This is a genomic window from Candidatus Cybelea sp. (genome assembly GCA_036489315.1).
Taxonomy (GTDB): Bacteria; Vulcanimicrobiota; Vulcanimicrobiia; order Vulcanimicrobiales; family Vulcanimicrobiaceae; genus Cybelea.
On record DASXFZ010000047.1, the window covers coordinates 1 to 56,790 of the forward strand.

Genomic DNA, 56,790 nt, shown 5'->3' on the forward strand with positions numbered 1-56,790 from the left:
TTGGTACGGCAAATCGGTCTTTCGCTTTACGCGAAATTCCGACGGAACGCTGGCAACCCCGGCCGGCTCGTCGCTGGTGGTATCGTACAACCCTGGCCCGATCGCGATCGGCTTCGGCGGCGGCCTCTTCGTAACCGATGAGGATAACGAGTATCTCTACGTCTACGGCAAAGGCGCCAAAGCGTACGATCAGCCCAAGCGCCAATTAGATCTTCCGTTCGTGCCGAGCTGCGTTGCCGTCGACCGCCAAGGACACGAGTTCGTCGGCGGCTTTACCAACGGCTACGTCGCGGTCTACGCACCGAACGCAAAGGGCAACGCGACGACGCTGCAGCGGATTGCTCTGCCCGACGGGCATATCGACATCAACGGCGTCGCGGTGGATGCATCCGGTAACCTCTTCGTCTCCGACACCAACGAAATCAGCGAGTTCGCAACCCCCGTTACGAAGCCGACGCTCGTGCGCGCGATCATCGGATCGGGCGAGCAAAACGCTCCCAGCGGAATGGCGCTAAGCAAAGCAACGGGCGAGCTGTACGCGGCCAATCCCGGTGACGACGACATTCTCGCCTATTCCTCGGCCGCCAACGGCTCGCAAGGCCCCGATCGCGTGATCACGTCGCGGCATCCGCCCCTGATCGGGCCGGCAGGCGTCGCCCTAAACGGCTCGGTGCTCTACTCGACGAGCGGCAGCAATATCCATGGACCGCCGTCGATCTTCGTTTTCGACGCGCTCCACGGGCGCCAGACTCCAAAGCAGGTCGTGACCGGAAACTACCTCGCGCTTCCGATCGGCGTCGCGCTCGGCCCGTAGCGCACGCCCAGAAAGAAAGAAAGTTGATCCGCGGGGCCGCGCGCCGTTGCGCCGAACGGGCCTCGCCATGTTCGAAAACGACGATCCCGCAAAACGGGCGGCCGGGTTCGCGGCCGTCGACCGTTACGTTCGCGATGGAATGTGCGTCGGTTTGGGCACGGGCACGACGGCATTCTGGGCGATCGAGCGCGTCGGGCAACGGATCGCGGCCGGCGAGAACATTAGCGCGGTTGGAACCTCGTCCGAAACCGAACGCCTCTGCCGCCGCCTCGCGATTCCGCTGGTCGAACTTTTGGCGCAGCCGATGCCGGTTGCGATCGACGGGGCGGACGAGATTGCCCCGGACTGGTCGTTGACGAAGGGCGGCGGCGGAGCGCTCTTTCGCGAGAAGGCCGTCGCGCTTTCGTGCGAACGCTATATCATCGTCGCAACCCCTTCGAAACTCGTCGCGCAGCTCGGGCGCTTCCCGCTCCCCGTCGAGGTCGTGCCCTTCGCTGCCCCATACGTACGGCGCGAGCTCGCGCGTCGCGCTCCCGGCCTCGCCGTCAGGCGGCGCGGCTCAGATTCAGAGCCCTTCCTTACGGACAACGGCAACTGGATCTTCGACTGCGCGTTCGGCCGCATCGACGATCCTCGCGACCTTGAAAAAACACTGCGCGAAATCCACGGCGTCGTCGCGACTGGCCTTTTCTTCGACCTGGTCACCGAAGTGATCGTCGGCTACGAAGACGGGGCTACGAAAACGCCTCGTTACTCGAACTGAAGCGGCGCCTGAGCCGAGCCGGTGTTCTTACCGCACGTATACTTTCCGGTCAGCACGGCAGGGCCCGAGTATTTCGGACGATTGCGAGCCAGCGCGTAGATCACGAAGCGGCCCGCACTCGTAAGGTTGAGCCTAGCGCCAAAACTATCGATCGTCTTTTTGCCGGCAGCGATGGTCCACGCAACCTTGCACTTCCCTTTATACGAAATGTCCGTAAAAGAAATCGCGTACTGCCAAACGAAGTTCGTGCGGACGTAGCTCGAGGGCCCGGTCATCCCCGATGTTGTCGCCGGTGCTTGCTCCGTTGACGCAGTTGATGCACGGCACGCCGGCCTGATTGGGGCCGTCTGCGACGAAGTTCATCAATACCGCCGGCGTTCCGGCATCCGGATGAATCGTTAGCCGCTCGAGTAAGGCGTCCCCGCGCGTTTGGTCTCATCCCCGCGAAAGGCTTGCCGCACCTCGCCTAGTCCGAAAGACCCCTAGTCGAGCATTTCCGGCGGCGCACTAACCGTTCGCACCGACGCAATATCGCCGGCGGAATGGATCGCGATGAGCGCCGGCTCCCGATCGGGGTTCGAGGGCGCCTGCTCGATCGCATACGCGCCGCCGCCCTCCTGCAACATGCCGAGAAGTGTCTCGCCGGACGCTAAGCGGACTTCGACCAAAAGGCCGATGTATTGCTGCAAATCGTCGTCGCTCATAGGCGTTTTTCGTTCGACGACTGCGCGATAGAACCTTAGCAAAATTTTGGTAGGTCAAGCGACTTTGCCCTAGGAAGGGCCGTGTTGCGGCGACTAGAAGGAGGCCCTCCCTCATATCGCTTATTCGGAGGATCCCTATGTTGCAGACAGTCTCGCGCCGCGCGCTGTTGAGCGTCGTGGTCCTTTCATTTGCAGCCGGTTGTTCGGGCTCTTCACTAACGACTGGCGGTTCTTCGCTCACTCCCGCCACGCATAAGATCGGCGCAGCCGTGCGCTACATCCAAGGGCCGGCGGTATCCGGTCCCATTGCCATTCCCCTCGTCCGCGTCAAAGCCAACGCTCCCGTTGGCTGGCCGGATAAGAAGAAAAAAAGTAAATCCATCCTCTTTGTCGCCGATTGCTCCGCCGGTATTCTCATGTACGATCCGACGGTCGCTAACGGCAGCCCAACCGGCTCGATCACCAACGGTACCGACTGTCCTTTCGGCGTCGCCGTTGATGAAAACGGAAACCTCTACGTCGCGAACATTTCCAATAGCACCGTCGAAATCTACAGCAAAGGCGCAAGCTCGCCGAGCACGACGATCACGAACGGCGTCGACGGTCCGTATGGCATCATCGTTGACTCGAAAGACAACGTCTTCGTGACCAACCTCAACAACAACACGATCACCGGCTACAAGAAGGGTAAAAAGGCGCCCTTTGAAACGATAAGCTTCAGCGCGTACGGCCAAGCCGTCGGCATCGGCGTCGATAAAGGCAATAACCTTTGGGTCGCATGCGACACCTCGAATGCCGTCTTTAAGATCGCGGCCGGAACGCAAACCGTGACCAACGCCGGCTTAACGGGCCTGTCCGGGCCAATCGGTGTCTCGATCGGCCAGAAGGACATGATCTTCGTCTCTAGCTTCTCTGGGAACGTGGTGCAGGTCTACAAATCCGGCTCGACGGCTCCCTTCGAAACCCTCAATAGCGGCATTTCCGGACCAACCCAAAACGGCGTAACGCACGGCGATGCGTTCTTCCAGTCGAATCAGGATCTTAACGTTGTGGGGTTCAAGAAGGGCAAGACCTCGTCGTTCTCAACCCTCAGCGGAACGAGCGCACCCGCCGGCATCGCTTCGTGGCCGCTCGTCAAGAAATAAATCTATACTCGTAATCCGCCTTGGAGCGCGCGACGAAAGTCGCGCGCTCCCTCTTGTTATGTGAGAGCAAACTATGGGATTGCTTTTTAAAGACGAACTGCAGGACTCGTTTGGAACGTGGGCGCTGGGCTACATTCCCTACGGTGGCGCGGATTTCGGTGAAGTGCAAGCCGTGGCGCGTTCCGTCGGCGATGGAGACGACGAAGCCTTTTATACGGCCTGGACGTACGCCGGAGATCGGCTGGTCGAGCGGGCAAAAGAATCGCTCGCGAAAGGACGGCGCACCAGCGCGCGCGACGCGTTCTTGCGCGCCGCCTGCCACTACGGCTCGTCGTACCACCTCCTGTTCGGCGCTCCGGTCGACCCACGGCTCGTTGCGGCGTTTCGTAAGCAGATCGCGGCCTTCAACGACGGGCTCGCGCTGCTCGATCCGCCGGTGGTGCCGCTGCGTATACCCTTTGGCGAGCAAACGATGCCGGCGTACCTTCTTCCCGCCGCCGGCGGCGGCCGCGAAGCGCGACCGCTCGTCATTCTAACCAACGGCTACGATGCGACCGTCGCCGATATGTACTTTGCCTCGGCGGTCGCCGCAACGCGGCGGGGATACCACTGCCTATTCTTCGACGGACCGGGCCAGGGTGAGATGCTGATCGAACACGGCACGCACATCCGCCCGGACTGGGAGTCGGTGATCGCGCCGGTCATCGACTTCGCGCTCAAACTCGAGTACGTCGATGCAAAACGCATCGCCCTCATCGGCTGGAGCCTCGGCGGCTACCTATCGCCGCGCGCCGCCTCAGGGGAACACCGCTTGGCGGCCTGCGTCGCCGATCCCGGACTCTTCGGAATCGCCGAGCAGGTCCGCCAGATGCTCGTCAAGTTCGGTGCGTCGCCGCACGATGTCGCGGATCTGGGCGGAATCGACGACAAACTGATCGAGCGCGTCACACAAGCGGCCAACGCAGATCGCCATCTGCACTGGTCGCTTTTTCAGCGGGGATTTTGGGTACACGGCGTCGACACGCTGCGCGACTATTTTCGCAGCGTTGGGGAGTTCACGTTGGCGGGCCGCGTGGAGTCGATCGCGTGCCCAACCCTGCTTACGGCCGCCGAAAACGACCCGCTGGGCGCCGGAGCTCAAGCATTCTACGATGCGCTCCGCTGCACGAAGCAGCTCGTTGCGTTCACCGCCGCGGAGGGAGCCGGCACGCACGTCGAGGGGTTCAATCGATCGCTTCTTAACGACCGAGTGTTCGACTGGCTTGACAGTCTGCTGGTAAGCGGGCGCCCGTGAACTCGCCGCCCACGCCGTGCGGTCACGTAAGAATCTCGTTAGCAGCGCAGCGCCACGCTCGCATTTGGGGTATGTAAAATTGCAGCACCGCCCCGCAAGCACCACGCCGGGCAATTTGAGCTCCGCAAAAAGGAACTACAATGCGAATCCAAAGATCGCTCACCGCGCTAGTCGCGACCGTCCTCATCGCCGCCGTGCCTCTGGCCGCGTCGGCGCAGGTCGGGTTCACCGTCGGTTTCGGCGGTCCGGGCTGGGGCGTCGGCGTCTCTTCAGGCTACCCGCCGCCGGCATTACCCTATTACGCGGCGCCGGCCGCACCGTATCCGGGCTATCAGTGGATCCCGGGATACTGGGGCTGGGGATCCTACGGCTACTACTGGGTGCCGGGCTACTGGACGGCTCCTCCGGTCGTCGGCGATTACTGGACGCCGGGATATTGGGGCTACCTTAACGGCGCGTATCTCTGGAACGCCGGCTACTGGGGCCCGACCGTCGGCTTTTACGGCGGAATTAACTATGGGTACGGCTACTTCGGCACCGGGTTCGTCGGCGGATACTGGTCGGGCGGTGCGTTCAACTACAACACGTCGGTCGTCAACGTCAACCGGACGTTTATCCACAATACGTACAACCGCACCGTCATCAGGCGGGGGACAATCCACGGCGGTTCCCGGGTAGCATTTAATGGCGGCCGTGGCGGCATCAGTGCCCGCCCAACGCATGCCCAGCTCGTCGCGCGTCAGCGCGGCTTCGCGGCGACTCGTTCGCAGCTGGCTCATCAGCGAGTCGCCTCGCGCGATCGCGGTATGCTCGCCGCGGTAAACCACGGGCACCCGCGAACCGCTGCGGTACAGCGGCCGATGAGTGCCGCGCATCATCCAGCGAACATGCATGCAATCACCGCAGCCGATCGGCATAACGCGCAGCACCAGATGCACGGACAACTTGCGGCCGCGCATCACAACGCCCCGGCAACCGCACATCGCAGCGGATCGGTAGCAGCTGCGCATCACAACGCCCCGGCAACCGCACATCGCAGTGGATCGGTAGCAGCCGCGCATCACAACGCCCCGGCAACCGCACATCGCAGCGGATCGGCTAGTCACTATAACTTGGGAGTGACGCGAGGCCATTCCAGCGGCGGACGTTCGCAGGTCGGTTACGGATCTCGCGCGAGCGGAGTCAGCCACGCTTATAGCGGCCGCTCCGGTGGAGGAACCTACGGTGCACGCCCGGGCGGCGGAATGTCCGGAAGGCCGGGCGGCGGATATAGCGGTCATCCCGGCGGCGGATACGCTGGACGGCCTGGTGGCGGCGGCATGTCCAGCGGGCGGCCTCCAGGTGGCAGCGGACGGCCTGGCGGCGGCGGCGGTCACGCGGGTGGTGGCGGAAGACCACCTAGGGGCTGAATCAAGGCAACACGTTCGTGGGAACCCAAACCGGGTTCCCACGACTATTTCGAGCGCTCTCGATGCGCCGTCAGAGAGGTTACTTTCTGGCTCGCGCCTTGCTGCGCGGGCGGTTCGCCGAGCGGATCGAGCGATCCGTAATTCGCCTCGTAATACGTATCGCGAAGTTTGCCGAGCTGGAGGTCGCGGGGAATCGCGCTCCCGTCCCCTCGATAAATCGTCGCCCCCCTCACAAGCAATCGGTACGCTTCGAGGCGCGCGTTCTTCCAATCCGAGACCTTCCACCGCTGCGGAGCCATGACCGGATACTCGTACGGCGGTAACGCGCGGCGTTTCTCATCGAGGAGCTCGAGCGCGACGCGAAATCCCTCGCACTTGAAAATCGCTTCTTGAACCTGCTCTTTGGTCGCCATCGGAGGGTACTTCAGGCACGTGCGCACCGCGCCTGCGGCGAGGAGCTCGCGCTTGCCCTGCGAACCTCCATGCGTGGCGCCGCGCGTCTTTGGCATGGTCGCCCTCCTCGGCGTCCTGATCTTCATAAATTACATCGACAGAGGAAATCTGTCGACGGCGGCGCCGCTGGTCAAGAGCGAGTTGAACTTGACGGCCTCGCAACTCGGCTTTCTTCTGACCGCCTTCTTCATTACGTACATGCCCGTGCAGCCGTTTGTCGGATGGCTCGTGGACCGGATGGGCGCGAGCCGAGTGCTCGTGACCGGCTTTCTTCTCTGGTCGCTCGCGACGATACTTAGCGGCTTCGCGGGCGGCTTTGCGGCCCTTTTCGCCTGCCGTCTGCTGCTGGGGCTCGGCGAATCGGTCACCTTTCCGGCGGTCTCGCATTCATTGGTCGAGTACATCAGCGAAACGCAGCGCGGCTTCGCTAACGGTATCGTCCTGTCGGGTATTTCGTTTGGACCGGCGTTTGGCATTTTCTTCGGCGGAATGGCGATCGCCGCGTACGGCTGGCGACCGTTCTTTATCGCGTTCGGCGCGATCAGCTTGCTGTGGGTCGCCGCTTGGCTAGCGATCGCGCAGCGGGGTCAGCATCAAGGCGCCGACGCGCACGCCCGCGCGGCGCAGTCCGCTCGAGTGGAATTTCTCCTGCGCGAGCCTTCGCTGTGGGGCGCCTCGGTGGGAGCCTTTTGCTCCAACTACCTGCTCTATTTTCTGCTGACGTGGATCCCGTACTATCTCGTGCACGAGCGTCACTGGACGCTGCCGCAAATGGCGCGCATCGGCGGCACGACGTTTCTCTTAATGGGAGTAACGATGGTCTGTTCCGGGCTCGCGGCCGACTACTTCATTCGTCGCGGTGTGACGCCGACGGTCGCGCGCAAGACGGTCTTCGGAATCGGCGCTGTGGTTGCGGCGGTTTCGTTGCTCGGCGTCGGCTACTCGAACGATCTTGCGTCCGTGTTCTGGCTCTTCGGTGTCGGCATCGGCGACGGGTTCCTACACGCCAACAATTTCGTCGTCGGACAGACGATCGCGGGACCCGAGGCCGCGGGGCGATGGGCCGGCATCCAAAACACGCTCTCGAACATCTCGGGTATCATCGCGCCATCGCTCACCGGCATTCTCGTCGATCGCACGGGAAGTTTTGTCATGGCCTTCACCATCGCCGCGGTGCTCGCGCTGTTCAGCGGCGCTGCCTGGATCTTCCTCGTCGGCAAGATCGCACCGATCGATTGGAGCCGTAAGCTCGTACCCTCACTTCGGCCGACGCCGACCTAGCTAGAATCGGATTGCGTGACGACGAATTTCGTAAAAGCGACCGGCATATCGGCAATCGTGCTCCTTTTCGTGTCACCGGGTCTCGCACGCGCGCAATCGGCCTCACCGTCGCCCTCACCTGCGGCTGCGGCACCGGCGCCAAGCAGAGGTTCAAACGCCGATACCGCCGGCTTCGACGCGAGTAAGCTGACGCCCGAGCAGCAAGAAGCGCTGCGCCTGGCAATAATCAAGACGTCGCAAAACCCCGTGGGCAACATCACCGTCTTTCCGTTTCAGAACAACTTCAACAACGGATATGGGCCCTACACGCGCCTGCAGTACAACCTCAACGTGCAGCCGGTCTTTCCGATCATGCTGAGTCCGAAGCTGACGCTGATCGCGAGAACGATCCTCCCGCTCATCAATCAGCCGTCGCCGGAGTCGCCGGTCGTCTGCACGTCACCCCTCGGATGTCCGTCGAGCCTCGGCCTGAGCGACGTTCAAGAGCAGCTCTTCTTCGCGCCAAAGACGAAGCCCGGACAGCTGATCTGGGGCGCCGGACCGATCTTCCAGTTCCCGACGGCAACGCCGAACACGCTCGGTTCGGGCAAGTGGTCCGCCGGGCCCGACGTGGTGGCATTGGTGATGCCGGGAAAATGGGTTCTCGGCTCGCTCGTAACCCAGCTCTGGTCGGTTGCCGGCCTGCCGAATCGCCCGAGCGTTAACACTTTCCTCGTTCAGCCGTTTGTGAACTACAACTTAAAGGACGGCTGGGCGATCAGCTCCGCACCAATACTGACGTCGAATGCGAACGTACCGGGAACCAAGTGGATCGTCCCTCTGGGCGGGGGTGTTGCGAAAACCTTTAAGGACGGCGACCAGCTGATGCAGCTGACGGCTGTGTACTACACCAACGTGATTCGACCGTTAGCCGCACCCCAGACGACGTTGCGCATCACGTGGAGCCTGCTGTGGCCGGTGAAGCGGGGCATCGATATCCAACAGCTCTTACAGGAATCAAAGTAATCTATCGCTTCGCAGTGCGAGCCAAGAACAGAACGCCTTGTCCGTTATAAAGGTTCTCCTCGAAGACTTCGTAGCCGCATTTTTCCGCGACGCGCCTGGACGCGAGGTTTTGCGGATTCACTAAGCACACGCTCCTGGGCTGCGCGATGTTTGCGTCGGCCCAAGAGAGAGCTCCGCGCACGGCCTCCGTCGCGTAGCCTTTTCCGTGAACGCTCGGGATCAGCGCAAACCCAAGCTCGGGACTCCCCTTCATCGATGGCGCGATATCGCGTTTGAAGTCGGCGAGGCCGACCTCTCCAACGAAATCGCCCGTGCTCTTCTCCTCGATCGCCCAGTAGCCAAAGCCCATGAGGTCCCAATGTCCGATGTAGGTAAGCAGCCGCGACCACGTCTGCTGCTCGGTCGACGGGCGCCCGCTGATGTATCTCGTTACGATTGGCTCGGTCCACATCGCGACGCAAGCGGCAAGGTCGTCTTTTCGGTGGCCGCGCAGGCGCAGCCGCACCGTTTCGACGATCGGAATGGAAATCGGGGATCGCGCGCTTCGACCAGCCACAATTTCGGGTTCTTCCTCAGCGGGCGCCGGCATACCGGCGAAACTGCGCCCTCGATCCGCGGTTTAAGATAATTGGACCATGAAGCTCAAAAAAGGCCTCTCAGGCGGTTTGGATTTCACTCCGGCGTTATTCGCGGTTCTCATCGCCTTCGTCGCGATGGGGGCCTTCGAGTTCTTCGGGAGCTGGCCCGCGGCGCAGCACGGCCTGCTCATATTCGAAAAGGCCTGCCCGATCTACGCCGCCCCTTCGAACCACGCTTAAGTCACACGTTGCCCCGCGCGCGCGTTGAGGGTGCATGAGAGCGCCGTTGTACGGACGGATTGTTTTCGGCGCATCGGCGGTGCTGTTCGGCGTCGTTGCCCTCATGTGGCACGACGCCGATACCTGGCAAACCCTTATCAGGATTTGGAGCCTGCCGTTTGGCGCGATCGTCGGCAACATCCTCATGATTGCGCAGATCGCCGGCGGCCTCGCCCTGCTCTATCCGCGCAGCCTCCGCGCGGCGTCCGTAATACTCGGCGTCGTCTACCTGCTGTTCTCGTTGGCCTGCATTCCCGACATCATCGCCGCGCCGCGCGCCTACGAACACTACGGCAGCTTTTTCGAACAGTTCTCTCTGCTCTGCGGAGCAGTCGCGCTCATCGCGATCGCCGGCGTGAACGCCGCGAGATCGGCCGCGCTCGCGCAGGCGGCGCGCGTTGGGCTTGGGCTCTGCGCGATCTCCTTTACGCTCGCGCAGATATTCTATCTGCGCTTCACTGCGAGTTTGGTGCCGCACTGGATCCCTCCTAATCAAATGTTTTGGGCGGTGCTCACGACGGTCGCTTTTGCGGTCGCGGCCGCCGCCATTCTCGTGAATCGCCGGACGCGGCTCGCGATAAGATTGATGAGCCTGATGATCGCGCTCTTTGGAGTCCTGGTGTGGATCCCGCTGCTGATCGCCCACCCGCAGGCTCATCTCAACTGGTCTGAGTTCGCGCTGAACTTCCTGATTGCGGGAGCCTCTTGGATCGTCGCCGATTCACCGTTCCGGACAGCCTCCGAGGTGTAGAGCGCCTGCCGGCCTAACCTACCTCGCGGAACCCTACGCTACCGAAGAGGAGGTCATGCCATGCGTCCTGTTGCTCTTTCTACCTCGGCCTTACTGCTGTTTCTTATCATCCAGCCGCTGTCGGCGCTCAGCGCTCCGGCCTGGGAGCCGGCGACCGCGAGCAGCGTTACCGCCGGAGCCCACCACTCGACGTTCATCGTCGAAGCCGCGGTTACGCTTCCGCAGAATTGCTATGCCGCGCGGATCCGCTCGACACCGATTTCGCTCCACACGCCGCGCTCGTTCTACGTCGAACAGCTCGCCCCGTCGTCGCCGTGCGCAAACAAGGCGGCGTATAAGTGCACCCTCGTGAGTCCCGATTTTCCCCTGCCGATCCCGCACCAGATCGAAGTCGTGTCGAAGGGCCCGCAGCGATGGAAGGTAGCGGTCAGCACGGAGGAGCCGAACCCGGCTCCGCCGCTCTGCCGCAAAGGCTAGCAACGCCCGCCGCGCACCGCCGAACGTCGCCCATGGCAAAACCGGAGACGGAAACCGATGAGTTTTCGCTCCGGTTGGGGTCGTGTCGGCATGAAGACTTTAAACGAAAAAAACGTCGCGATCGTCGGGGGCAGCCAAGGAACCGGGCGTGAGACGGTTCGCGCCGCAGCCGCGGCCGGCGCGAAGGTCCTCGCGGTCGCTCGGCGAGAGGAGTCTCCGCTCCAAGCTCCGCGAGCGAACGAGAGCTGCTCGATCGCTACATCATCGCCTGGCAAAAGGCCGATATTACGGGGCTCGTTGCAATGCTCAAAGGGGACGCGATCTTCAGCATGCCGCCGCGCAGCGAGTGGTCACGTGCTGACCGTGGCGAACGGCGAAATCGCCGTCCTCAATAATTTCATGGACCCTGCGCTCTTTGCGCTGTTCGACGCGCCAACTACTTGACGCTGATGGTCCGCCGCCTAAAGGTGACCGCTACTCAAGCCGCTCCATAGTGCGCAGCGACGGAAACAGCCACATCCAGAGAAACGCGATCGCGACGCTAGCAATGCCGCCGAGCAACACCGACGGCACCGCCCCGAGAAACGCCGCCACCGTTCCGCTCTCAAATGCGCCGAGTTGATTCGACGCGTTGATGAACAGGAAGTTGACGGCGCCGACGCGTCCCCGCATGGCGTCGGGTGTTCGGAGCTGCACGAGCGACGAGCGAATGACGACGCTGATCGTGTCGGCCGCGCCCAGTACCGCCAAGGCGAAGAGCGAAAGCCAGAACGAGTGTGAAAGTGCGAAGACGATCGTGGCAAGCCCGAAGACGATCACCGCGCCGAACATCCGCCGCCCCGCACGCCGCGAAATCGTACGTCGCGCCAGCGCCACGGTCATCAGGAGGGCCCCGACGGCGGGTGCGGCGCGAAGGATGCCCAGGCCGAGCGGCCCGACGTGCAGGATGTCGCGCGCGTAGATCGGCAGCAGCGCCGTCGCGCCGCCGAAAAGAACTGCGAAGAGATCCAGCGAGATCGTGCCCAGGATCGCCGGCTCGCTGCGCACGAACGCGACGCCCGCCCAAAGCTCGCGAAACGTGCGCGATTCGCGCGATGGCGCGGCAACGCTTCGGGCCGCGGCGATCGACCCGCTGAGGACTGCAGCAACCGCCCAGAAGGCGAACATCAGTCCATACGGCACGGCGGGCGAGATCGCGTAGAGCAGTCCGCCCAGTGCAGGCCCGGCGATCGTGGCGAACTGTAGCCCGCCCGACGAAAGTGCGGCGCCGCGCTGCAGCGTGCCGCGTTCGGTAACGGCCGAGAGTAAGGCCGCCGTCGCCGGGCTTTCGAAAGCGTCCGCGACACCGAGCACCGCAAGCGCCGCGAAGATTGCCGGCACGGTCAACCAGTGCTCGAGACTTCCCAATGTCAGAAACGCTGCGACGAGGCCCTGCGCGACCTGACACGCTTGCATCACGCGGCGGCGGCTGAAGCGGTCGGCTGCCGAGCCCGTGACGAAAACGAGCAGCGCCGTCGGGAGGAACTGCACCAGCCCCGCCATGCCAAGATCGAAGGCGCTATGCGTGAGCGCGTAGATGTTCCAACCGATAACGACGGCCCCCACCTGGTACGAAAACTCCGAGAAAAACCGCGCGCCCAGATAAACGAGAAACGGCGGATGGCGGAGAGGATTCTTCAGATTCGGTGCCTGCACGTGCGCATGTCGAGCCGAGTGGTGCTCGAATCTGATTGCGCCGCCCTGCCTAAAAAAGCGCTGAAAGCAAGCGGGTGCTCGCAGGGTCAGCGCGGTCGATTGCCGCGAGAGGAACCGCTGGGCCCCGCGGGAATCGAGTCCGCCCGCCTAGGAGGCAAGCTGTATGCAAAGAGATCCGCAGTGATCCGTCGTCATTTCGTCAATGGCGCCACAGTTAGTCTCGCAGCAACGCAGCTCGCGCTCGCCGGCTGCGCGCGATCCACCAAAAATGCATCTGAGAGGACTGCCAACATGACGCAGGTTCAGGAACCGGGCACTGCCGGCACGGCCGTCCGCGCTTTTCCGAAGCTCAACGTTCCCGACGCGCAGCTCGCGGATCTGCGCGCGCGCATAAAGGCGACGCGCTGGCCCACGCGCGAGCTGGTTCCCGACGACTCGCAAGGTATTCAGCTGGCGACGACACAGGCGCTCGCAACCTATTGGGCGGGTGATTACGATTGGCGCAGGGCCGAAGCAAAGTTGAATGCGATACCGCAATTCCTCACGGAAATCGACGGACAGGACATCCACTTCATCCACGTTCGCTCGCCGCACGATAACGCGTTGCCGCTGATCGTTACGCACGGGTGGCCGGGATCGTACATCGAGCAGACCAAGATCATCGATCTGCTCACCAACCCCACCGCGCACGGTGCGAGCGCAGCCGACGCTTTTCATTTAGTCATTCCCTCGATACCGGGCTACGGCTATTCACCCGAACCGGCGACCCTCGGCTGGGACCCGGTGCGCATCGCCAAGGCGTGGGTCCCCTTGATGGAGCGGCTCGGCTACCCGAAATTCGTAGCGCAAGGCGGCGACTGGGGCGCCTCCGTGACTCAAGAGCTCGCGCTGCTCGCGCCGGGTCAAGTGATGGCGATTCACAGCAACATGCCGGGTACGGTACCCGCAGACATTCTGGCAAAAGCGAAGTCGAACCAACCGGCGCCGGCCGCCCTTTCGGGTGACGAACTGCACGCGTACCAACAGCTCGCGGATTTCTACACGCACCATCTCGGTTATGCCGTCGAGATGAGCAACCGCCCGCAGACCCTCTATGCCTTGATGGATTCGCCGGTTGGCCTTGCGGCTTGGATCCTCGATCACGACAAGGATAGCTACGAGATGATCGCACCGGCCTTTGCCGGGAACCCCGGCGGCCTCTCGCGCGACGACGTGCTCGACAACATCACGATGTACTGGTTGACGAAGACCGCCATCTCGTCCGCTCGCCTCTACTGGGAGAATAAGCTCGACTTCTTCGACGTCAAGGGGGTCACGATTCCGACCGGCGTCAGCGCATTTCCCCACGAGATCTACACGGCGCCGCAAAGCTGGGCGCAGAAAGCCTACCCGAAGCTCGTGTATTACAAGAAGCACGACGTGGGCGGCCACTTCGCGGCCTGGGAGCAGCCGCAGCTCTTCTCGGAAGACGTTCGCGCGACGTTCCGCTCGGTACGCAGCGGCGCCTAACGACCGCCCCTTCCAGGTCACATTCTGCCGGGACATCTCGTCAGAGTGGCATGACTACTCACACGATCGAACTCAAAGCCCGCATCAAACACCCCGTGGCGATCTTTCCCGAGGCGATGCGGGCGCTCCAGGCCCTAGGAAAGGTCGCGCACAACTCCGCCGTGCCGCTGCCGACGCTGCTGCTGGTCGAACTGCGCGCGAGCCAAATCAACGGCTGCAGCGTCTGCGTCGATATGCACTCGCGCGAGCTCAAACGCCACGGCGCGACCGACGAACGCATCTTCGGCGTGGCTGCCTGGCGTGATAATCCGGCTTTCGACCAAGCCGAGCGCGCCGCACTCGCGCTCACCGAGGCGCTGACGCGCATCAGCGACGGCTCAGAGCCCGTCTCCGACGACGTCTGGGACGAAGCCGCCCGTCATTACGATGAAGCCGGCCTCGCGACGCTGGTCATTGCGATTGCGAATATCAACGTCTGGAACCGGCTCAACGCCGCCGTACGACAGGTCGTAGGCGACTGGAAGGTTTAGTGTCATCGGGGATGGCGGATTGGCTGACGGAAAGGTTTGAAGAAAACCGCTCGCATTTGCGAAGCGTTGCGTATCGAATGCTGGGTTCGCTCGACGACGCCGACGACGCGGTGCAAGAAGCGTGGCTGCGCCTCAGTCAGCGAGAGAACGGCGGCATCGAAAATGTCGGCGGCTGGCTCACGACGGTCGTGGCGCGGATCTGCGTGGACATGCTGCGCACGCGCCGGGCCAAACGCGAGGAATCGCTCGAGCTTGGCATTCCGGACTTCATCGTGAGCCGCGAGGAGAGCCCCGAAGAGGAAGTGGTGACGGCCGATTCGGTCGGCCTGGCTCTCCTGGTCGTTCTCGACAGTCTCACGCCCTCCGAGCGCCTTGCGTTTGTGCTGCACGATATGTTTGCGATGCCGTTTGAGGAGATCGCATCGGTCGTCGGCAAATCGCCGGCGGCCGCGCGTCAACTCGCGAGCCGCGCGCGCCGGCGCGTGCAGGGAGCAACCCCGCCCAACGCCGGCTTCGCGCAACGGCGCGCCGTCGTCGACGCCTTTCTCGCCGCGGCTCGTGAAGGTGACTTCGAAGCGCTCGTAGCGGTGCTCGACCCCGACGTTCTGCTGCTCGCCGATCGCGAACCGGCGGCAAAGGGCATTCGCGGCGCGCACGCCGTCGCTTCACAGGCGGTTACCTTCTCCACCAAGGTCGTTGCGCGGATCGAACCCGTGGTCGTCAACGGATCGCCGGGGGTACTGTCGTGGCTCGCCAATGGCCAGCCGCTCTCGATCATGGGATTTGTCGTCGGCGGCGGGCGCATCCGCGAGATGTACGTTATCTCACGACCCGAACGCGTTCGGCAGCTCCTTGGGCTTTAAGGCCCGGTAGTCACTTCTTCTTCGCCAGGTTGAGTGCTACGGCGGCGCGGATCAGATCCTTGAACGCGGCCTCGTCGACCTTCTCTTCCTGATGGATGTCGATAGCGCGCCGGACGTTACCCTCGAGGCTGGAATTGAAGAGCTTCGACGGGTCTGCAACGGCGGCACCTTTTGCGAACGTGAGTTTCACCACGTTCTTGTACGTTTCGCCCGTACAGATGATTCCGCCGTGCGACCACACCGGAACACCCCTCCACTTCCACTCCTCAATCACATCGGGGTCGGCCTGTTTTATAAGGGCGCGCAGACGCGAAAGCATCTTACCTCGCCAGTCGCCGAGCTCTTTAATCCTTGCGTGGATCAGCTTCGACGGCGACTCACTTTTCGCTGCATTGCTATCCTTCATGGTTTCAGCCTTTTCGCGATCGGTGCGGCTACGAGACCAGGATCGCTTCGACGTCGACGATGATATCGACGAGACGGCTGACGACTACGCCGCCGCCGGCCATCGCGTCGTTCCAGCTGATTCCGAAGTCATAACGATCGATCTGCGTTTTCGCGGCGAAACCGGCTCGCTTCTTGGGGCCTTTGTCGACGCCGTCTTCCCACCACGGAGTCTCCCAGGTACCGTGGAAGTGCACGCTCAGCGTGACCGGCCGCGTAACGCCGCGCAGCGTAAGGTCGCCCGTAACCCGATAGTCCGTGGGACCGACTTCCTCAACGCTCGTGCTGCTGAAGCTGATCTTTGGAAACTGCTCGCAGTGCAAGAAGTCGGCGCTGCGCAGGTGATTGTCGCGCGCTTCGACCCCCGTCCAACACGTGGATGCGCCGATCTCCGTTGAGACCGATAGTTTCCGCGGATCGTCGGGATCAAACTCCAGCGTTCCCTCAACGTTTCTGAAGGAGCCGCGCACCCAAGTGACCATCATATGCCGTGCTCGGAAGTGAGCTGCGCTGTGTCCCGGTTCAAAGGCCCATTTCATCGGCTCGTACCCCCGTCGTATCTATCGCTCGCGCCCCGGGCGAACTCCTGGGCATAGCATCTGCCGGCATAACCCCGAAGCGTTGTTCGCGCAATCCTCCGGAGATCGGCGAGCAGGCGGGCGTTCCCTCGCGAGCCCCTTGCCGTGCAAAATGCGTTACTCTCATCAGGGTCGAAGGAAACTTTGGTACGCTCACGACGAACGTGCGACCCCTCGTGAGCGTTTACATCTTCGGGAAGAGAGGACCGCGTAGATTGAAGCGTTCTTTATGGCTATTCGCCGCCTTCGTCGGAGCAAGCTGCGTCGCTGCGAGCGCGACCAAAGAGAACCCGGCGATTGCTGCGTTCGACCGGACGTTCGCCGACGTGAGCGACTACACGTGCGTTTTGCACTCGCACGAAGTCAACGGGGCGAAGTCGCAGGACCGCGTCTACGAATATTCTTTCATGAAGCCGCACTACTTAAAGACGCTGATCGTCAGCGGCGACGGCAGAGGGGGCGGTGCGGTGTGGGTTGGCGGCGACCAAATCAGCGGCCATATGGGCGGCATTCTTTCGGGTATCCACGTGAAGATCAATCTGGACGACCCGCGCGCCCTTTCGCTGCACGGCGTAACGATTCCGAACGGTCTGCTGCCTGGTATCATCGACAATTATCAGACCATTCCCGGAACGCTCACGCAGAGCGACGGCGGCAGAGTCGGGGGCACCGAGACCATTCGCCTGGACCTCAAGGTCGCAGATCCGGCATCGAATCACGCCATCACAGAACAAATCGTCTACCTTTCGGCAGCGACTCACTGGCCGATCCGCCAGGTGATGTATTCGGGATCGCAGGTCGTGCTCGATGAATCGGTCGACGATCTGAAGTTCAACGTTGGCCTGACGAAGAACGACTTTCCCTTCTGAATATGCATTTCAACGAGCGTATCGACCAGTCGACCGTCCAGGATCTGGAACTGGTTGCCGAGTCGGACCTATTCGCGATCTACGCGCTCGGCAGTCAGACGTACCTCTTGGTGCAGCGGCATCAAGGCACTCCGTGGATGGCGCTGCGCGTATCGGGCGACGGCCTGTTCCGAATCTCCGCGCTTCTCAACGACGCGATGCGCCATCTGTACCGCGGCCTAGCCTCGCGCCTTTCACCAAACCATGTTGACGAGGAGGACCGCGCTTCCGCTGGGGTCAGTGCACCACTGGGACCGGCGGACCCGGTGAACCGTCCGACCACCGACGGACCGGAATGAAGATCGTCATCGGTTCGTACGGGCGCATATGCGGCCCAGCAATGACCGGCGATCCATCCCAGCCGGCGGCCCAGGTCGATACTTGGTTGTACGCGATGAACGGCATCACGTGCGGTAGCCACGGCCCCGCGACCTCATCGTTGAGGAAGCCCCCTTTCGAGAGCATGAACGCAAACGAGGCGGGTGCGGGGTCGGTGAAATGATGACTCGCGTACGCTGCTTGTGCCTTCTTCGCGATCTGTTCGCGAGTGTCGCCTGCTAACGCCCACTTCGTTCGCTCCACATACTGCGGCAGCACGCTTCGCACGGCCGGGGGATTGAAACAGCTCGGACCGCGCCCCTTCGGATTCCAGAACTCGGGGTCGTCGAGTCCAGCCGTCCAAGAGCGTTCGACAAGACAGACCCAGCCGTTGTCACCCTTGAGGGCGACGTAGTACCCCTGCTTGCCGAGCACCAGCACCGAGGCGTGCGCCGAGACCGAGGCCGGACCTGCGCTGCGCGCGAGTGCGATTTCCCCGGCGGACTCCATAAGGTACTTCCCGACCGGTGCCATTGTTGGGTATTTCGATGCTGCTTGCGTCGTTTGGCCTTCCGCCGAAGCGTAAGAGGCGAGCAGCATGGTAAGAGACAGGCACGCAATGTATTTCACGGAACCCCCCAAAAGCAGTCGTCGATCTATAATCGAACGGGAGTGGCCGAAAGTGACAGCCCCGCCTTTGGCTGCCGCCGCACAACCTAGCCATCGAGTGATCCCATTCGGGGCACTGGCGTGGTGGCTTTCGAACGCGCAGGCTAGCCTACCATATGTCTTGTTCGGTCCACTGAGATTGGTAGACTGCACGGGTGAAATCAGCAAATAGCATAAGTATCTTCGAGTCGTAAGCGTCCCCCGCCAAAGACCCAAAGGGGATACTCAGGGCTAATATGGACGTATTGGGTTTTGCTTGCGGTGTCCCGACGAACGCGATGCTAATGTTCTTGTCATGAGGCTGAGCGGCGCAGCGCATGACGGCAAGGAGATACAGTGCCGCGCCATTTGAGGGAAATGTTTGCGATGAAGGCGCGATGTCATAGAAGTGATCCTTCTCCAGCACCGCCAGCAGTCGATCGAAGATGACCGGTGGCGAATCCTCTGTCGTTGAGTCCGTCGCTCCGCAGCAGGCGTGCTGCACTTCGCCGAAGCGGCTTTTGAGACAGGCGGGACCTCCGCCCTTAGCCACGTCGTTTAGCGAAACGTAGAGGGCAACCGTAACAGGACAGGCTCCACGCTGGACGCGATGGCCGCGACGGACTGCAACAGGTTCCGTGACCCCCTCTGATCGGAAATAGATGGCCGAGATGTCATGATAGGACGGCTTGGCTCCGGGCACGCACGATGCACTCGAAAAACTCGGAAGCGTAGCGAATCCTAGCGCAATCAGCGGCCCGCACACTGAGCCCTTCATGACTAGAAGAACTTTCGGAAAGGGCGGAACGTGACGAAAGGAGCTTCGCGCTAGGCTCGCCGGCCCCCGCGCGGTGAACCGCAATGGAACTAAGCCGGCGAGGCCGAACTCCTCATGCCGGTCTTTTCGTGCTACGAGGAGTAAGGCGAGATGGCATGCTGCTCTCGGTCGAAGAATAACCGGTGAAATAGTGAGATCGTGAAAGCGGCGGTTCTGCACCGGTACGGCGGACCAGAAAATCTCATGTACGAAGAGCTTCCGGATCCCGTTCCGGGTGCGGGCGAAGTGCTCGTCAAAGTTGCCGCGGCCGGGATCAATCCGATCGACGTGCATTGGATCAGCGGGGCGACGGAAGCTTGGCGTACGCTGCAATTCCCCGCCGTGCTCGGTTGGGATGTTTCGGGAACGGTCGCGCAGCTGGGGAGCGGCGTAAACGAACTTTCAGTGGGCGACCGAGTTGCTGCCTGGGCGGATCACACGTTCGCCGAGCTCGTGGTCGCGAAAGCGGAACTCTTCGCGCAGGTTCCCAGCGGGCTCGACCTCGTTGATGCGGCGGCACTGCCGCTCGTCACGCTGACCGGCAGCCAGCTGATCTCGATGGGGAGCGGTATGAAGCCGGGCGATACGGTAATCGTCGCAGGGGCCGCCGGCGGAGTCGGCCGTTCTGCCGTGTATATGGCCAAGAAGCTCGGCGGCACCGTCATCGCAGGGGTCCTTCAGAGCCAGCTTGATCAGGCGCAAAGCATCGGCGCGCATCGCACCGTTGCACTGGACGATCCTGCCGCGTTTGCAGCGCTGCCGCAAGTCGAGATCGTCGCGAACTGTGTGGGCGGTGCGACGGCGTCCGAACTGATGGGCAAAGTCAAAGCCGGCGGGACCTTCGCATCGGTCACGGGTCCGCCGGGCAACGCCGACGCGTATCCAGCGGTCAAGGTCGTCTCGTTCCGCTCTAAATCGAACAGCGCGCAACTTCGCGCGATAATGGAGGCCGTCGCCACTGGCGAGCTTACGATTCCAATCGACCGGCGGATTCCGCTGCGGGACGCAGCCGCTGGAGTGGCTGCGGAGGCGAAGGGCGGCATCGGCAAAGTGCTGCTTGTCCCCTAAAGCACGTCGGTTGGATCCGGCTTGCTCTGTCCGACCTCGATAATGTAACCGTCGGGATCCCGAATGTAGCAGCGAATCTCGCCGTACTTATCTTTCGGCTCCGTGATGAACTCGGCGCCTCGGCTCTTCCATAATTCATAGCATGCCTGAATATCGGCAACGCGGATATTCAAAAAGCTGCTCACCGTATCTGGGTCGGCGGGAACGCTGAGCGTTACCGAGGGCTTATCCGGAGTTGGGCCGCCCCCAACGTTGACAATGAGCCACGTATTCGCGATCTGAATGTGCCCAGACGCGCCCTTGCTGTCGCCTCTGCTCAGAACGCGGCCGCCGAAGACCTTTTCGTAGAAGCGAGCCGATCGGTCGATGTCGGCGACGGTGATAAAATGTGTGACGGTGAACCCGTCCCGCGGGGGCATCTCATAGCTTTTCTGTTCGATTTGTACGCTGTTCATTTGATGACTCCAATTCCGATCCAGTGCTGATCTGGTATCCGCCGGGATCGACCAGGAATTTATTATAGATAGAGAGGGGAACCGGTGCATCCGAGATGCCTTTGTCTTTGTCCTTCCAACTCGCCGGGAGCCACGCGCAACGCAAGACACGCATCTCAGTTCTGCGCTAGCATTGGGTCGATCTCGGCGTCGTTGATTTTTGGCTACCGCGACAAGTTCGCCGGAGAAGCGAATGCGGGTGCGCCATTCTCGGTGCCCTTGATAGGGCAAGGCATACGGCCGATATCGTATCTGATGTCCGCTGACACCGCGGCCGGGGCAGCTCTTGTCGTGAAGACCTCGCCATCCCATTTGAAATATGTGCCAGTCGTCCAAAAGACGTGCGTCAAGTGGGTTGGGCTGATCCACGGCTCAAAGAAGACGACGAACGGTATACCAAGTCTTGGATTCGAAGGGAAAGCATACCGCACCATATCTTCTTGGCAAGACTTCACTCTTCGAAGCGCCTCGCGGATCATTGAAATCTCTTTGGATGTTAGCCCAGGCTGCCCGGGCTCGTTGTAGTCTTTGGCCACGTACGATGGCCACTGCGGCGGTGTGGATGGCAAGGTCCCAGGCGGGCAGGTGGGCTCACTTGGGTCTGCATAATGATTCGCTCGCCGGCTCGACATCGGAGCCTTCATTTTGTTGTCTGTGCCCTACCAGGAAATGACGATTTTCCCGTTGCCGGATGCGGCCGCGCCTCGGCGATTCGAAATCTGCTTCGCCTTGGACGTGACGTAGGAAGAACCGCCCCCGCCCCCGCCTCCGGAGCCGTCATAGGAGCCGCTGTAACGACCGCCTCCGCCGCCGCCGCCACCACCGAAGTAACCACCGGCGCCGCGACCGCCCCCGCCGCCGAACGCCGACCCACAGCCCTGACCGCCTGCGCCACCCTTGCCGAGCGTTCCGCTCGTTCCATCATTAGAACAGCTGCCGTGGCTCGCGCCTTCGCCGCCCGAGCCGCCGGCGCTCTGCGCGCCTCCCCGACCACCGTCACCGTCGCTTCGGCCGTAGCAGCATCCGTTCGCGCCGTGTTTGCCGGTTTCGCCGCCGCCGGCGCCGCCGCCACCGCTCTTGCTGCCGCTGCAGCAGCCACCGTAGACGCCGGCGCCCGCACCGCCGGCCGCGACCACGATGCGATCCGCAATTTTGTCACCACTCTGCCGGACATCCGAAGCGCCACCTCCACCGCCGCCCGCGCCAACGTACGCTGGGCCGCCGCTCGGCGCGCCGCCATCGCCGCCGCCGTTAAAACCGCCGGAGCCGGGCCCGGCAATACCGCCCTCCCCGCCAACGAAGATCCGAAGCGTCTCGTCCGGTGTGACGCCGACCTTCGCCTTTACCAAACCGCCGGCGCCGCCCCTTGAATCGGGACTCGTCCCTTCGCCGCTCGCACCGCTCGCCGTCACCGTGACGCTTGTGACGCCGCTCGGCACCGTAAAGCTCTGTTTGCTGCCTGTGTAGGTAAAGCTCTGCGAGTGTTTTTCGCCGCGCGGTACTGTCGCGGGATTGACTTCGCTGCTCGTACCGGCCGCGAACTGCGATCCGCCACAGCCCGCCAACATCGCAATTGCAAAGCCGCTGGTAAACGCCGCGCGGCTCAAACCTAAAATCTTCATACACCCTCCCCTCGCTCCGTAACCAGAGCGCCCGTCAAGAACGTTCGGCTCGCGGCCTGCGGTTCCCATGGCAGCGAGGCTCAGGGATTCAGGGATTGCGGCAATGGCCGTGCGGAGTCACCGGGGCTCGGCTGAGGCAAGGCCGAAATTCCCGAGAGCCGTGACGTTACGGAGCAAGGGGTACAGTGATGAAAAGTGACTCATGATCTCTCTCATCGCCGCAGCGGTGTATGCGTTGCACGCCATCTCGCTTCCGTCAGGATGGTCGTTAGTTACACCAACGTCCGGCTTCGACGTTTCGACCGAGCCGACGTCCGAAGCGATCGCTCGAAACGGCGCCGTTGCCGTCTTATTAACGCGGACAGGTAACCCTGGAGGCGCAGCGCGGCGTCTACTAATTGTTCGAGCAAATGGTACGCGCCTGATCCTGCAACCGCGATCCCTTGACATCGCAAATGCCTTTCCGCATTCCACTAAGCCGTCAGACTGTATGGCCGATGTCGATTCCTGCCCGTACTTCGAACGCGTCACGCTGGCGCCGGATGGCACGCCATTTGTTACGCTGACCTCCGACTTCAGCGGCGCCTACTCGGGATCAGAGCGACGAGGTTTCGTATGGAATGGCAGATGGCACCCGGTGCCGCCCGGCAAGGCATTTAGCGGAGTTGGGAAGCCGGATGATCCTGAGAACGTTTCGATTTCGGCAGCTGACGGCGGATTGATATTTGCTTTCGTGGGCGACTACCAAGACAGGTTTCCTAACGAGGATCTGGACCTGGCGTTGCAAGATCGGTATTACATGGCCGAGGTATCAGGCGTGAGCTACGAGGGCGTAACCGTTGCACTCGGCATCGGCAATGCGACCGCCATGAGCGGAGCATTCGTAGCTGGATTCGACGGAGACCTCAAACTTGTACCGTCCAGAAATCACGATTTGGTCGCAGTCGCTTGGCGTTGCGCATTCAACAAACTCGCCAACGCTCGCGCATGCGCGAGAAACACGCTCGGCCCCGGGATTGCATACGGCATCGACTCATACGGAGAGGCGGTCGGCGACAATGAGTCGTCGGTGCCCGACTTGGGGTCGTTGCCGCTGCATAGCGCTGGTTTCCCGGTGCTCTGGCGCCATGGGCATACGCTGATGCTTTCCAAAGACGATCGGGGTGCGGCGTACGCAATCTCGGGAAGCGGCGTCATAGCGGGCACATTAACCACCGGACCAGGCTCGGACGCTCTACTAAGTGGCTTCGTCGCAAATGCGCGTGAGAAAACACCTCGAGCCTTCCCGCTTGACGAGCTCGTTCAGAATGACCGAGGGCGGCACGTAGAAGCCGCTTTAGGGGTAGCCGACGATGGCCGCATTCTCGCCTTTGTCACCGACCGCGATGGTCGGAGCGAGCTTGCCGTGTTAGCGCCGGCACCCGCCGTTAGAAAGTCTCGATAATTGCGCACCTGCGAATGCGCCGGCCCGTTCGCCGCTCCGCCGCTGAGTGGGCGCAGCCTGCCAAGACCGCGCGGTGACGCGTTATGGCAGCAGGGGCGGCCAGTACGCTGATCCCTCCGGCGTATGGAGATCTTTGCCGATTTGTCTCTTGGACGGCTTAAGTGAGCCGGGTGCGAATTCGGCGATCGAGCTGCTGCCGTAGTTAACAACATAAAGCCAGCCTTGCTCGTTGACCGTGACGTTCACGGGGCCATCTAGTCCTTGCGTGATCGTTTGATCTGGCTCGCTGGCGCCGGATTTAAACTCAGCGACCGTGTTTTGCAATTCATTGGCGACGTATAGCGTCCCGTTCGCATCGACCGCGATGCCGAATGGTGACGTTACACCATCGGTGATGGTGCGGAATGGGGCCTTCTTGCCGGACGCGTAAACAACGACATTTCCACTGCCTGAGCTCGCGCGATTTGCAACGTAAATATTTCCCGACCGATCAATCGCGACGCCGAGCGGGTTGGTCAGACCCTTCATGATTATCGTCGCCGGTTTTCTCGAACCCGGCGCATATTCGGTTAGGCTTGGACCCGAGCGCCGTTTGAAGCGAAATACGTAAGGGTCCGTTACCCAAAGATTGCCCTCGCTGTCAATCGCGCAGAACACCGGCTCCCCGAGGCCCTTTTTTATGATCCTTGTGGGGCGGCTTCGACCGGCTGGGTATTCCGAGATCCAACCCGCAGCGTTCATTACGTACAACGTTCCGTTCCCGTCAATGCAATCTCCGGATGGCTCCTCCAAGCCGATCGTGACCTGCCTTTCGGGGCTCGGGCTCTTTCCGGAAGCATCGTACACCAAGATGCTGTTGCTGGCGTACTCCGTGACGAACAAGCGCGGCTGGGAGGGAGCTCGCACCCCGGAGGTATTTTGCCTCATCGCCTCCGGCGCGGCGAACGTAGCCTGCGAGTCGCATCCTGAGAGCAAGGCCGCAGCCGCACCGATGCTAAGCGCAAAGCGATCCAAGTCTGCCATGAACACTCCCTCCCCAAGCACAATGGATTTGCAGAACGGACTATTTCTTCGCTGCTGTCACCCCGAGCGGCTCATCGAAGCTCCCCGTGAAGACCGCAAGCGGCGAACCGCCGGCCGGGTATTTGAACACCTCGCCGCCATTATTTCCCGCGTCGCCGCAATACAGCAGGCTTTTAACGATCCACGTCTGGGCGCAATCGCCGGCCCCAGTGTACTGTATCGTGTTCTTCAACGTCGCCGTCGTTCCACTAAGCGAGTACTGGTACGTCTGGCTGGTGATCTGGTCAAACACGGTAACGTTGGTGCCATCCCACTGCACCGAGCCGGGGAAGACCGGAGAGTTGCTTGTCTTGATCGTAACGAATTTGCTGCTGCCCTTCGGAAGCTCGACCAGTCCGAAGCTGCCGCTCTCAAAAAACCCGTCGGCAAAGAGATTGCCTTTGGCATCGTAGCCGTTAAAGAACTCTTCGGATAACGGAGTATTGTACACCGTACCCGAGCCGGTCGCGTTCTTGAAGATCACGACCTGACCGCCGGAACTGCCAGAATTACCTATTAGGACCCCGACCGCAAGATCGCCGCTAGTGTTCATAGCACAGCTGGACGTGTACATGTAGTCAAGAGAAAGCGATCTGAGCAGCTTCTTTGGAACCTTGTACTCGGTAATCAGGTCGTTCGTACGCCCGGCGTTCCAGAAAATCTTCTTCCCGTAGCCGTACAAAACGTTGGTGCACCCCTGGCCGCCAAGGCCATTGATCTGACCGATCATTGCGTCACTTTTTGGATAGTTGAAAATGCTGCCGTACGAGCCGTAATCGTTGAAGATGAACTCGTAGTCCTTCGACTTCGCTTTATCCGGTACAAGTTCCGCATAACGCGGTAGTGGATTCAGCCTCGCCGCCGTTACCGGCCTCCCATTCACGAACAGCGTCCTACCGACGTGGGTCGTAGTGAAGGTCGCGGCTGACGGCGTCACCGTCGAGCCGCTCCCGCACGCCGAAACAATGGCGAGCGCTACGACAGCGCCGGCGCACTTAAGTAAACCAACGGTGTTCATTAACCTTGCTCCTTTGAAGTAGATATCAGGCGTCGCGCTCGGTCTCTTGACAAGGCTTAGTTAGCGATCGGCACCCCGAGCAGCGATACTGGTGTTCACTTGGTCTTCTACCGGCGTTGGAGCCGCGCCTTCACGGTGCGTCCGTCGTCGGGGACCGCCCTGCCGCTTTGCACGGCGTCACGCCAAGCTTCGACGTTGGGCTCGCTGGGGTGCGGCGCACCCCAGCGAGCACGTGCGTTAAAGACTATTTCTTCGCTGCCGTCACCCCGAGCGGCTCATCGAACTCTCCCGTGAAGACCGCAAGCGGCGAACCGCCGGCCGGATATTTGAAGACCTCACCGCCGTTATTTCCCGCGTCGCCGCAGTAGAGCAGGCCCTTAACGATCCACGTCTGGGCGCAATCGCTAGCCCCGGTGTACTGTATCGTGGTCTTCAACGTCGCCGTCGTTCCGCTAACCGTGTACTGGTACGTCTGAGCTGTGCCCTGGTCAAACACGGTGACATAGGTGCCATCCCACTGCACCGAGCCGGGAAAGTCCGGAGAGTTGCTCGTCTTGATCGTAACGAACTTGCTGCTGCCCTTTGGAAGCTCGACCAGTCCGAAGCTGCCGCTCTCGAGAAACCCGTCGGCAAAGAGATTGCCTTTGGCGTCGTAGCCGTTAAAGAACTCTTCGGATAACGGAGTGTTGTACACCGTACCCGAGCCCTTCGCGTTCTTGAAGATCACGACTTGACCGGCGGAACCGCCGGAATTACCTATTAGCACGCCTACCGCAAGATCGCCGCTAGTGTTCATGCCGCAGCTGGATGTGTAGGTGTAGTCAAGAGAAAGAGACCTGAGCAGCTTCTCTGGAACCTTGTATTCGGTAATCAGGTCGTTCGTACGCCCGGCGTTCCAGAAAATCTTCTTCCCGTAGCCGTACAAAACGTTGGTGCACCCTTGGCCGCCAAGGCCATCAATCTGACCGATCATCGCCTTGCTTTTTGGATAGTTGAAAATGCTGGCGTACGAGCCGTAATAGCTGAAGACAAACTCGTAGTCCTTCGACTTCGCTTTATCCGGTACAAGTTCTGCGAAAGGCGGCAGGGGACTCAGCCTCTCCGCCGTTACCGGCCTCCCACTCACGAACAGCGTCCTACCGACGTGGGTCGTATTGAGCGTCGCGGCCGACGGCGTCACCGTCGAGCCGCTCCCGCACGCCGAGACGACGGCGAGCGCAACGACGGCGCCGGCGCACTTAAGTAAACCAGGGGTCTTCATTAATTCTTTGCTCCTTTGAAGCGGAAATCAGGGGTCAGCCCGCTTTTCGACCGCCATAGAGGCCGCGCCTCCGTAAGCACAGTCGGAGACCGCTTTGTAAGCAGCTCGGTACGCGCACACCGACAAGACGCAGACGCTGACGTTCGGCACTCCCGCTTCTTGGTCCGTAATGCACTCGGTGGTTTGAGCTTACGGTCCGCCGCTAATCACATAGCGAAGGAAAACGGCTGCTTTTCTGCTCCATTAGGGGCTCATCTGTTCTTGCGCTACAACGGCATTCGGAAGAGCGTTCCGCATGCTACCTCAAAGTCGAGGCAGTCTGAGAAGTTGCCCCCCGCGTGCGTCGTTCCGTACAAGGAGCCGTTCAGCTCAAAGAGCGCGTCGGGCGCGGTGCCGTCGGTGCCGCCCTTGAAGCTATAGAGGACGCTCTCGTGACCAGAACCGTCGATCTTGAAGATCGTGCCGTCACCGTTTGCGCCGCCGGTAGCAGTTGTGCCGTAGATTTCGCCGTTCACACTGATAAGCGCTGCGCCGGGATTCTTACCGTCGAGGCCGCCGGCGAAGCTGTAAACGACGCGCTCATCCCCGGACGGGGTTATCGAAAAGACCGTACCTAGCTCGTGTTCTCCGCCCCAGTAGGTCGTGCCGTACAGTCTGCCGCCGACGTAGATCATCTTGGCAAACGGCTGCACGCCATCGGGCACACCGCTTCCATCGGTGCCGCCGAATTGGTGCAGTACCGTTTCAACACCCGAGGTGGTGATTTTGAAGACGGTACCGGATCCGTACGGCTGGCCTTCCGTCGTGCCGTAGAGCATCCCGTCGACGTCGGTGAGTCCAGCCTCAGGACGTTCGCCGTCGGAACCGCCTTTGAAGCTGTAGATGGCGTTTACCTGGCCGGATGACGAAGCGGCGAAGACGGTCCCGTAACCCTCACTTCCGCCGAGCGCCGCGGTACCGTATAACGTGCCGCCTTCGTCGACAAGGTCGCCATTCGGATCGCTGCCGATTCCGGATCCATTGAAGCTCTGGAGCACGGTTTCCGAACATTTTCCCGCGTGACAGGAGAGGCTGAACATCGTACCAGCCAGTCCCCGACCGCCGCCGGCAGTTGTGCCGTAGAACGTACCGTTGCGATCGATCAGACCGCCATTGGGTAACTCGCCGTCTTTGTACTCACCGTTCTTGTTATGCGAGAACTGATAGAGGACCCGTTCGCGCTTTCCTGACGGGCTTATTGTATAAACGGTGCCGCAGCCCGTGTCCAAGCTGCAAAAGCTTCGGCCCCCTCCGTTGGTCGCACCGAAGAACCTGCCGTCTACATACGTCAGGGCGCCGGCAGGGAATGCGGCGTTCGGGCGCCCCTTGAAGCGATAAAGGATTGCGATCGATCCTTTGCCGCTCGGTGACGCGGTCATCGATGGCCTCTTCGCTGTTGATGAAGCCGCTTCGTACGAAGTCGCAGCTAGGTTGGATTCGGGAAGACTCGCTCTCGCCCCGCAGCCTGCGATTGCAATAGCCGCGATGGTCCAGAGGTAACGGAGACATCTGCACATGTCAAAAGCGCCTTTCGCATAGTTGAATGGTCCGTTTAGGACCGACGCTTACCTCGGCCTCCCCTCCAGAGTTTATTTCGACATGAATTGGGACATTCGGCTCATAGCGATAGAGCGAAACTCCCATTCAACTGACCGGACGGCACGGTGGTAGAGAGTCTATGTTTTAGACTGTCGCAGCGGGGCAAGCGAGTATCGCTAATAACCACTCTGCTCGTAAATCAACTCGCCATCTACGAACACACGGTAGGTGTGTGGCCGAATCCCAGCAATGATTAACGGGCGCTCCCTTTCAATCACAACTCGGTGCTTCTCGACCTTGCCAACTCCAAACTCGTGGCGTCGTTTTCGTGCAAAGCCGAAATGGGTAGAAGGCAAGAGCCAACTCTGCCGCGCCACTTGTTCACCATTCACAAGGATCTGCATAGCGCCAGTGAACCAATTCCGAGAAAGCTCAATCCTTGATCTTTCTTTGTAACCGACTTCAACCGTAAATCTCATAATCGCTCCGAGCTCTCTGGACCACCTGAATTCCGGATAGCGTAATACTTCGGTATTTCCGTTCGCGGGCCTCGAGCCGATGCCGGGCCGCGGGGCTTTTGAAAGATGCGAGTGGCTCGTTCATTCTTGCAGAACTGCCCAAAGGGAGTTCCACCTTTACCGCGATCACTTTGGATCGCGTGATACAGAGCCTATCGCGCGCGGCCTGCTCGCGCGTCCGTGCCGTGTAAAGACGCCGCCTGCGAGGCACTGAGAGGCGCTGCGCAAGCTCGCGGGCTCGTAGTGCTCGACTCGCTGGGGAAGCGCAGAGACGCGGCGAACGTTCCTAGGCACCCACCCTTTCGTGCGTCAAGGAGAAAGGCAAGTGAAGATTCTCGATTCCGGCCCCTGCGCATTAACCTGCGTGGCTGTCGCGTTGCTCGCAGGCTGCGGCGGGTCGCAGCCGCCGATCGGCGCACCGGGCGCCATGCCGGTGGGCGGCGCGCTCACCACGCGCAGCAATAGCTCGAACTACGAAGTTCTGCACGTATTCCGCGGAAGGCCCGATGGTTGGGACGTCCAAGCGTCGCTGCTTGACGTGGACGGTACGCTCTATGGCACATCGATTCAAGGCGGCCGATTCAATAAGGGGACGGTGTACACTATCACGACAAGCGGCGCGGAGCAGGTTCTATACAATTTTCCGCCGGTCGGTCGCGGCCGCCACCCTTGGTCGAATCTGATCGACGTGAAGGGCACGCTCTACGGAACCACCTATCGGGGCGGCAAGTATCAACTTGGAACGGTATTCAGCATCGGCACGAACGGCGGGGAACATGTGATTTACAGCTTTGGGCCGGACTCCGACGGTGAAAACCCCGAGGCAGGTTTAGTCGACGTGCACGACACGCTCTACGGTACGACGGTGTTCCAAGGCGAAGACGGCGCGCCCCCTGGATGTACGTTCCACGGCGGAACGGTTGGATGCGGAACCGTGTTCAGTGTAACGCCGTCGGGTACTGAACGCGTGCTGCACTACTTTGGCAGCGGCTCTGACGGTATATCGCCGTCGGGCCTGATCGACGTGAAGGGTACGCTCTACGGAACCACAGGCGGCGGCGCACACGGCTACGGCACCGTCTTTAGCATCACGACCGGAGGTTCGGAAAAAATACTCTACAGTTTCGCCGGCGGCGACGACGGCGCACAACCCTCGGCGAGCTTGATCTCCGCGAACCGCAGGTTGTACGGCGTTACAGACGAGGGAGGTACGTCCGGCAACGGGACGGTCTTCAGCATCACGAGGAGCGGCTCGAAAAAGATAATCTATAGCTTCGGGCCGCCGGACGACGGCAGATTTCCGCTGGGGGGCTTGATCGACGTCGACGGCGTGCTCTACGGCACGACATCTCAAGGAGGCACGGCCGGGTTGGGGACAATTTTTCGCATCGGCTCTTCCGGCAAGGAGCAGATCGTGCACAGTTTCGGCGGTAGCACCGACGGTGTCGTTCCTACGGCGGCTCTGATCGACGTGAACGGCACGCTGTACGGCACGACATCCGGTGCGGGTGGCCCGTTCTCAACCGTCTACTCGTTCACTCCCTAGTGCTCCCCTGCGTTCAGGGGCTTAGCGCAAAGACCGCCCCCTCGGTGCACTAACCATATGCGCCACCAGATACCGGCTCCGCTGGAGTTCAACGACGCAGCGGCGAACGTACTGAACCACCATTTTCCCGGGGGAGCACCACAGATGGGACGGTTCGTCGTAAAGCGTCTTGCGCTGAGCCTAAGCATCGCCGCGGCGTTGCTCACTGAGTTCGGGTTAACCAATCCCCCAGTCGCCAGTGGCCTAAAAATGGGCTCAGACCCAGGAAGCGAGATCCTATGATGCGTTGCTACGTTCTAACCATTCTGGTAATTGGATTTTTTTCACTAACCGCGTGCGGAGGCGCTTCGAACGGCTCCTTCGCTCCACGTCTTGCGGGCACGAACGCCCAGCCTTTGAGCAGTGTGCTTCACAGCTTTGGCTCGTTTCCCGACGCCGAGAGCCCACTCGCCGGGATGCTCGCCGGTAAGAACGGCGAGTACTACGGAACCACTCAGAGCGGCGGTAACCCAGGCAACGGGGCGATTTACGAGGTCACGGCTGCCGGCAGCGAGCAAGTAATTTACAGTTTCCAAAGCGGCACAGACGGCGCGGATCCGGTATCCACGTTGATTATGGACAAGAAGGGCGCACTCTACGGTACGAGCGACACCGGCGGCTCATCCGGCTGCGAAGGGCCCGGCTGCGGCACCGTCTTCAAACTCACACCCAACCAACAAGGTTGGACCGAAAGCGTACTCTACCGGTTCACGGGAGGCAACGACGGCGGATCACCGATCGGCGGTCTGCTGATGACCAAGCGCGGAGCACTTCTCGGTACGACGGTTGGTGGTGGGAGCGGCGGGGGCGTCGTCTTCGAGCTTATGCCGTCGGGCTCTACCTACACCGAGACGGTCGTCCACGAGTTTTCAGGCTCTCCCGACGGCCTCGATCCGACCGACGCCCTCGTTTCCGATAGCGCCGGGAACCTATACGGTACCACGTCCGAGGGCGGTCTCACGACGTGCCCGTCTCGGTCAAGCTCACCCGGCTGCGGCACCGTCTTCAAACTGGCTCCGTCGGGTTCGAAGTATTCCTATTCCGTGATCTACCGTTTCAAGGGTGACGCGGACGGAATCGCGCCCTGGGCAAGTCTTCTTCGCGGATCTAACGGTGTATTTTACGGCCTGACTATGGAGGGCGGCGCCCTCGGTAAGGGCACGGCCTTCGAACTGACGCCGAAGGGTTCGCGGTACCGCGAAACGGTGCTCTATTCATTTAAAGGCCGCAGTCACGGCGCGTATCCGCGCTCGGACCTGGTGGAAGACCGCGGCGGAAACCTCTATGGGACGACGCCGTTCGGTGGCGGCGCGCATTGCCGAGATGGCTGTGGCACCGTCTTCACGCTGGCTCCCTCCGGAAAGACTTTCACCGAACACGTGCTCTATACGTTCCAAGGCCCTCGCGCGGGCGACGGCGCGATTCCCCTCGGAGGCGTTCTAATCGACCGCCATCGCAACTTGCTCGGAACCACTTTCAACGGCGGCGCTTCGCATTATGGCACGATCTTCAGCGTTTGTTGCGCGGCGTCGTCCCCGACACTCCGGGAAGCATCACCGTAAGCGTGGCGCCGTGAATTATCGTTTTTTTCGAATCTCGTCCGCGCTATGCACGCTCACGCTCGCCATCGCTTGCGCACAGATGCGCCCGCGAGACCGCATCGCCTTTGCCGGCTGTATATTTTGAGGTGCTATGGACAAGTGGTTTCCTATCCGAACTGCGCGACTGCTGCTGCGTGAGTTTAGAGAGACTGATGAATCGGACTTGCATGAATATGGGGGCGATCTAGAGGTCTCCAGGTACGTGGCCTGGGGCCCCAACACACCGAAAGACACGCGCCACGTGCTAAGCAATCGTATTGAGAAACAGCGCATATGGCCGCGTAATGAGGTCGAGCTTGCGATCGAGCTATCCAAGGAGGAAAAAATAATCGGCAGCATCAGCCTTGTTATCCAGTGCGACGACGACCGTATAGCTTCTTTTGGGTATGTGGTAAATCGACGATATTGGGGGCAAGGTTATGCAACGGAAGCCGCCGCCGCACTTCTTAGCCGCGCGTTCCAGGAGCTAGGCCTTCACCGTGTTTGGGCAACCTGCGATGTTCGCAATGTGCCGTCCTGGCGGGTGATGGAGAAAGTCGGCATGAAGCGTGAGGCGGCCTTCCGACGTGATGTTTTCCAAAAGGGTGAGTGGCGCGATTCACTGTGAAAGGAACCGCTGATGCCAGCACCAGTAGAGCAGGGCGTTCATTAGTACGTTGAGATACGTAGCGCAGTCATGGAATCCTGGATGAGAGAATGCGCCCGCCGTAGCTATGCGAAGTCACCGGGGCTGAGCCAGGTCAAGACCGAAACAATGCCTCGCGCCGTGACGTGCCCGGCCTCGGAGGATGGAAATGCCGACCTTTGGACTCATCCGGTACCCGCTGAGTAGCTGCGTCGCTGCCGCATTGCTGGTGGGCTGCGGCGGATCGCAGCCGCCGATCGGTGCGCCCGCAGCAGCGCAGCAAAGCCCCACTACTATCAGACATGCGCAGCACGGCGGATTCTGGATGAAGCCCGAATCAGCGAGCGGCGACCTCATTTATGCAGTAGGCGGTTGCGGTGGAGCGTGCGTCCTAACCTATCCCGGCGGAGAACAGGTGGGACAGATCACTCTGTCTATTGCGTATGCTGCATGCTCCGATACCCAGGGCAATGTTTTCATAACGGGCGGAAGCACGGTCGATGAATTTGTGCATGGCGGCGTGACGTCCGTGAATACCTTAACCTTGCCAGGCAACCAAGCATCCGGCTGTGCCGTTGACCCGGCGACAAACGATCTTGCCGTTGTCTACGACGAAGTCAGAGTTGCTGTCTTTCCAAATGAAAGCGGTTCGCCGCTAATCTATTCCACGAAACTGTCGGCAAACTATTGCGGGTACGATAACGAAAGCAATCTTTTCGTTTCCGGAGATAATGAGCAATCGCATACGATTTCCGAGTTGCCTCACGGGATGACGAAATTTACTATTCTTTCCGTAAAGGGTAAGCTCGGTAATCCAGGGCAGGTGCAGTGGGACGGATCGCATCTCACATATGAAAGCCGCGACCCCATCAACATCGCGCGATTGTCGATACGTGGCTCTATCGCAAAAGTCATAGGAACGACCTCATTCAAGGGCCACGGCAATGCGGCAATGGCCTCGTGGATCTATGATGGCAGCGTTTTATTGCCGTACGGCGGAAAAGTAGAAAAACTAAATAAGATCGGATTGTGGCCATATCCTGGAGATGGCAAGCGGACAAATAGCATTAACTTTTCGAGTCGCATCTCCGCGGTTACCGTAAGCTCCGTGCCATAGAAGCGCCCAGCTAGACCCCGGGTGATTTGAGGCCGCCAGGCGGCGCGCCTGGAGAAACAACCCCTTGCAACGCTCGTTCTATTGAGAAAGCGTGCACCTGCAACCAGTTCATGATTTTCCGATACGGCTCGCCCACTCTGCGATCGCAGCATCACTGCCGAGCCGCTGAGCTGGGTTTTGCGCGCCTAGCGGCCGCGCCAGCCTAGCCGCCTAGCCCTGCAGATCGGCACGGCAGCCACGCCAGCTGAACGCGGCCCAGCAGCCCGGCCGGCTGGGGTGTCTCGTCTTAGCCTCGCCAACTCCTTACCCCTTAGGCTGCGGCCCCGTGGCAGCGTTTGAATTTTTTTCCGCTGCCGCAGGGGCACATTTCGTTTCTGCCGACTTTCGGTTGATCGCGTTGGACCGGTTTCGCCGGTTCTTCGTCGTCTTTGTTGGTGTGGAACTGCGCAACGCGGCGCCCGGTGCCGGGAGCGGGTCCCAGGATTTGCTCGAGGCCCGATGATGATACGTTGCCGCCGACCGTGACCGGTTGGGGGATGACTTCGCCCGAGGGAATCGGTTCGAACTGCGGGCCTTGCGGATACGGCTGAAGCTCTTGCGGCGGCGGCCCTTGCTCGATAACGACGCGGAAGACACCTTTGATCGCTTCGTCGGCGATGTTGTTCTTCAGCGATTCGAAGATTTCGAAGGCTTCCTTCTCATACTCGACGCGTGGATCTTTTTGACCGTAGCCGCGTAGGCCGATTCCGGTTTTGAGGTGATCCATCACGTACAGGTGATCGACCCACTGGCGATCGATGATCGGCAACAGCAGATACTTCTGCTCGACCGCCCGCAGAATCTCGGGCGTTACTTCCTTCTCCTTGGCCTCGTAGGCTTCGATCGCTTTGCCGTGCAGCAACCGGCGAATTTCTTCGCGGTCCTTCCCCGCCAAGTCGGAGACGCTGGTCGAGCGCTTTAGCGGAAAGACCAGTTCGAGCGCGTTGAGCATCTCCTCGAAATCCCACTCGCTCGGGTGCGCGTTTTCCGGCGCGTTCTCTTCGACGGCCTCATCGACTTTCGCCTCGAGCGTCTGCAGCATGAAGGTGCGCGAGTCGAAGGTTCCTTCGAGATTCGCTCGACGGTCCGCGTAGATCACGCCGCGCTGTTTGTTCATCACGTCGTCGTACTCGAGGACGTGCTTTCGAATCTCGTAGTTGTGCGCTTCGACCTTGCCCTGAGCCCGCTGAATCGATTTCGACACGAGGCCGGATTCGATCGGCTGTTCGTCGGTGAATCCCACACGCTCCATGATGTTGGTCATGCGCTCGCCGCCGAAGAGACGCATCACTTCGTCCTCGAGCGATACGTAAAAGCGCGACGACCCTGGGTCGCCTTGCCGGCCCGAGCGGCCGCGCAGCTGATTGTCGATCCGCCGCGACTCGTGCCGTTCCGTACCGATGATGTGCAGGCCGCCATTTTGCGCGACCCCCTCGCCGAGCTTGATGTCGGTGCCGCGGCCCGCCATGTTGGTGGCAATCGTCACCTGGGCGTCCTGCCCGGCATCTTTGATGATCTCGGCTTCCTGTTCGTGGTACTTGGCGTTGAGGACGTTGCATTCCACGCCCTTACGCCGCAGCATGGTAGCGAGCAGTTCGCTCTTCTCGATCGAGCGCGTGCCGACGAGCACGGGGCGGCCCTTCTTATACTCCTCGATGATCTCGTCGACGACCGCCTCGAACTTGGCGCGCTCCGACTTGTAAACGATATCGGAGTTATCTTTGCGAACCATCGGCATGTTCGTCGGCACGACGACGACGTCCAAGCCGTAGATGTCGCGGAATTCGCGTTCTTCCGTCTTGGCCGTACCGGTCATTCCGGCGAGGTGTTCGTAGAGGCGAAAAAGATTCTGGAAGGTGATCGTCGCGAGCGTCTGGTCCTCGCCGCGAACCTTAATGCCTTCCTTCGCCTCGATCGCCTGATGGATGCCGTCGGAGTAGCGCCGGCCGAGCATCAGCCGGCCCGTAAACTCGTCGACGATGATCACTTCGCCGTCTTTGACGATGTACTGCTGGTCGCGATGGAAGAGGTTCCAGGCGCGCAGCGCGGCGTTGAGCTGATGGGTCAGCTCGATGTTGCGCTGATCGTACAGGTTCTGGATGCCGAGCATCTTCTCGACGCGCGCGACGCCGGCTTCGGTAATCGGAACCGCGTGCGCCTTCTCGTCTACCGTAAAGTCTTCGGTCTTCTTCAGCCGCGGAATAATTTGGGCGAACTTCTCGTAGAGCTCGGTAGCCTCTTGCGACGGGCCGCTGATAATCAGCGGCGTCCGCGCCTCATCGATGAGGATCGAATCGACCTCGTCAACGAGTGCGAAGTACAGCTCGCGCTGTACCAAGTCTTCGACCTGCCACGCCATGTTGTCGCGCAGGTAGTCGAAGCCGACTTCGTTGTTCGTCGCGTAGGTGACGTCACAGTTGTACGCGGCGCGGCGCTCACCGGAGTCGAGCCCGTGCTGGATCACGCCGACGCTCAGCCCGAGATATTGGTAGATCGCGCCCATCCAGTCGGCGTCGCGGCGAGCAAGGTAATCGTTGACGGTCACGACGTGCACGCCGCGCCCTTCCAGCGCGCGCGCGTAGACGGGCAGCGTTGCGACCAGCGTCTTGCCTTCGCCGGTCTTCATCTCGGCGATCCGGCCCTCGTAGAGCACCTGGCCGCCCATGATCTGAACGTCGAAGTGGCGCATGCCGACCGTGCGTTTGCCGGCCTCGCGCACGACGGCGAAGACTTCGGGCAGCATCGCATCGAGCGATTCACCCTGCTCGAGCCGGTTCTTGAACTCGGCGGTCTTGGCTTGCAGCTCGGCATCGGGCAGCGCCGAGAACTGCTCGTCGAACACATTGACGGCACGGGCGGTGCGCCGGAGGCGCGCCACTTCCCGTTCGTTACCGTCAACTAGAGTCTTGAGAAATGCCATGGGGGTACGAAAGGTTCTACGGAATGATTCCTAATCCAGTTACGGCGCCCGGCGAAGTGTACATCGTCGGGACAACGTCGTGGACGCTCCCGGCTCCCGAACCCGCCGCGAAGACCAAGACGACTCCCCCGCCGCCGGCGCCGGTATCGGCCACGTAGATCAGGCCGTCTTTGTTGACCTTGATGTCGGTCGGCGAGTTGAGCAGCGTGTGGCAACCCTGGATCTTGCGAATCGGCTTCGTATACGGAATCTTCTTATTGTACGGCGGGAAGACGAGGATAGCCGCCGACGCGGTCGAGCTGCAGCTGGCCTTGGGCTGCCCCTGATCGACGATATAGATGTTGCCGCTCGAATCGAGCGCTACGCTGGTCGGCGTGATCACTTCGTTCTTCGCCGTGATCGAAAAGCGCGGGGCGATGTTGACGGGCGTGGGCGTCGGCGAGGGCGTCGGGCTGGGGCTCGGGCTTCCCGTCGGCGTCGGCGTCGGTTTTGGGGTCGGCGTCGGCTTGGGCGTCGGCGTCGGCTTAGGGGTTGGAGAGGGTGTCGGCAGGACGAACTGCGAGACGGTGGCGCCGTTGATGTTGGCCACGTAAATGTGGCCGAACCGGTCGAGTGCGATGCCGCCCGGCACGTTCAATCTCGGGCGCGGACCGGCAATCGACTGATACGGCGACGACGCACCGGCCTGAAAAAGCAGAATTTCGCTCGGATAGATCGACGTCGAGATGTTATCGGCGATAACCATGATCGGCGGCGGCGGACCGGCCGAACTCGAAGGCAACGGCGTGGGGCCCTTCGGCGTAAAAGCGATGCCGCGCGGGTGCCCCGGCACAGCGGTCGTCCCGAGCGGAACAACGTTGCCCGTCGCCAACGCGGCAAACTCCACCAAAACGGCGTTGTGCGTGCTCTGGTTATAGTTGGTCACCCAGAGGTTCTGCCGGCGATCGAACGCCAGATACTGCGGACCGTCGAGCCCCGTGTTACCGCCGCCGATGTTGAAGGAAGGCCCGCTACCATTCTTGAGGCCATTGCCGTAGATGCTGATCGCGTTTTGGTTCGTATTCGTTGCGTACAGCGTCTTCGACGGGAAGTTCGGCCCGACGTCAACCCCGGTCGTCTGACCGAGATTGCTGCACGCGACGGTCGCGGCAGTCGCAGCAAGGGCAACAAAAGCTAAAGCACGCTTAGACAGCATTCTCTCTCCAGGGTTCCCGCAGCGACGTGAGTTTCCTCGGCACGTACGCGCTGGGCAAGGAACCAGACGGCGGCCGCAACGATCAGCACGATCGCCAGGAAGATGATGATTCGGCGCAACCGGCGCCGCTCGTAAGCAGGCCGGCTGGACTCGACGTCGATGATCTGGCGCGGCACGAGGGCTTAAACGCCCTTTCGCAATGGGTGGTTGAGATCGCTCGTCTCAACGAGCTTGAGCATCTGGCCGACGGTCACGAAGCGGTAGCCGGCCTTGCGGAACCGGTCCACCACGAACGGCAAAGCTTCAATTGTCGCAAGCTTCCCGCTGTGGAGCAGCACGATTTCCGGCGCGGTCGCGTGCTCGACGAGGTGGCGCTCCAACTCGTCGACGGTTACGCTGCGCCAGTCACCGCCGTCGTCGGTCCAGAGCACGACGGAATAGCCGAGGCTCTGCGCGACCTGCAGCGTCCGCTCGTTGTAACGTCCGTGCGGCGGGCGCATCAGCGTGCGCACCGACGGATCGCGCGTGAGATCCCACAGTACGTCACGCCCTCTTAGAATCTCCTCGCGAACCTGTTCGTCCGATTCCTGATCCAAATTCGGATGCGTAAAGGTGTGATTGCCGACCTCGTTACCTTCGGCCTCGATGCGTCGCGTGAGCTCCGGCCACGTCTCCGCATCGCGTCCGATCAAAAAGAACGTCGCCGGCACACGCAGGTCGCGCAGCACGTCGAGCAGCATCGGCGTGTAGACCGGATACGGCCCGTCGTCAAAGGTCAGTGCGATCAAGCGCGGCCGGTGCGAGCGATCTTCGGGAAGCTCGTGCGTGACGCGATAGAGTCGCGCGACGACGTCGTTCGAGAACTCGAGGTGTACGTTGGTCTCGGGCGTGACCAACGACGGCACCAGATTGCTCTTGTGCTCGACGAAGCGCCAGCCGCCTGCAATCAGAGCGACGACCGCGAAAAATGCCAGCATGCCCCTCACGGCCGGCGACACGTCACAATGGGCGATCCTGCGCGGCGGTCAGCGACAGGCTCGTCGCCAAATCGTTGCCGACGATCACGGTCACATCGCTCGCGGTCGTCGCGGGGTCGGTCGGCGCCGCGCTCGGCGCTGCCGACGAGTCCGCAACGACGACCGCCTCGTGCACGCCCGCCGGCAGCGCTTCACGAACGCGTGCTCCGGCATAAACGACGCTGGAGTGTTCGTGGATCTCGGTCGTGGAGTAATCGGAACGATCGGCATTGCCCACCTCACCAATCGCAAATCCGGCGTGTTTGAGTTTCGCGGCGACACGGCGGGCCGCGCCGCTGACCGCGCTGCCGTTCTCGACGTCCACGCGCAGCGTCGAGGGCGGAATCGCCGCGAGCGCCATCGCACTCGGCGAGGCGATCGGTTCCGCCGCGGGCGTCAGCATCTGCGCGACCAGCTGAGCGCGCGCCTTCGTATCGGGAACCAGCGAGTCGCCGTACCCGGGCAAGTTCACGTCATCGGTGTACGGCACTTGTTTGCTGACGATCGATCCATTCGCGACCCCTTGGAAATGCGTCGCGAGCGAGATCAGCTCTTGATTGGTGAAATCGGTCTGCACGTACTTCTGGAAGACCGCCAAGAGGTCGCCGAGGTGCATCAGCGTGTTGAGGCGGTCGCCGCGGACTTTATCGGCCACCGCGCGCATCACTTGCTGCTGGCGCATGATGCGGCACGGATCGCTGCACCAGTCGTGGCGATACCGCATGTACGCGACGGCCTGCTCGCCGCTGAGGTGCTGCATTCCCTCCTTGAGGTGGATGTGCAGATGCCCCCAGGTATCGTCGTAGTCGAGCGTGCCGCCGGTGCAGCCCGTCTTGTGCCACAGACAGTCCGAGGTCTTCACGTACAGATTGACGCCGCCGATCGCGGTAATGAACTCTTTGGACGCGTCGATGCGCAGCACTACGTAGCGGTCGAAGCCGGGAATCCCTAGCCACTGCGCGATGACGGTCTTGGCCTCTTTGACGCCGCCGTCCGATTGCGCCTGATTGATCTTCGCCTGCGTGCCGTTGGGCATCGTCGCGATCATGTCGCGCGGAATCGAGAGCTGGTAGATGCGCTTGTTCGCGAAATCGAGATTGACCGCCCAGATGACGTCGCTGCGCGAATTGGTGGAAAACTCTTCGTCTTTAGCGGTGTAGTCGTAGTCGAGGCCCTCGACAAGCACGAGCAGGTTATCTTTTCCGAAAACCTGTTCCGGCGGCGGCACGAAGATCTGCGTCAGCGCCGTGACCGGATTGCGATGTTCGACGACCGAGTAGCCCGTCACCGTCGAGATCAGCGCGAGCACGATCAAACCGGCGACGATCGCGATTTTGACTTTAATACTCAAACTGCGCAGCGCTCCGCGGATGCTGCCCGGCCGTAGAAATCGAAGGGTCCATGCTCTTCCAACCTAACGTCAGAAAACGCGCCAACCTTAGCATTTCCTGTGAAATAGACACCGCCATCGACTCCCGGCGCTTCACCTTGCGAGCGCCCGAACCATGCTCGCTTTCCATTAAGATACTCTTCGACCAGCACGCGAACCGTCGTCCCGCAGCGCGCGCCGCGCGTCTGCTCCGAGGCAAGCCGCTGCGCCTCACGCAAGCGGATCAAGCGCCGGCGACGCCCAGCGGCACCGATTCGTCCGGAAAGCTCGGCTGCCGGCGTGCCCTCCTCGGCGCTGTACTCGAAAAACCCGACGCGATCGAGCCGCGCGCGTTCGATCCAGCCCTCTAGATACTCGACGTGCGCTTCGGTCTCGCCGGGGAAGCCGACGATGAAGGTCGAGCGCATCGTGATGCCCGGAACGCGCGAGCGGAAGTCGTCGATGATTTCGAGATAGCGTTCGCCGTTGCCGGGGCGGCGCATCGCCCGCAGCATCTCGGGATGCGCGTGCTGCAGCGGCATATCCATGTACTTGCAGACCTTCGGCAGGTTCGCGATCGCGTCGATCAGCTCGCGATCGACGGTCGCCGGATAGAGATAGAGCAGGCGAATCCACTCGAGCGCGTCGACTTCGTGCAGCCGCTCGAGCAGACGCGCGAGGCCGCCGCGGCGCTCTCCGCGATCGCGGGCCCACATCGAGGTGTCCTGCGCGATCAGGATCAGCTCTTTTGCCCCGCCGTCGACCAGCGCGCGGGCTTCGGCGAGAATCGATTCTTCGCTTCGGCTGCGAAACGCGCCGCGCAGCTGTGGGATGATGCAAAACGTGCACGGATGATCGCAGCCTTCGGCGATCTTCAGATACGCGGTGGCACGCGGCGTCGTAACCAGGCGTGGCAGAAAGTCGTGCTCGGGCTCGGCGATCAAATCGAGGCGTACCGGCCGGCGCCCCGCCTCGACGTCATCGAGCAGCTCGACGATGCTCGAGTACGCTCCCGTGCCGACGACGCCGTCGATCTCGGGAACCAGACTCTGCAGCTGCGAGCCGTAGCGCTGCGCGAGGCAGCCGGCGACGATCAGATGCTGGTCGCGCCGCTTACGCGAGGCGTGCTCGAGGATAACCTCGGTGGATTCTTCTTTGGCCGGGTCGATGAACGCGCAGGTATTGATCACGACCGTGTCCGCGCGCTCCGACTCGGGCTCCAGGCGCCAGCCGGCGCCTGCGAGCTTCGCGATCATCACCTCGGTGTCGACCAGGTTTTTCGCACAGCCCAAACTCACGAACGCGACGCTTCGCATCGAACCCTGCGCTTACCGGTAGTTGACGAACTGCAGCGGAGCTTCGAAATCCATCGCGCGCAGCGATGTAATGACCTTCTGCAGATCGTCCTTGTTCTTGGCGGAGACGCGCACTTGCTCGTCCTGGTATTGTGCGTTTACTTTGAGCTTCAAATCCTTGATGTGCGCGATCAGCGCTCTGCTTTGATCCTTCGATATGCCGCTGCGCGGCGTGACGACCTGGCGAACCGTGCTGCCCGCAGCTGGTTCCACTTCGCCGTACTCGAACGCTTTGAGATCGATTCCGCGCCGTACGGCCTTGGCCCCGAAGACGTCGACGACGTTGCGCATCTTGAGCTCGTCGTCGGAGATCAGCGTGATCTTCTTGCCGTCGTATTCGATGCTGGTCTTGCTGTTCTTGAAATCGAAGCGGTTCTCGATCTCTTTTCGCGTCTGATTGAGCGCGTTATCGAGTTCCTGCGGATCCACACGCGAGACCACGTCGAACGAAGACTCGCTCGCCAATCGTTACTCCTCTCAAAGGGTGAAAGCTTGCTCAACGACGTCCCCCGATTTCCCGAGCGTTCCGCGGGCCTTACCGTCGATATAGATCTCTACGCCGCCGGCATTCCCGATGCGCACGAGCGCCGTCTTGCCGTGAAACGTCTTCGACGTGCCGGCCGGAAACGTTCCCTCCATGCTAACACTCCCGTCAACGGTGACCCGCAGCCACGAAGGGGCCGAGAGGACGACGGCCAGCGAGTTGGCGCCCCCTGGCCCTGCCGCCGGGGTGGCGGCCGGGCGCGGCGCGACCGGGGCGGTAGAAGCGCCGAAGCTCGGCGTGGGGCTCGCGCTGGCCTCGACGGCGACCGGCTGACGATTCATGGTCAGCTCGTTGTAGACGACGAAAGCGACCAAGACGACGGCGATCGTGCCGGCGATCCAGAGCACGAGGCTGCTCCGCCAGGGCGCCGAGCCTCGCTCCGGCTCCGATCCGGAGGCGCCGGTTGGCGCGGCCGGCTCGGGCTGGGTGAGGTTGAAGGCGGCCACCGCCTCCTCGGGATCGAGCGCGAGAAAGCGCGCGTAGGTGCGCAGAAAGCCGCGAATATAGACGGGAGCGCCGATCGTGTTCCAGTTCTCTTCCTCGATGGCGGCCAAGTAGACCGCGCGAATGCGGACCTTCTCGGCGGCGTCGGAGAGCAAGAGCCCGCGGGCTTCGCGCGCGGCGCGAAACCGCTCGCCCAGATTCTCAGGTCCAGCGTCGCTCATCGGTGACGTTTGAGTTGGCCCCGCCTTAGTGTTATCCTGTCCGTTTAGATGGTCAAGGAACGCGTGGTTGCAGCAATGAGCGGGGGCGTGGATTCAGCCGTTGCTGCCGGTTTGCTGCTCGAAAGCGGGTACGACGTCGTCGGCATTACGATGCGGATGTACGCACCCTCGCATCCCGCCCACGCGAAAAGCTGCTGCGGCAGCAGCGACTTCGACGACGCGCGGCGCAGCGCCGCCGTACTCGGCATTCCGCACTACGTGCTCGATTTCGAGGAAGCGTTTCGCCGCACGGTCATCGAGCGCTTCGTCAGCGACTACGCTGCCGGGCGAACGCCGAACCCGTGCGTCTCGTGCAACAACTTCGTCAAGCTCGGAACGCTGGCGCAATACGCCGATCGTTTGGGCGCGCGCTACGTCGCGACCGGCCACTACGCGCGCATCGAACGGCGCGAAGACGGCGCGCATCTCTTTCGCAGTCCCAGCTCAAAGGATCAGGCCTATGCGCTCGCCCAGTTGGCGCCGGCGCAGCTCGAGCGTCTGCTTCTCCCGTTGGGCGACCTCGACAAAGCGGCGACCCGCTCGCACGCGCGCCGTTTCGCATTGCCGGTGCACGATAAAACCGAATCGCAAGACATCTGCTTCGCGGAGGGGCGAAGTTACCGCGAGGTCGTCATGCGCCTGCGCCCGGCCCTGCGCGACGACGGCGCCGTCGTCGCGAGCGGCGGTGAGCGGCTCGGCAAGCACGCCGGGATCGCCAACTATACGATTGGGCAGCGCGCGCTCGTGCCCGCGAGCAGCGACGGTCCGCGCTACGTTACGCGCATCGATCCGGCGACCAACACGATCGTCGTCGGCCGAGAAGACGAGCTGCTCTCCCACGAGCTGCGCGCCGGCGAACTCAACTTCATTCGGCCGGAGCGCTTCGACGGCGAAAACGAGGTGCCGGTGCGCGCGATGATCCGCTATCGCGCGACCCCCGCACCGGCGAAGGCTTCAATCGATGGCGAGGGTCTGCTGAAGCTGCGCTTCCAGCAAGCGCAGCGCGCCGTCTCGCCGGGTCAGCTGGTCGCGCTGCTCGATTCCGAAACCGACGAAGTGCTAGGCGGCGCAACCATCCTGCCGCCCTAAGGAGAGTTACGACGCCGTCGCGAGCGCGAGATCGTTACGAAGATTCCAGTACGTGTCGCGTACGACGGGGCGAAAACCGGCGCCGATGATGACGTTCTCGATGTCGCGGCGCGTCGCTTCGTTGGTGCTGCCGGCGTCGTGGACGACCTGCTCTTCGATGATCGTGCCGCCCATGTCGTCGCAGCCGTAGAAGAGCGCGAGCTGCCCCATCTTGAGGCCCGGCGTCAGCCACGATGCCTGCAGGTGCGGGAAGTTGTCGAGATAGAGCCGGGAGACCGCGAGCACCCGCAAATACTCGAGCCCGGTCGATTCTTTGCCGCGCAGCGGCGTCTTGAACGGAACGTAGTACCAGGGGATGAAGGCGGTGAAGCCGCCGGTCTCGTCTTGCAGCTCGCGCAGCACGTGCAGATGCTCGATACGTTCCGCCGGCGTTTCGATCGAGCCGAACATCATCGTGGCCGTGGTCGGCATGCCGAGCAGCTGCGCTTCGCGCATGACGCCGAGCCACTCGTGCGGCTTGACCTTGCGTGCCGAGATGCGCTTGCGAACCCGTTCGACGAGGATCTCGGCGCCCGCACCCGGCAGCGATTTCATGCCGGCATCTTTGAGCCGCGCGAGCACGTCGCGCGTCGAGATGCCCTCGACGTGCGCCAGCCCAACGATCTCCGAGACCGAGAGCGAGTGGATGTCGGCCTGGGGGTACTCGCGACGCACGCGATCGAAAAGCTCTTCGAACCAGGAGATGCCGAGTTCGGGATTCACGCCGCCCTGAATCATGATCTGCGTCGCACCTTGGTCGACCGCGTACTTGACGCGTTCCAGCACCTTGTCGTGCGACATCGTGTAGCCTTCTTTGTGCTGCTCGGGCCGAAAGAAGGCGCAGAAGGTGCAGTGCACGTTGCAGACGTTCGTGTAGTTGATCGTTGTATCGACGACGTAGGTGACGATCTCGGGCGAATACATCGCTACGCGCCGCGCGTGCGCGGCCGCGCCCAGCTCGTGCAGATCGGCCTCCGCGTAGAGGCGCACGCCTTCGTCGAACGAAAGCCGGCCGCCCGAGGCGGCGCGCTCGAGTAGGCTAGCGAGTCCCGGCACCGGCGACCTCCTCGAAACGTTCCGGGATCGACCCAATCGCGCCGATCTCGAACAGCTCGCGGCAGTACGCGCGCAGGCCGTTCTGCGCCGCGGCGTGGAGCATGAAGTTCAGCTTGGCATAGTAGTGCTCGTAAAATCCGGCCGGCCGGGCGATCGCGTTCTGCGCCAGCGCCACGACGTCGGCCAAGTGCGCGCGCGACCAAGTATACGAATCGGTGAGCGCGTGCATGCAATCGGCGATGGCCGCGGGGTCGCGCTCGAAGGCGTCGCGGCGTGCCGCCCAGACGGCAAAGACCGTCTGCTGCCCGGTCCACTCGTGCCACAGGCGCCCGAGATCGTAGACCTGCTCCGCGGGAAACCGCTCGATCGCGTCGATCGCGTTGTCGCCGATCAGCAGCGTGGGGTCGCCGCCGCGCGCGCGTTGCAGCGGATCGGGTTCCGGAAAATACCGCGGAGTCAAACCGAAGCGCCGCTCGAGCAGGACGCGCAGCAGATTGCGCCCGCTGGCCGACTCCTCGGAGACGTAGACCGGGCCGCCGTCGATCGCGGAAGGCGGAATCGGCGAGACGAGTACGACCGAGACGACCTCGTCGCGCGCGCCGATGCACAGATCGGGCAAGAGCACGAGTTGCTGCCAGTTCGCGGCCCACGTAAACGCGCTGATCGGGCTCAGATCGAGATCGCCCTGGAGCAGCATCGCGTTCAATCGGGCGGGTACATCGGCGTGCAGCGTTCCAGGATAGGCGATAACGCCGGCATCGAACGCCGCGTAGATCGGCAGATCGTTGGTGTATTTGATCCTGCCGCAGCGAAGGGTCATCGCGTCCTTCGACAAGCTCAGGATGATACCGTCACTACGGCCTCGCGTCCCGCCATCGGCGAGGCGGGGGGCGTCCAGTCCCAAGCAAACTCATCGTAGGTCGAGTTGCGCCGCACCGGCATGTAGCCCGCCTCTTCGATCAAGCGCCGGAACTCGCGGTCGTCGACGTACTGGCCCGACTGCGTTCCGGCGGAGTGGTAGATCATCTCCTCATCGGTGGAGCCGTGCGTGCCGTCCATGTCGTCGGCGCCGAATTGAAGCGCGACCTGGCAGGCTTTCAGCCCTTGAATCATCCAGTACGCCTTGATGTGATCGAAGTTGTGCAGCATCAGGCGCGCCACCGCGAAGGTGCGGATATCGTCGAGGCCGGTCGTCCAGCCGCAGTACGAAAGTTCGTTGCCGTCGGGGTGAAACGCCAGCGGAATGAATGCGTTGAAGCCCGGCGAGCGGTCCTGCGATTCGCGTAGCCGGATCATGTGGTCGACGCGGTCTTCGAGCGACTCGATGTGCCCGTAGAGCATCGTCGCGTTGCTGGCGACGCCTTGGCGGTGCAGCTCCTCGTGCAGCGCCAGCCAGTTCGCCGCCGAGACTTTGTTCGGGCAGATTTTGGCGCGCGTCTCGTCGGCGAAGATCTCCGCGGCACCGCCGTTGACGTTATCGAGCCCCGCCGCTTTCAGCTCGGCGACGATCTGCGGAAAGGTCATGCGGTGGCGCTTGGCCATGTACTCGATCTCGGCTGCCGTGAACAGCGAGAGCTGCACGTGCGGCAGCGCCGCTTTGAAGCGCCGCATCAGCGGCAGCCAGTAGTCGAGCGAGAGCTGTCGCGGGTCGTGTCCGCCGACGATGTGAATCTGATTGAAGTTCGCGCCGGTCTCCATCGCCTTGGCGAAGACCTGATCGGCCGTCATGCGAAAGACGCGATGCGCCTCCTTGAACTCGTCGGCCGCGAACGAACAGAACGTGCAGCCGGCGTAGCACACGTTGGTCGAGTTGATGTAGCGATTGAGGACGTAGAAGACTTTTTTGCCGCTCTTGCGTTCTTTTTGCCGGCGCGCGAGCCGCCCAAGTGAGTGAATATCCCAAGTGCGATACAGTGCGAGCCCGTCTTGCGCCGAAAGCGGGGTCCCCGCATCGAGCTTGCGCTCGATCTCTACCATGATCGGGTCCGCGTAAATCATCGGCGTTCTATTCTGCCGCACCGGAGACCCGACCCCCAACGCCGCCGAAGGCGCCGCCCGCCAGCACCCCCAGCATGAGGCTGGCCGCGACCAGGCCTAGCAGCACGCCGCCAAGGAGGTCGGTAATGTAGTGCGCGCCGAGCGCCACGCGCGACCAACAGATTCCCACGGCAAGCAGCAATAGCAGCGCGCCTGCGACAATTCGCGTCGTCTTCGGAAGGTCGGAAGCAAAGATCATCAATGCCAAGAGGGCGTAGAATCCGGTTGCGATCGCCGCGTGCGAGCTCGGATACGAGAACGTCGTTTCGTGCTTGACGACCCACTCGAGCGGCCGATGGCGCGCGAACACGTGCTGGAAGTAGTCGGCGCCTCGCCAAGAGATCAAAAGCGAAACGACGCTGAGAATCAGCCGCAACCTCCATTCGGGGTAGCGCCAGGCGAGGAACAAGACGACGACGCAGATCGGGATCAGGACCCCAGGGTAGCAGGCCCAGGTCAGCCACCATGCGACAAGAGTCGAGTGATCGAAGAGCGACTGCTCCCACGGCACGAAGATCGCCGGCTCGCCGTTTGCGACGACCGATCCGCCCAGCTCGACAAACGCCCCAAACGCCACCAGTGCGAGGGCGAAGCAGAACGCCACGATCAGCAGACGCGTCACGCTACTCTCCGCTCGCGAAGAGATCTTGCTGCGCGTCTTGCGCGCGCCCCAGCCGCGGCGCCATGATCTCCAGTTCCGGCAATCCGACGAGAATCTTGCGGGGTTTCGTTCCTTCGTGCTGCCCCACGACTTTGAAGTCTTCGAGCTGCTTCATCAAACGCACCGCGCGGGGGTGGCCGATCGAAAACTGCGACTGCAGCGCCGCCGTCGACGCGTAGTTCGCATCGATGAGAAACTTCGCAGCCTCGTAGCAGAGCGGATCGGAATCTTTGCGCGAGTCTTCGTCGCCGACCGGAACGACCTCGACGTCGAGCAGGTTATCGGGACGCGACTGACGCGCCCAAAACTCGACGAGGCGATTGACCTCAGAGCCCGTGATCAGCGCACCCTGCGCGCGAATCGGTTTCGGCGCGTCGATCGGAAGGTAGAGCATGTCGCCTCGCCCGAGGAGCCGCTCGGCACCGCCCATGTCGAGCACGACGCGTGAATCGGTCTGCGAGCTCACCGCGAAGGCGATCCGCGACGGAATGTTCGCCTTGATCAGACCCGTGATCACGTCGACGGAGGGACGTTGAGTCGCCACGACGAGGTGGATTCCGGTCGCGCGCGCGAGCTGCGCGAGGCGCATGATCGTCGTCTCGACCTTGCTCGGCGCGACGAGCATCAGATCGGCAAGTTCGTCGATCGCCACCACGACGTAGGGAAGGTGCTCGTCGGGATACTTCGCGTTGTACTCCTCGATCTTGCGGACGCCGGCCTTGGCAAACCGCTCGTAGCGAACGTCCATCTCCTTGGTCATCTCGAACAGGGCTCCGGCGGCCAGCCGCGGATCGGCGATCACATCCTTGATGAGATGTGGAATGCCGTTATACGAGGTGAGCTCGACGCGCTTGGGGTCGATCATCAGAAGCTGCACTTGATCGGGTGTCGCGCTGACCAGCAGCGACGCGATGATCGTGTTCAAGCAGACCGATTTGCCGGCGCCCGTCGCGCCGGCGATGAGCAGGTGCGGCATCTTGCCGAGATCGCCGAAGACGGGACGCCCGGTGATATCTTTGCCGAGCGCCATCCAGAGCGGTGGAACCTGGCCGCGATTCGGCAGCGCTTCGAGGATCTCGCGAATCGCGACGACCGAAACCGTCTTGTTCGGAACCTCGATGCCGATCGCCGATTTGCCGGGAATCGGCGCTTCGATACGTACCGTGGTCGCAGCCAGCGCGAGCGCGAGATCGTCGGCGAGCGACGAAATGCGCGAAATCTTGACCCCGCGTTCGGGCCTAAGCTCGTAGCGCGTAATTGACGGTCCGCGCTCGGTGTGCACGACCTTTGCCCCGACGCCGAAGCTCGCCAGCGTATCTTCGAGCACATGCGAACGGCTCGACTCGTCGACGTGCTCGCTCGGCGGCACGTCGAAGATCGCCAAATCCGGCAGCCGGTACGCCTTGGTCCCCGGATAGGCTATCGCATTGTCGGGCCGGGTGGGGGCGCGCTGCACGACCTTTGCGGGACGCGCTACTTCCTCGCCTTCTTCGTCTTCGGGGTCTTCAGTCGGATCGAAAACGGCCGGAACGGAGACGACCGGCGCGGCCTTTAACTCGACCGTTTCGCCCGTGGGTTTGGGAAGGCGGGCGGGGGGCTTGAGTTTTCCGACCCAAAGTACGAGCATGCCGATCATCCTCTTCAAGCTCGCATTGGTGAGCCAGAGGAAGAGGGAGAGCGCGGCGACGCTGAGGACGATCGTCGAACCGGCGTTGCCAACCAGCGAGCGCAACGCCCACCAGATGTCGTCGCCGACGACGCCGCCCGGCTTGCCCCCGGGAACGCCGAAGAACGCCGTGATGATCAGGAAATAGGCAAGCGCGCTCGTCCCGAGCGTCCCGACCATGCGCGGGACGTTAATTTCAAGGAAGACGATCGCGCCGACAAACGCCACCAGGGCCGGAAACAGGCCTGCGGAGTCGCCGAAGAGGTAGCGAAGCCCGTTAGAAGTCCAGCTCCCCACGCTGCCCGAGTGGTGCGGGAAAGCCAAAGCGATGCCGCAGAGTACGGCGGTTGCGATCGCGGCGATTCCCACGATCTCGAGATTGAGCCGATTCTTCGCATTCGCCCGCCGGCGAGAGCGCGCCATGGGCACTACCTCTTCTTCGTCACTACCTCAGTTCATTTTGCGCGGCTCACCGTTTTAAGGCCCGTCGGCGCACGCGTGATACTTGTTCGAGTACATCGGCTGAATGCTGTACCGCGTTGGACCGACCTCGATCTTCCATTGAAGCGCCTCGCATAAGTCGGCCATCTCATCGTCGTAGATGAAGTTGAACCAGGCGAAGGCCGGCCCGGGATCGGTGATCGACTCGAAGATCTCATGCCCGAGGGTCGACGCGGTCGAGTTCGTGAGGGCACTCGCGCCCGGCGAAGAGCGCGACGCGCAAAAGCTGATCTTCTGATAGGGCTCGACGCTGACGACCACGTTTTGACGCACGTCCTCAAACTTGACGATCTCGTGGTAGGCGCAGAAGTCGAAGTCCCGCGGATGATCGGGCGAGTAACACGAGCGCGACCGGTCAAAACACGTATCGTATCCCGCCGGCAAGAAGATATGATACAAGTTCTTATAGCCGGCAAGCCGGCCGTTGCGGATCAGCGCGGCGTGAAGCACGGCCATCAAGTCATTGCTGTAAAGCAGCTTCGTGAAAGTACGATACTTGACGCTGAACGACCCGCCGAACGTGTAGCCCCTCGGCGACGAGCCGGTGTACTGCTTCAGGAGTGCCGTAAAACGGCTGCCAGTGAGATTCTTCTCGAAGTCTTCCACGTCGCCCCAGCAGCTCTGGCCCCCGGCCTTGCAGTTCACGTAGATATTGAACGACGCTGCCGTCGTCATGATCGGGCCCTTCTTGCGAATCAGATCGCCCGGATACTGGATCTTCGTGTCGCCGGCGACTCGCGCAAGCGGCGGCCGCGAGCGCGGACGCATCAGGTGGTACGACAGGATCTTGGCGTTCTGCGCGCTGTCAACGTCGCTCGCTGCGACGCCAAACTCTTGCGCAGCGGGCGCGTTCGATCCGGACACGGCCGGCAGCGACGGTTGACTCGGGGCGGCGCATCCGCCTGCGATCAGGCTCAAAGTGATTGCCGCGGCGACTCTTGTCGGAACAAAGCTCATAGCAACTCCTCCTTACGGTACAGTTGCGCGACCCTACGCTCCGCTCCTCATAGGAACGGCCACCGTGCGCGAGAAGCGGACGCTCTACTTTGGCTACGCCGACGCTCGTCGTTCTCGAGGGCGACCAGACCGGGCAAGAGTTGCTGCGCGAAGCGCTGCGCGTGCTCGACCGCCGCGCAATCGGCGTCGAGCTCGTTCTCGTACCGTATGACCTGTCGCTGGAGAACCGGCGCAAAACGAGCAATCGCGTCGTTCTCGAGGCCGCGCAGGCAATAAAGGAACATCGCCTCGGCCTAAAGGCCGCAACGATCACGCCCGAAGGCAAGGGCGACGTCGGCTCTCCGAATCGCCTCCTGCGCGAAGCGATCGGCGGCAGCGTCATCGTGCGCACGGGGCGCAAGCTGCCCCGCGTGCGGCCGGTCGGCGGAATTCACGCGCCGATCTCGGTCGTGCGCATGGCCGTCGGCGATGCGTACGGTGCCAAGGAGTGGCGCGAAGGCGAAGGCCTCGACGAGGTGGCGCTGCGCACCGAGAAGATTTCTAGGCGCATCTGCCGCTACGTTGCCGAATACGCATTCCAGCACGCGCAAAAAACCGCAGCGGTCGTCTTCGGTGGGCCGAAGTTCACCGTCAGCCCCGTTTACGAGGGCATGCTCAAGGAAGAGATGGATGCCGCGGCCGCCCGCCATCCCGAGGTTGACTACGATCCCCAGCTCATCGATGCGACCTACGCGCTGCTGCTTTCGGCACCGGGCGACAAGCCGCTGGTCATCCCGTCACTCAATCGTGACGGCGACTGCCTCTCCGATCTGGTGATGCAGCTCTTCGGCTCGATCGCGGGCGCCGAATCCGTGCTGCTCGCCTTCGACGAATCGCTGCGGCCGTCGGCGGTCATGGCGGAAGCGCCGCACGGCACGGCGCCGCGGCTCGAAGGGAAGAACGTCGCCAACCCGCTCGCGATGATTCTCGCGGCGGCAGCCGTGCTCTCCTATGTCGAGGAAGAACGCGCTAAAAAGGCGTCGCGCGCAATTTACGAGGCGGCAGTCGGGGCGGTGGGAGAGGGAATCGCCACCGCAGATCTCGGCGGCCACGCGACGACCAGCGAGTTTACCGACGCGGTAATTGCGAGAATCAAATCTCCATCACGACGGGAATGACGACCGGCCGGCGTTTGGTGCGCTCGTAGACCGCCTTCGCCAACGCGCTGCGAATGTGTTCTTTCACCGAATCGGCGTCGCGCATCGCGTCGACGGAGATGCCCTCGATCGCTGAAGCGAGTTCGGCGCGCAGCTCGTCGAGCACGCCGCCGGCTTCGGGAAGGTAGAATACGCCCTTCGAGATGAGATCCGGCCCCGCGATGACGCGCGCCTCTTCGCCGTCGATCGCCACGACTACCATCATGATGCCGTCGTTCGAAAGCGCCTTGCGATCGCGCAATACCGCTTCGCCGACGTCGCCGATACCGGAGCCGTCGACGAAAACGTGGCCGCCGTACGTCCGCCCGACCTTGTCGCCGTACTCGTTGGTGAACTCGAGCACGTCGCCGTTCTCGACGATGAACACGTTCCCGGGCTCGACCCCGGTTTCGACGGCGAGCTTTCCGTGTGCGGCCAGCATCCGGTACTCCCCATGCACCGGGACGAAGAACTCGGGGCGCACCAGATTGAGCATCAGCAGCAGCTCCTCTTGCGAGGCATGCCCTGAAACGTGCGAACGCCCGTCGGTCCCATGAATGACCGTCGCCCCGAGCTTACAAAGATTGTTGATCGTTTTGTGTACGCTCTTTTCGTTGCCGGGAATTGGCGTCGCGCTGATGACGACCGTATCGCCGGGAACGATTTTGAACTGCTTGTGGTCGCGCACCGACATCCGCGCCAGCCCGCTCATCGGCTCGCCCTGCGAACCGGTCGTCATTACGACGACGCGTTCGGGCGGATACGCATCGATCTCTTCGATGCGCAGCACGGAGGCCGCGGGTACACGCAGGTGACCCAGCTCGCTGGCGAAGTGGACGACGTTGCGCATCGAGCGCCCTAAGAACGCAACTTTGCGGCCGAAACGCACGGCGTGATCGACGGTCTGTTGGATGCGCGGAACGTTGGAGGCGAACGACGCGACCACGATCCGCCCCTTCGCGTGCGAGAATATCGAGGTAAAGGCTTCGCCCACCATTCGCTCCGAGCGCGTGTGGCCGGGCCGCTCGGCATTGGTCGAGTCCGAGAGCATACAGAGCACGCCCTCGTCGCCGATGCGTGCGATGCGCGCGAAATCGGCAGGCTCGCCGTCGATCGGCGTCTGGTCGAATTTGAAGTCGCCGGTGTGGAAGACGGTGCCGACGGGCGTCCGCAGCGCCAGCGCGCAAGCACCCGCCACCGAGTGATTGACGTGGACGAACTCCGCCTCGATCGAGCCGTAGCGAACGCGGCTCCCCGGTTTAACCTGCGTAAATTCCGCGTCTCCGACCCGCTGCTCGCGCGACTTCGCCTTGATCAGCGCGATCGTTAGTGCCGTGCCGACGATCGGCACGCCCTTGAACTCGCGCGCGAAGTAGGGGATCCCGCCGATGTGGTCTTCGTGCCCGTGCGTGACCAACAGCGCGCGCAGCTTGCCGGCCCGCTCGCGAACGTACGTGAAGTCGTTGATGACGATATCGACGCCGTACATCTCGTCGTCGGGGAACATGAGGCCGCAGTCGACGACCACGAGATCCTCATTGGTCTCGATCACGGTCATGTTCCGGCCGATCTCGCCGCAGCCGCCCAGCGGGGCGATACGAAGGTAGGGTACGTCGGGCGGCGCGGGCAGCGTCAATGTGTCGGAGCTCACGGGCCTTGCTTTTGCCGCCCGCCCTTGCTCCCCCGCGCAATCGCGTGAATTACGCCCAGGAGGGACTGATAATGCATCTCGTTGCGCTCTCGGTCTTGGTTGGCTTGGCGTCGCCGGCGTCGGGCGGCGCCGGCCGCCCGCCGGCGCACGCCTCGCCCGAACCGCTCTCGGCCGACGCCCTGTTCTCGCGCCGGGCGCTGCGCCGGGCACGCCTGCTTATCCAAATGCGCGTGATGCAGCTGCGCGACGAACGGCTTGAATGCATCCGGGCCGTACTCGAGCGCCGGCTGCCCGGCGCGCTTTGGCAGGAAGTCCCTAGCGCGTCGCGCGGCGCCGCCGACGCACGAGCCGGTGTCGAAGAGTGTGAGGGAATGCGCAAGTTCTAAAGCCGCGGCCGCCTTCTTGGTAACTTTTCCCCGGCAGCCTGGTAGGATGGCTGCGTATGACAAATCGCGTTTTGCCCACTCTCATCGTCGGGCTGGTTGGGGCCGTTATCGGCAGCTTTCTTATGATGCTCTATGCGAGCGGTCACTTCGGCGGGGCGACCGGCCCGGCCGGCACGCCGTCCGCGATGGCAGCCGTTCCGTTGAGCGGCGTCAGCGATCAGGATCGAATCGTCAGCGCGGTCAAGCGCACGAAATCGTCGGTCGTCGCCATTACCGAAGAGGTTAACGGCCAGGAAGTGATCCCCGCCGACCCGTTCTTTCAGCAGTTCTTCGGCGGACAGGGGCCGGGCATCGTCCAGCCCTATCGCGGCGAGGCATCCGGCTCGGGCTTTGTCATCGATTCGCGCGGCGATATCGTCACGAACGCGCACGTCCTGCAGCCCCCGCAGGGAGGTAAGGTGACGAAGTTAACGGTCGTCTTTGCCAACGGCGATCGCGTCCCCGCGCACGTACTCGCCTACAATATTGCCGCCGACGTCGGCATTCTGCGCGTCGATAACTACCACAAGCTCCCGCCGCCGCTCGAGCTGGCCGATTCGACCAGGCTCGAACAAGGGCAGTGGGCGATCGCCATCGGCGAACCGCTGCAGCTCCAGCAGACGGTTACGGTCGGCGTCGTCTCGGGCTTCAACCGTTCGGAACCGATTCCGACGGAGAACGGATCCGAGATCGATTTCAAGGGCCTGCTGCAGACCAGCGCCCCGATCAATCCGGGTAACTCGGGCGGCCCGTTGATCGACATCAACGGCCAGGTGATCGGGATGAACCAGTCGACCGTCAAGTCGGCCTACGCCCAAGGCATCGGCTTTGCGATACCCTCGAACACGATTCGGAGCGTCGTCGCCTCGCTCCAGAAGAACCCCGGCGCCCACCAGGGCACGTCGACGGGCTTCCTCGGCATCTACATGGCCGACCTGACGGCCGGCATCAAGAATCAAATCGGCTACAACGGCAGCGGCGGTATCGCCGTGCAGCAGGTCTTCTCCGGATCGCCCGCCGATTCGGCCGGCATCCAGCCGGGCGACGTGATCCTTCAAGCCGACGGCAAGACGTTCAATAACGTCAAGGATCTCCACGACTATATCGCCTCCAAGAAGCCCGGCGACACAATTCGGCTCAACGTCTGGTCGCAAGGCATGAAGAAGTTCGTCGCCATCAAGCTCGGCGAGACGCCGGCGGCGCAGCCGCAAGCGCTCGTGCAGCAGCAGCAACAGCAACAGCAGCAGGGGCAGCAGCCGCAGGGCCAGCAGCCCGAGGAGCAGCAGCCCTAGAGGGCTCCGAAAAGGGGGGGCCTGCAACCAGCGGGCCCTCAGCCGTGTTTTGAGCAATTCGAAACAACTTTGCTACCGCATCGTGTATCATGGTGCGGTACTCCCAATCTTGGTTCGTTTGTAAGCGGCAAGGCGCCGCCGGCCTCGCATTAGGCTCATAACCTCGGCCCAATCGCGACCCCGGCTTAGCTGGTCCGGAGCGGCCAAGAAATTTAAAAAACGAGGTAAGAACGTTCATGGCTAAGACGGTCGGCATCGACCTCGGCACGACGAATTCCGTCGTCGCCGTAATGGAGGGCACTTCGCCCGCCGTTATCCCCAACGCCGAAGGGTCGCGTACGACGCCTTCGGTCGTCGCATTCACAAAGACCGGCGAGCGTCTCGTCGGCCAACTCGCAAAGCGTCAGGCGATCACCAATCCCGAGCGCACGATCAGCTCGATCAAGCGGCACATGGGTGAGGCCGATTATCACGTCAAGATCGACGGCAAAGATTACACGCCGCAAGAGATCTCGGCGATGATTCTTCAGAAGCTGGTCAACGACGCCAGCAACTATCTCGGCGAACGCGTGACCAAAGCGGTGATCACCGTGCCCGCCTACTTCAACGATTCGCAGCGGCAGGCTACCAAAGACGCCGGCAAGATCGCCGGGCTGGACGTGCTGCGCATCATCAACGAGCCGACGGCGGCGGCGCTCGCCTACGGGCTCGAAAAGAAAGGCAACGAGACGATTCTCGTCTGGGATCTCGGCGGCGGCACGTTCGACGTCTCGATCCTTGAAGTCGGCGACGGCGTCTTCGAAGTGAAGGCGACCAATGGCGACACGCACCTCGGCGGCGACG

At 62.1% G+C, this 56,790-nt stretch carries 57 protein-coding genes (1 of these 57 only partly in view); 26 read left to right on the forward strand and 31 right to left on the reverse strand.

The window, feature by feature from the left end; translation table 11 throughout:
- The coding region (locus tag VGG51_10165) for a hypothetical protein (protein ID HEY1883389.1) at positions 1 to 814 on the forward strand (814 nt) is incomplete at its 5' end.
- A gap of 67 nt (positions 815 to 881) precedes the next feature.
- Positions 882 to 1,577, forward strand: coding sequence for a ribose-5-phosphate isomerase RpiA (gene rpiA / locus VGG51_10170; protein ID HEY1883390.1), 696 nt, complete (start codon positions 882 to 884; stop codon positions 1,575 to 1,577).
- On the opposite strand, the gene VGG51_10175 is transcribed toward rpiA, so the two are convergent.
- Together VGG51_10175 and VGG51_10180 are read right to left on the reverse strand one after the other, a co-directional pair.
- Positions 1,565 to 1,852: a hypothetical protein gene (locus VGG51_10175; GenBank protein ID HEY1883391.1), complete on the reverse strand. Its 288-nt coding sequence runs from the start codon at positions 1,850 to 1,852 to the stop codon at positions 1,565 to 1,567. The genes rpiA and VGG51_10175 overlap by 13 nt on opposite strands.
- 207 nt (positions 1,853 to 2,059) lie before the next feature.
- On the reverse strand, positions 2,060 to 2,281 hold the full coding sequence (locus VGG51_10180) for a hypothetical protein (protein ID HEY1883392.1): 222 nt from the start codon (positions 2,279 to 2,281) through the stop codon (positions 2,060 to 2,062).
- A 137-nt stretch (positions 2,282 to 2,418) separates the two neighbouring features.
- Between VGG51_10180 and VGG51_10185 the strand changes: the two genes are divergently transcribed.
- The 3 genes from VGG51_10185 to VGG51_10195 all read left to right on the forward strand — a co-directional run bounded on the left by VGG51_10185 (position 2,419) and on the right by VGG51_10195 (position 6,129).
- Positions 2,419 to 3,426 carry a hypothetical protein gene (locus tag VGG51_10185; GenBank protein ID HEY1883393.1) on the forward strand — a complete coding sequence of 336 codons (1,008 nt, stop codon included), beginning with the start codon at positions 2,419 to 2,421 and terminating at the stop codon, positions 3,424 to 3,426.
- Between the two features lie 73 nt (positions 3,427 to 3,499).
- A complete protein-coding gene (locus tag VGG51_10190; GenBank protein ID HEY1883394.1) occupies positions 3,500 to 4,720 on the forward strand; it encodes an alpha/beta fold hydrolase in 1,221 nt (406 codons plus the stop codon).
- Positions 4,721 to 4,860: 140 nt separating this feature from the next.
- The gene (locus VGG51_10195; protein ID HEY1883395.1) at positions 4,861 to 6,129 is read left to right on the forward strand and encodes a YXWGXW repeat-containing protein; all 1,269 of its coding nucleotides are present in this window, start codon (positions 4,861 to 4,863) and stop codon (positions 6,127 to 6,129) included.
- Positions 6,130 to 6,173: 44 nt separating this feature from the next.
- On the opposite strand, the gene VGG51_10200 is transcribed toward VGG51_10195, so the two are convergent.
- Positions 6,174 to 6,638, reverse strand: a complete 465-nt coding sequence (locus VGG51_10200; protein HEY1883396.1) for a hypothetical protein — start codon at positions 6,636 to 6,638, stop codon at positions 6,174 to 6,176.
- Here VGG51_10200 and VGG51_10205 point away from each other — a divergent pair.
- Positions 6,616 to 7,863, forward strand: coding sequence for an MFS transporter (locus VGG51_10205; GenBank protein HEY1883397.1), 1,248 nt, complete (start codon positions 6,616 to 6,618; stop codon positions 7,861 to 7,863). The genes VGG51_10200 and VGG51_10205 overlap by 23 nt on opposite strands.
- Positions 7,864 to 7,878: 15 nt before the next feature.
- Positions 7,879 to 8,868, forward strand: a complete 990-nt coding sequence (locus tag VGG51_10210) for a hypothetical protein (protein HEY1883398.1) — start codon at positions 7,879 to 7,881, stop codon at positions 8,866 to 8,868.
- Between the two features lies 1 nt (position 8,869).
- On the opposite strand, the gene VGG51_10215 is transcribed toward VGG51_10210, so the two are convergent.
- Positions 8,870 to 9,424: a GNAT family N-acetyltransferase gene (locus tag VGG51_10215; GenBank protein ID HEY1883399.1), complete on the reverse strand. Its 555-nt coding sequence runs from the start codon at positions 9,422 to 9,424 to the stop codon at positions 8,870 to 8,872.
- Between the two features lie 79 nt (positions 9,425 to 9,503).
- Here VGG51_10215 and VGG51_10220 point away from each other — a divergent pair, with 79 nt between their 5' ends.
- From VGG51_10220 to VGG51_10230, 3 genes are read left to right on the forward strand one after another with little or no spacing between them, the layout of a single operon-like run.
- Complete coding sequence (locus VGG51_10220; GenBank protein ID HEY1883400.1) at positions 9,504 to 9,686, forward strand: hypothetical protein; 183 nt, start codon at positions 9,504 to 9,506, stop codon at positions 9,684 to 9,686.
- A gap of 34 nt (positions 9,687 to 9,720) precedes the next feature.
- Complete coding sequence (locus tag VGG51_10225; protein HEY1883401.1) at positions 9,721 to 10,476, forward strand: hypothetical protein; 756 nt, start codon at positions 9,721 to 9,723, stop codon at positions 10,474 to 10,476.
- A 60-nt stretch (positions 10,477 to 10,536) separates the two neighbouring features.
- Positions 10,537 to 10,953, forward strand: a complete 417-nt coding sequence (locus tag VGG51_10230; GenBank protein ID HEY1883402.1) for a hypothetical protein — start codon at positions 10,537 to 10,539, stop codon at positions 10,951 to 10,953.
- 474 nt (positions 10,954 to 11,427) lie between these two features.
- Here VGG51_10230 and VGG51_10235 read toward each other — a convergent pair whose 3' ends face one another.
- Entirely contained in the window at positions 11,428 to 12,648 is a 1,221-nt protein-coding gene (locus VGG51_10235; GenBank protein ID HEY1883403.1) for an MFS transporter, read from the reverse strand.
- 291 nt (positions 12,649 to 12,939) lie between these two features.
- Between VGG51_10235 and VGG51_10240 the strand changes: the two genes are divergently transcribed.
- The 3 genes from VGG51_10240 to VGG51_10250 are packed head-to-tail and all read left to right on the forward strand — an operon-like array spanning position 12,940 to position 15,550.
- A complete protein-coding gene (locus VGG51_10240) occupies positions 12,940 to 14,157 on the forward strand; it encodes an epoxide hydrolase (protein HEY1883404.1) in 1,218 nt (405 codons plus the stop codon).
- A 50-nt stretch (positions 14,158 to 14,207) separates the two neighbouring features.
- The gene (locus VGG51_10245; GenBank protein HEY1883405.1) at positions 14,208 to 14,687 is read left to right on the forward strand and encodes a carboxymuconolactone decarboxylase family protein; all 480 of its coding nucleotides are present in this window, start codon (positions 14,208 to 14,210) and stop codon (positions 14,685 to 14,687) included.
- 11 nt (positions 14,688 to 14,698) lie between these two features.
- Positions 14,699 to 15,550 (forward strand): sigma-70 family RNA polymerase sigma factor, encoded by an 852-nt coding sequence (locus VGG51_10250; GenBank protein ID HEY1883406.1) that lies wholly within the window; start codon positions 14,699 to 14,701, stop codon positions 15,548 to 15,550.
- Between the two features lie 10 nt (positions 15,551 to 15,560).
- On the opposite strand, the gene VGG51_10255 is transcribed toward VGG51_10250, so the two are convergent.
- Both VGG51_10255 and VGG51_10260 read right to left on the reverse strand, forming a co-directional pair.
- Positions 15,561 to 15,956, reverse strand: coding sequence for a DUF1801 domain-containing protein (locus VGG51_10255; GenBank protein HEY1883407.1), 396 nt, complete (start codon positions 15,954 to 15,956; stop codon positions 15,561 to 15,563).
- A gap of 28 nt (positions 15,957 to 15,984) precedes the next feature.
- Complete coding sequence (locus VGG51_10260) at positions 15,985 to 16,533, reverse strand: YceI family protein (protein ID HEY1883408.1); 549 nt, start codon at positions 16,531 to 16,533, stop codon at positions 15,985 to 15,987.
- Positions 16,534 to 16,787: 254 nt separating this feature from the next.
- Between VGG51_10260 and VGG51_10265 the strand changes: the two genes are divergently transcribed.
- Together VGG51_10265 and VGG51_10270 are read left to right on the forward strand one after the other, a co-directional pair.
- A complete protein-coding gene (locus VGG51_10265) occupies positions 16,788 to 17,441 on the forward strand; it encodes a hypothetical protein (protein ID HEY1883409.1) in 654 nt (217 codons plus the stop codon).
- Between the two features lie 2 nt (positions 17,442 to 17,443).
- Positions 17,444 to 17,779, forward strand: a complete 336-nt coding sequence (locus VGG51_10270; protein ID HEY1883410.1) for a hypothetical protein — start codon at positions 17,444 to 17,446, stop codon at positions 17,777 to 17,779.
- Here VGG51_10270 and VGG51_10275 read toward each other — a convergent pair.
- On the reverse strand, positions 17,718 to 18,332 hold the full coding sequence (locus VGG51_10275) for a hypothetical protein (GenBank protein HEY1883411.1): 615 nt from the start codon (positions 18,330 to 18,332) through the stop codon (positions 17,718 to 17,720). The two genes, VGG51_10270 and VGG51_10275, sit on opposite strands and share 62 nt — an antisense overlap.
- Before the next feature lie 244 nt (positions 18,333 to 18,576).
- The gene (locus VGG51_10280; GenBank protein HEY1883412.1) at positions 18,577 to 19,149 is read right to left on the reverse strand and encodes a hypothetical protein; all 573 of its coding nucleotides are present in this window, start codon (positions 19,147 to 19,149) and stop codon (positions 18,577 to 18,579) included.
- 273 nt (positions 19,150 to 19,422) lie between these two features.
- Here VGG51_10280 and VGG51_10285 point away from each other — a divergent pair, with 273 nt between their 5' ends.
- A complete protein-coding gene (locus tag VGG51_10285; protein HEY1883413.1) occupies positions 19,423 to 20,331 on the forward strand; it encodes an NADP-dependent oxidoreductase in 909 nt (302 codons plus the stop codon).
- Here the strand turns inward: VGG51_10285 and VGG51_10290 are convergent.
- Both VGG51_10290 and VGG51_10295 read right to left on the reverse strand, forming a co-directional pair.
- A complete protein-coding gene (locus VGG51_10290; GenBank protein HEY1883414.1) occupies positions 20,328 to 20,786 on the reverse strand; it encodes a VOC family protein in 459 nt (152 codons plus the stop codon). The two genes, VGG51_10285 and VGG51_10290, sit on opposite strands and share 4 nt — an antisense overlap.
- Before the next feature lie 698 nt (positions 20,787 to 21,484).
- Positions 21,485 to 22,447 carry a hypothetical protein gene (locus tag VGG51_10295; GenBank protein ID HEY1883415.1) on the reverse strand — a complete coding sequence of 321 codons (963 nt, stop codon included), beginning with the start codon at positions 22,445 to 22,447 and terminating at the stop codon, positions 21,485 to 21,487.
- Between the two features lie 202 nt (positions 22,448 to 22,649).
- Here VGG51_10295 and VGG51_10300 point away from each other — a divergent pair, with 202 nt between their 5' ends.
- The gene (locus tag VGG51_10300) at positions 22,650 to 23,891 is read left to right on the forward strand and encodes a hypothetical protein (GenBank protein HEY1883416.1); all 1,242 of its coding nucleotides are present in this window, start codon (positions 22,650 to 22,652) and stop codon (positions 23,889 to 23,891) included.
- A gap of 81 nt (positions 23,892 to 23,972) precedes the next feature.
- On the opposite strand, the gene VGG51_10305 is transcribed toward VGG51_10300, so the two are convergent.
- From VGG51_10305 to VGG51_10325, 5 genes are all read right to left on the reverse strand, one after another.
- Positions 23,973 to 24,914, reverse strand: coding sequence for a hypothetical protein (locus VGG51_10305; protein HEY1883417.1), 942 nt, complete (start codon positions 24,912 to 24,914; stop codon positions 23,973 to 23,975).
- Between the two features lie 40 nt (positions 24,915 to 24,954).
- Entirely contained in the window at positions 24,955 to 25,890 is a 936-nt protein-coding gene (locus VGG51_10310) for a hypothetical protein (protein HEY1883418.1), read from the reverse strand.
- Between the two features lie 325 nt (positions 25,891 to 26,215).
- Positions 26,216 to 27,232: a hypothetical protein gene (locus VGG51_10315; GenBank protein ID HEY1883419.1), complete on the reverse strand. Its 1,017-nt coding sequence runs from the start codon at positions 27,230 to 27,232 to the stop codon at positions 26,216 to 26,218.
- 266 nt (positions 27,233 to 27,498) lie between these two features.
- A complete protein-coding gene (locus tag VGG51_10320) occupies positions 27,499 to 28,650 on the reverse strand; it encodes a choice-of-anchor tandem repeat GloVer-containing protein (protein HEY1883420.1) in 1,152 nt (383 codons plus the stop codon).
- Positions 28,651 to 28,986: 336 nt separating this feature from the next.
- On the reverse strand, positions 28,987 to 29,289 hold the full coding sequence (locus tag VGG51_10325; protein HEY1883421.1) for a hypothetical protein: 303 nt from the start codon (positions 29,287 to 29,289) through the stop codon (positions 28,987 to 28,989).
- Positions 29,290 to 29,653: 364 nt separating this feature from the next.
- On the opposite strand from VGG51_10325, the gene VGG51_10330 reads away from it, so the two are divergent.
- From VGG51_10330 to VGG51_10345, 4 genes are all read left to right on the forward strand, one after another.
- Complete coding sequence (locus VGG51_10330; protein HEY1883422.1) at positions 29,654 to 30,874, forward strand: choice-of-anchor tandem repeat GloVer-containing protein; 1,221 nt, start codon at positions 29,654 to 29,656, stop codon at positions 30,872 to 30,874.
- Positions 30,875 to 31,278: 404 nt separating this feature from the next.
- Positions 31,279 to 32,475, forward strand: coding sequence for a choice-of-anchor tandem repeat GloVer-containing protein (locus VGG51_10335; GenBank protein ID HEY1883423.1), 1,197 nt, complete (start codon positions 31,279 to 31,281; stop codon positions 32,473 to 32,475).
- A 130-nt stretch (positions 32,476 to 32,605) separates the two neighbouring features.
- A complete protein-coding gene (locus VGG51_10340) occupies positions 32,606 to 33,121 on the forward strand; it encodes a GNAT family N-acetyltransferase (GenBank protein HEY1883424.1) in 516 nt (171 codons plus the stop codon).
- Between the two features lie 181 nt (positions 33,122 to 33,302).
- Positions 33,303 to 34,256, forward strand: coding sequence for a hypothetical protein (locus VGG51_10345; protein ID HEY1883425.1), 954 nt, complete (start codon positions 33,303 to 33,305; stop codon positions 34,254 to 34,256).
- A gap of 310 nt (positions 34,257 to 34,566) precedes the next feature.
- Here VGG51_10345 and secA read toward each other — a convergent pair whose 3' ends face one another.
- Genes secA through VGG51_10385 form a run of 8 tightly spaced genes read right to left on the reverse strand, consistent with a single transcriptional unit; the run spans position 34,567 to position 43,359 of the window.
- Complete coding sequence (gene secA, locus VGG51_10350; GenBank protein ID HEY1883426.1) at positions 34,567 to 37,215, reverse strand: preprotein translocase subunit SecA; 2,649 nt, start codon at positions 37,213 to 37,215, stop codon at positions 34,567 to 34,569.
- 16 nt (positions 37,216 to 37,231) lie between these two features.
- The gene (locus tag VGG51_10355) at positions 37,232 to 38,410 is read right to left on the reverse strand and encodes a hypothetical protein (GenBank protein ID HEY1883427.1); all 1,179 of its coding nucleotides are present in this window, start codon (positions 38,408 to 38,410) and stop codon (positions 37,232 to 37,234) included.
- Positions 38,389 to 38,586 carry a hypothetical protein gene (locus VGG51_10360; protein HEY1883428.1) on the reverse strand — a complete coding sequence of 66 codons (198 nt, stop codon included), beginning with the start codon at positions 38,584 to 38,586 and terminating at the stop codon, positions 38,389 to 38,391. The genes VGG51_10355 and VGG51_10360 overlap by 22 nt, the downstream gene beginning before the upstream one ends.
- A gap of 6 nt (positions 38,587 to 38,592) precedes the next feature.
- Positions 38,593 to 39,387 carry a polysaccharide deacetylase family protein gene (locus tag VGG51_10365; GenBank protein ID HEY1883429.1) on the reverse strand — a complete coding sequence of 265 codons (795 nt, stop codon included), beginning with the start codon at positions 39,385 to 39,387 and terminating at the stop codon, positions 38,593 to 38,595.
- A gap of 22 nt (positions 39,388 to 39,409) precedes the next feature.
- Positions 39,410 to 40,777 carry an LCP family protein gene (locus VGG51_10370; protein ID HEY1883430.1) on the reverse strand — a complete coding sequence of 456 codons (1,368 nt, stop codon included), beginning with the start codon at positions 40,775 to 40,777 and terminating at the stop codon, positions 39,410 to 39,412.
- Entirely contained in the window at positions 40,774 to 42,111 is a 1,338-nt protein-coding gene (rimO, locus tag VGG51_10375; protein ID HEY1883431.1) for a 30S ribosomal protein S12 methylthiotransferase RimO, read from the reverse strand. Before rimO ends, VGG51_10370 begins: the two co-directional genes overlap by 4 nt.
- Positions 42,112 to 42,123: 12 nt before the next feature.
- Entirely contained in the window at positions 42,124 to 42,615 is a 492-nt protein-coding gene (locus VGG51_10380; GenBank protein ID HEY1883432.1) for a YajQ family cyclic di-GMP-binding protein, read from the reverse strand.
- Positions 42,616 to 42,627: 12 nt separating this feature from the next.
- Complete coding sequence (locus VGG51_10385) at positions 42,628 to 43,359, reverse strand: RodZ domain-containing protein (GenBank protein ID HEY1883433.1); 732 nt, start codon at positions 43,357 to 43,359, stop codon at positions 42,628 to 42,630.
- A gap of 48 nt (positions 43,360 to 43,407) precedes the next feature.
- Here VGG51_10385 and mnmA point away from each other — a divergent pair, with 48 nt between their 5' ends.
- Positions 43,408 to 44,487 (forward strand): tRNA 2-thiouridine(34) synthase MnmA, encoded by a 1,080-nt coding sequence (mnmA, locus tag VGG51_10390; protein HEY1883434.1) that lies wholly within the window; start codon positions 43,408 to 43,410, stop codon positions 44,485 to 44,487.
- Positions 44,488 to 44,493: 6 nt separating this feature from the next.
- On the opposite strand, the gene mqnC is transcribed toward mnmA, so the two are convergent.
- The 6 genes from mqnC to VGG51_10420 are packed head-to-tail and all read right to left on the reverse strand — an operon-like array spanning position 44,494 to position 51,404.
- On the reverse strand, positions 44,494 to 45,582 hold the full coding sequence (gene mqnC, locus VGG51_10395) for a cyclic dehypoxanthinyl futalosine synthase (protein ID HEY1883435.1): 1,089 nt from the start codon (positions 45,580 to 45,582) through the stop codon (positions 44,494 to 44,496).
- Positions 45,566 to 46,402, reverse strand: coding sequence for a menaquinone biosynthesis protein (locus VGG51_10400; protein HEY1883436.1), 837 nt, complete (start codon positions 46,400 to 46,402; stop codon positions 45,566 to 45,568). Before VGG51_10400 ends, mqnC begins: the two co-directional genes overlap by 17 nt.
- A 17-nt stretch (positions 46,403 to 46,419) precedes the next feature.
- Complete coding sequence (locus VGG51_10405) at positions 46,420 to 47,580, reverse strand: CofH family radical SAM protein (protein HEY1883437.1); 1,161 nt, start codon at positions 47,578 to 47,580, stop codon at positions 46,420 to 46,422.
- A 7-nt stretch (positions 47,581 to 47,587) separates the two neighbouring features.
- Entirely contained in the window at positions 47,588 to 48,241 is a 654-nt protein-coding gene (locus tag VGG51_10410; GenBank protein ID HEY1883438.1) for a phosphatase PAP2 family protein, read from the reverse strand.
- 1 nt (position 48,242) lies between these two features.
- A complete protein-coding gene (locus VGG51_10415) occupies positions 48,243 to 50,369 on the reverse strand; it encodes a DNA translocase FtsK 4TM domain-containing protein (protein ID HEY1883439.1) in 2,127 nt (708 codons plus the stop codon).
- A 54-nt stretch (positions 50,370 to 50,423) separates the two neighbouring features.
- On the reverse strand, positions 50,424 to 51,404 hold the full coding sequence (locus VGG51_10420) for a hypothetical protein (GenBank protein HEY1883440.1): 981 nt from the start codon (positions 51,402 to 51,404) through the stop codon (positions 50,424 to 50,426).
- Positions 51,405 to 51,493: 89 nt separating this feature from the next.
- Between VGG51_10420 and VGG51_10425 the strand changes: the two genes are divergently transcribed.
- Positions 51,494 to 52,561, forward strand: a complete 1,068-nt coding sequence (locus VGG51_10425; GenBank protein HEY1883441.1) for an isocitrate/isopropylmalate family dehydrogenase — start codon at positions 51,494 to 51,496, stop codon at positions 52,559 to 52,561.
- Here the strand turns inward: VGG51_10425 and VGG51_10430 are convergent.
- The gene (locus VGG51_10430; GenBank protein ID HEY1883442.1) at positions 52,536 to 54,230 is read right to left on the reverse strand and encodes a ribonuclease J; all 1,695 of its coding nucleotides are present in this window, start codon (positions 54,228 to 54,230) and stop codon (positions 52,536 to 52,538) included. The genes VGG51_10425 and VGG51_10430 overlap by 26 nt on opposite strands.
- Positions 54,231 to 54,301: 71 nt before the next feature.
- Here VGG51_10430 and VGG51_10435 point away from each other — a divergent pair, with 71 nt between their 5' ends.
- The 3 genes from VGG51_10435 to dnaK all read left to right on the forward strand — a co-directional run.
- Complete coding sequence (locus VGG51_10435) at positions 54,302 to 54,616, forward strand: hypothetical protein (protein ID HEY1883443.1); 315 nt, start codon at positions 54,302 to 54,304, stop codon at positions 54,614 to 54,616.
- Between the two features lie 56 nt (positions 54,617 to 54,672).
- Positions 54,673 to 55,947, forward strand: coding sequence for a trypsin-like peptidase domain-containing protein (locus VGG51_10440; protein HEY1883444.1), 1,275 nt, complete (start codon positions 54,673 to 54,675; stop codon positions 55,945 to 55,947).
- A gap of 236 nt (positions 55,948 to 56,183) precedes the next feature.
- Positions 56,184 to 56,790 carry the 5' end (the start) of a molecular chaperone DnaK gene (dnaK, locus tag VGG51_10445; protein ID HEY1883445.1) on the forward strand. 1,250 nt of this gene lie beyond the right edge of the window, so 607 of the gene's 1,857 nt are visible here — the first part of the coding sequence; its start codon is at positions 56,184 to 56,186; the stop codon falls past the right edge of the window.

Bases quoted from the DNA above. Each gene is read 5' to 3' on its own strand.
- rimO (HEY1883431.1), bottom strand. From the start codon at position 42,111: ATGCGAAGCGTCGCGTTCGTGAGTTTGGGCTGTGCGAAAAACCTGGTC.
- VGG51_10405 (HEY1883437.1), bottom strand. From the start codon at position 47,580: ATGATTTACGCGGACCCGATCATGGTAGAGATCGAGCGCAAGCTCGAT.
- VGG51_10340 (HEY1883424.1), top strand. From the start codon at position 32,606: ATGGACAAGTGGTTTCCTATCCGAACTGCGCGACTGCTGCTGCGTGAG.
- VGG51_10365 (HEY1883429.1), bottom strand. From the start codon at position 39,387: ATGCTGGCATTTTTCGCGGTCGTCGCTCTGATTGCAGGCGGCTGGCGC.
- VGG51_10230 (HEY1883402.1), top strand. From the start codon at position 10,537: ATGCGTCCTGTTGCTCTTTCTACCTCGGCCTTACTGCTGTTTCTTATC.
- VGG51_10190 (HEY1883394.1), top strand. From the start codon at position 3,500: ATGGGATTGCTTTTTAAAGACGAACTGCAGGACTCGTTTGGAACGTGG.
- VGG51_10270 (HEY1883410.1), top strand. From the start codon at position 17,444: ATGCATTTCAACGAGCGTATCGACCAGTCGACCGTCCAGGATCTGGAA.
- VGG51_10195 (HEY1883395.1), top strand. From the start codon at position 4,861: ATGCGAATCCAAAGATCGCTCACCGCGCTAGTCGCGACCGTCCTCATC.
- VGG51_10315 (HEY1883419.1), bottom strand. From the start codon at position 27,232: ATGAAGACCCCTGGTTTACTTAAGTGCGCCGGCGCCGTCGTTGCGCTC.
- rpiA (HEY1883390.1), top strand. From the start codon at position 882: ATGTTCGAAAACGACGATCCCGCAAAACGGGCGGCCGGGTTCGCGGCC.
- VGG51_10295 (HEY1883415.1), bottom strand. From the start codon at position 22,447: ATGAAGATTTTAGGTTTGAGCCGCGCGGCGTTTACCAGCGGCTTTGCA.
- VGG51_10435 (HEY1883443.1), top strand. From the start codon at position 54,302: ATGCATCTCGTTGCGCTCTCGGTCTTGGTTGGCTTGGCGTCGCCGGCG.
- VGG51_10345 (HEY1883425.1), top strand. From the start codon at position 33,303: ATGGAAATGCCGACCTTTGGACTCATCCGGTACCCGCTGAGTAGCTGC.
- VGG51_10355 (HEY1883427.1), bottom strand. From the start codon at position 38,410: ATGCTGTCTAAGCGTGCTTTAGCTTTTGTTGCCCTTGCTGCGACTGCC.
- VGG51_10225 (HEY1883401.1), top strand. From the start codon at position 9,721: ATGAGAGCGCCGTTGTACGGACGGATTGTTTTCGGCGCATCGGCGGTG.
- VGG51_10220 (HEY1883400.1), top strand. From the start codon at position 9,504: ATGAAGCTCAAAAAAGGCCTCTCAGGCGGTTTGGATTTCACTCCGGCG.
- VGG51_10385 (HEY1883433.1), bottom strand. From the start codon at position 43,359: ATGAGCGACGCTGGACCTGAGAATCTGGGCGAGCGGTTTCGCGCCGCG.
- VGG51_10290 (HEY1883414.1), bottom strand. From the start codon at position 20,786: ATGAACAGCGTACAAATCGAACAGAAAAGCTATGAGATGCCCCCGCGG.
- VGG51_10305 (HEY1883417.1), bottom strand. From the start codon at position 24,914: ATGGCAGACTTGGATCGCTTTGCGCTTAGCATCGGTGCGGCTGCGGCC.
- VGG51_10200 (HEY1883396.1), bottom strand. From the start codon at position 6,638: ATGCCAAAGACGCGCGGCGCCACGCATGGAGGTTCGCAGGGCAAGCGC.
- VGG51_10240 (HEY1883404.1), top strand. From the start codon at position 12,940: ATGACGCAGGTTCAGGAACCGGGCACTGCCGGCACGGCCGTCCGCGCT.
- VGG51_10175 (HEY1883391.1), bottom strand. From the start codon at position 1,852: ATGACCGGGCCCTCGAGCTACGTCCGCACGAACTTCGTTTGGCAGTAC.
- VGG51_10180 (HEY1883392.1), bottom strand. From the start codon at position 2,281: ATGAGCGACGACGATTTGCAGCAATACATCGGCCTTTTGGTCGAAGTC.
- VGG51_10400 (HEY1883436.1), bottom strand. From the start codon at position 46,402: ATGACCCTTCGCTGCGGCAGGATCAAATACACCAACGATCTGCCGATC.
- secA (HEY1883426.1), bottom strand. From the start codon at position 37,215: ATGGCATTTCTCAAGACTCTAGTTGACGGTAACGAACGGGAAGTGGCG.
- VGG51_10325 (HEY1883421.1), bottom strand. From the start codon at position 29,289: ATGAGATTTACGGTTGAAGTCGGTTACAAAGAAAGATCAAGGATTGAG.
- VGG51_10255 (HEY1883407.1), bottom strand. From the start codon at position 15,956: ATGAAGGATAGCAATGCAGCGAAAAGTGAGTCGCCGTCGAAGCTGATC.
- VGG51_10320 (HEY1883420.1), bottom strand. From the start codon at position 28,650: ATGACCGCGTCACCGAGCGGCAAAGGATCGATCGCAATCCTTTATCGC.
- VGG51_10420 (HEY1883440.1), bottom strand. From the start codon at position 51,404: ATGAGCTTTGTTCCGACAAGAGTCGCCGCGGCAATCACTTTGAGCCTG.
- VGG51_10275 (HEY1883411.1), bottom strand. From the start codon at position 18,332: ATGGCACCGGTCGGGAAGTACCTTATGGAGTCCGCCGGGGAAATCGCA.
- VGG51_10260 (HEY1883408.1), bottom strand. From the start codon at position 16,533: ATGAAATGGGCCTTTGAACCGGGACACAGCGCAGCTCACTTCCGAGCA.
- mnmA (HEY1883434.1), top strand. From the start codon at position 43,408: ATGGTCAAGGAACGCGTGGTTGCAGCAATGAGCGGGGGCGTGGATTCA.
- VGG51_10185 (HEY1883393.1), top strand. From the start codon at position 2,419: ATGTTGCAGACAGTCTCGCGCCGCGCGCTGTTGAGCGTCGTGGTCCTT.
- VGG51_10250 (HEY1883406.1), top strand. From the start codon at position 14,699: ATGGCGGATTGGCTGACGGAAAGGTTTGAAGAAAACCGCTCGCATTTG.
- VGG51_10440 (HEY1883444.1), top strand. From the start codon at position 54,673: ATGACAAATCGCGTTTTGCCCACTCTCATCGTCGGGCTGGTTGGGGCC.
- VGG51_10415 (HEY1883439.1), bottom strand. From the start codon at position 50,369: ATGGCGCGCTCTCGCCGGCGGGCGAATGCGAAGAATCGGCTCAATCTC.
- VGG51_10300 (HEY1883416.1), top strand. From the start codon at position 22,650: ATGATCTCTCTCATCGCCGCAGCGGTGTATGCGTTGCACGCCATCTCG.
- VGG51_10245 (HEY1883405.1), top strand. From the start codon at position 14,208: ATGACTACTCACACGATCGAACTCAAAGCCCGCATCAAACACCCCGTG.